The 52,845-nt window shown below is 48.3% G+C and carries 56 protein-coding genes, 1 rRNA gene and 1 pseudogene; 20 read left to right on the top strand and 38 right to left on the bottom strand.

Annotation, left to right across the window (positions count from 1 at the left end):
- A partial coding sequence (locus tag BM299_RS19470; RefSeq protein ID WP_425429492.1) for an IS1634 family transposase occupies positions 1-429 on the top strand: 429 nt, incomplete at its 5' end.
- A 706-nt stretch (positions 430-1,135) separates the two neighbouring features.
- Here the strand turns inward: BM299_RS19470 and BM299_RS14755 are convergent.
- Positions 1,136-1,471 (bottom strand): hypothetical protein, encoded by a 336-nt coding sequence (locus BM299_RS14755; RefSeq protein ID WP_092485997.1) that lies wholly within the window; start codon positions 1,469-1,471, stop codon positions 1,136-1,138.
- 72 nt (positions 1,472-1,543) lie between these two features.
- On the opposite strand from BM299_RS14755, the gene BM299_RS14750 reads away from it, so the two are divergent.
- A complete protein-coding gene (locus BM299_RS14750; protein ID WP_425429493.1) occupies positions 1,544-1,750 on the top strand; it encodes a helix-turn-helix domain-containing protein in 207 nt (68 codons plus the stop codon).
- Between the two features lie 392 nt (positions 1,751-2,142).
- Here the strand turns inward: BM299_RS14750 and cshA are convergent, their stop codons facing one another.
- The 4 genes from cshA to BM299_RS14730 form a co-directional block, all read right to left on the bottom strand.
- Entirely contained in the window at positions 2,143-3,597 is a 1,455-nt protein-coding gene (gene cshA, locus BM299_RS14745; protein WP_092485992.1) for a degradosome RNA helicase CshA, read from the bottom strand.
- 114 nt (positions 3,598-3,711) lie between these two features.
- Entirely contained in the window at positions 3,712-3,912 is a 201-nt protein-coding gene (locus BM299_RS14740) for a cold shock domain-containing protein (protein WP_207545201.1), read from the bottom strand.
- A 410-nt stretch (positions 3,913-4,322) separates the two neighbouring features.
- On the bottom strand, positions 4,323-5,069 hold the full coding sequence (locus BM299_RS14735; protein WP_245779801.1) for a M48 family metallopeptidase: 747 nt from the start codon (positions 5,067-5,069) through the stop codon (positions 4,323-4,325).
- 191 nt (positions 5,070-5,260) lie between these two features.
- Entirely contained in the window at positions 5,261-6,958 is a 1,698-nt protein-coding gene (locus tag BM299_RS14730; protein ID WP_131820659.1) for an S-layer homology domain-containing protein, read from the bottom strand.
- Positions 6,959-7,187: 229 nt separating this feature from the next.
- Here BM299_RS14730 and comA point away from each other — a divergent pair, with 229 nt between their 5' ends.
- Together comA and BM299_RS14720 are read left to right on the top strand one after the other, a co-directional pair.
- Positions 7,188-7,997 carry a phosphosulfolactate synthase gene (comA, locus tag BM299_RS14725; protein ID WP_092486018.1) on the top strand — a complete coding sequence of 270 codons (810 nt, stop codon included), beginning with the start codon at positions 7,188-7,190 and terminating at the stop codon, positions 7,995-7,997.
- Positions 7,998-8,069: 72 nt separating this feature from the next.
- Positions 8,070-8,522: a DUF441 domain-containing protein gene (locus BM299_RS14720; RefSeq protein ID WP_092485980.1), complete on the top strand. Its 453-nt coding sequence runs from the start codon at positions 8,070-8,072 to the stop codon at positions 8,520-8,522.
- Here the strand turns inward: BM299_RS14720 and BM299_RS14715 are convergent.
- Together BM299_RS14715 and lspA are read right to left on the bottom strand one after the other, a co-directional pair.
- Positions 8,515-9,441 (bottom strand): RluA family pseudouridine synthase, encoded by a 927-nt coding sequence (locus tag BM299_RS14715; RefSeq protein ID WP_245779797.1) that lies wholly within the window; start codon positions 9,439-9,441, stop codon positions 8,515-8,517. The two genes, BM299_RS14720 and BM299_RS14715, sit on opposite strands and share 8 nt — an antisense overlap.
- On the bottom strand, positions 9,428-9,898 hold the full coding sequence (gene lspA, locus BM299_RS14710) for a signal peptidase II (RefSeq protein ID WP_092485974.1): 471 nt from the start codon (positions 9,896-9,898) through the stop codon (positions 9,428-9,430). Before lspA ends, BM299_RS14715 begins: the two co-directional genes overlap by 14 nt.
- A 158-nt stretch (positions 9,899-10,056) precedes the next feature.
- Between lspA and BM299_RS14705 the strand changes: the two genes are divergently transcribed.
- The 6 genes from BM299_RS14705 to BM299_RS14685 all read left to right on the top strand — a co-directional run bounded on the left by BM299_RS14705 (position 10,057) and on the right by BM299_RS14685 (position 12,846).
- Complete coding sequence (locus tag BM299_RS14705; RefSeq protein WP_245779796.1) at positions 10,057-10,407, top strand: VanZ family protein; 351 nt, start codon at positions 10,057-10,059, stop codon at positions 10,405-10,407.
- A gap of 137 nt (positions 10,408-10,544) precedes the next feature.
- A complete protein-coding gene (locus BM299_RS20060) occupies positions 10,545-10,733 on the top strand; it encodes a thiolase family protein (protein WP_114340138.1) in 189 nt (62 codons plus the stop codon).
- Positions 10,723-11,070 (top strand): AMP-binding enzyme, encoded by a 348-nt coding sequence (locus tag BM299_RS14700; protein ID WP_165608353.1) that lies wholly within the window; start codon positions 10,723-10,725, stop codon positions 11,068-11,070. Before BM299_RS20060 ends, BM299_RS14700 begins: the two co-directional genes overlap by 11 nt.
- A 404-nt stretch (positions 11,071-11,474) precedes the next feature.
- Entirely contained in the window at positions 11,475-12,194 is a 720-nt protein-coding gene (locus BM299_RS14695) for a ferredoxin-like domain-containing protein (RefSeq protein WP_245779800.1), read from the top strand.
- A 120-nt stretch (positions 12,195-12,314) separates the two neighbouring features.
- Positions 12,315-12,533: a hypothetical protein gene (locus BM299_RS14690; RefSeq protein ID WP_092485965.1), complete on the top strand. Its 219-nt coding sequence runs from the start codon at positions 12,315-12,317 to the stop codon at positions 12,531-12,533.
- A gap of 85 nt (positions 12,534-12,618) precedes the next feature.
- The gene (locus BM299_RS14685) at positions 12,619-12,846 is read left to right on the top strand and encodes a hypothetical protein (RefSeq protein ID WP_092485962.1); all 228 of its coding nucleotides are present in this window, start codon (positions 12,619-12,621) and stop codon (positions 12,844-12,846) included.
- A 2-nt stretch (positions 12,847-12,848) separates the two neighbouring features.
- On the opposite strand, the gene BM299_RS14680 is transcribed toward BM299_RS14685, so the two are convergent.
- A complete protein-coding gene (locus BM299_RS14680) occupies positions 12,849-13,226 on the bottom strand; it encodes an ATP-binding protein (RefSeq protein ID WP_092485959.1) in 378 nt (125 codons plus the stop codon).
- Positions 13,227-13,439: 213 nt separating this feature from the next.
- Positions 13,440-14,651, bottom strand: coding sequence for a DegT/DnrJ/EryC1/StrS family aminotransferase (locus BM299_RS14675; RefSeq protein ID WP_092485956.1), 1,212 nt, complete (start codon positions 14,649-14,651; stop codon positions 13,440-13,442).
- Positions 14,652-14,764: 113 nt separating this feature from the next.
- On the opposite strand from BM299_RS14675, the gene BM299_RS14670 reads away from it, so the two are divergent.
- A complete protein-coding gene (locus BM299_RS14670) occupies positions 14,765-16,207 on the top strand; it encodes a metallophosphoesterase family protein (protein ID WP_092485953.1) in 1,443 nt (480 codons plus the stop codon).
- 35 nt (positions 16,208-16,242) lie between these two features.
- Here BM299_RS14670 and BM299_RS14665 read toward each other — a convergent pair whose 3' ends face one another.
- Positions 16,243-17,403 (bottom strand): S-layer homology domain-containing protein, encoded by a 1,161-nt coding sequence (locus BM299_RS14665; RefSeq protein ID WP_165608352.1) that lies wholly within the window; start codon positions 17,401-17,403, stop codon positions 16,243-16,245.
- A 270-nt stretch (positions 17,404-17,673) separates the two neighbouring features.
- Between BM299_RS14665 and BM299_RS14660 the strand changes: the two genes are divergently transcribed.
- Positions 17,674-18,867, top strand: coding sequence for a pyridoxal phosphate-dependent aminotransferase (locus tag BM299_RS14660; RefSeq protein WP_092485947.1), 1,194 nt, complete (start codon positions 17,674-17,676; stop codon positions 18,865-18,867).
- A 98-nt stretch (positions 18,868-18,965) separates the two neighbouring features.
- On the opposite strand, the gene BM299_RS14655 is transcribed toward BM299_RS14660, so the two are convergent.
- Together BM299_RS14655 and BM299_RS14650 are read right to left on the bottom strand one after the other, a co-directional pair.
- The gene (locus BM299_RS14655; RefSeq protein WP_092485944.1) at positions 18,966-19,151 is read right to left on the bottom strand and encodes a hypothetical protein; all 186 of its coding nucleotides are present in this window, start codon (positions 19,149-19,151) and stop codon (positions 18,966-18,968) included.
- Between the two features lie 157 nt (positions 19,152-19,308).
- The gene (locus BM299_RS14650) at positions 19,309-19,638 is read right to left on the bottom strand and encodes a hypothetical protein (protein WP_092485941.1); all 330 of its coding nucleotides are present in this window, start codon (positions 19,636-19,638) and stop codon (positions 19,309-19,311) included.
- A gap of 177 nt (positions 19,639-19,815) precedes the next feature.
- Between BM299_RS14650 and BM299_RS14645 the strand changes: the two genes are divergently transcribed.
- Positions 19,816-20,667: a hypothetical protein gene (locus BM299_RS14645; protein WP_092485938.1), complete on the top strand. Its 852-nt coding sequence runs from the start codon at positions 19,816-19,818 to the stop codon at positions 20,665-20,667.
- Here BM299_RS14645 and BM299_RS14640 read toward each other — a convergent pair.
- The gene (locus BM299_RS14640; RefSeq protein WP_092485935.1) at positions 20,650-21,372 is read right to left on the bottom strand and encodes a metallophosphoesterase; all 723 of its coding nucleotides are present in this window, start codon (positions 21,370-21,372) and stop codon (positions 20,650-20,652) included. The two genes, BM299_RS14645 and BM299_RS14640, sit on opposite strands and share 18 nt — an antisense overlap.
- Positions 21,373-21,973: 601 nt before the next feature.
- On the opposite strand from BM299_RS14640, the gene BM299_RS14635 reads away from it, so the two are divergent.
- Positions 21,974-22,747: an undecaprenyl pyrophosphate synthase gene (locus BM299_RS14635; protein ID WP_092485932.1), complete on the top strand. Its 774-nt coding sequence runs from the start codon at positions 21,974-21,976 to the stop codon at positions 22,745-22,747.
- Positions 22,748-23,061: 314 nt separating this feature from the next.
- Here BM299_RS14635 and BM299_RS14630 read toward each other — a convergent pair whose 3' ends face one another.
- The 3 genes from BM299_RS14630 to BM299_RS14620 form a co-directional block, all read right to left on the bottom strand.
- Positions 23,062-23,622, bottom strand: a complete 561-nt coding sequence (locus tag BM299_RS14630; protein WP_092485928.1) for a TlpA family protein disulfide reductase — start codon at positions 23,620-23,622, stop codon at positions 23,062-23,064.
- A gap of 40 nt (positions 23,623-23,662) precedes the next feature.
- The gene (locus BM299_RS14625; protein WP_092485925.1) at positions 23,663-24,361 is read right to left on the bottom strand and encodes a cytochrome c biogenesis CcdA family protein; all 699 of its coding nucleotides are present in this window, start codon (positions 24,359-24,361) and stop codon (positions 23,663-23,665) included.
- 416 nt (positions 24,362-24,777) lie between these two features.
- Entirely contained in the window at positions 24,778-25,410 is a 633-nt protein-coding gene (locus BM299_RS14620; RefSeq protein WP_092485922.1) for an HAD-IA family hydrolase, read from the bottom strand.
- A 433-nt stretch (positions 25,411-25,843) separates the two neighbouring features.
- Between BM299_RS14620 and BM299_RS14610 the strand changes: the two genes are divergently transcribed.
- On the top strand, positions 25,844-26,893 hold the full coding sequence (locus BM299_RS14610; protein ID WP_092485916.1) for a GNAT family N-acetyltransferase: 1,050 nt from the start codon (positions 25,844-25,846) through the stop codon (positions 26,891-26,893).
- A gap of 981 nt (positions 26,894-27,874) precedes the next feature.
- On the opposite strand, the gene BM299_RS14605 is transcribed toward BM299_RS14610, so the two are convergent.
- Entirely contained in the window at positions 27,875-28,060 is a 186-nt protein-coding gene (locus tag BM299_RS14605) for a hypothetical protein (RefSeq protein ID WP_092485913.1), read from the bottom strand.
- Between the two features lie 239 nt (positions 28,061-28,299).
- Here BM299_RS14605 and BM299_RS20245 point away from each other — a divergent pair, with 239 nt between their 5' ends.
- Positions 28,300-28,431, top strand: coding sequence for a hypothetical protein (locus BM299_RS20245; protein WP_281246385.1), 132 nt, complete (start codon positions 28,300-28,302; stop codon positions 28,429-28,431).
- A gap of 289 nt (positions 28,432-28,720) precedes the next feature.
- Here the strand turns inward: BM299_RS20245 and BM299_RS14600 are convergent, their stop codons facing one another.
- The 9 genes from BM299_RS14600 to BM299_RS14560 form a co-directional block, all read right to left on the bottom strand.
- Positions 28,721-29,557 carry an aminotransferase class IV gene (locus tag BM299_RS14600; RefSeq protein WP_092485910.1) on the bottom strand — a complete coding sequence of 279 codons (837 nt, stop codon included), beginning with the start codon at positions 29,555-29,557 and terminating at the stop codon, positions 28,721-28,723.
- Between the two features lie 17 nt (positions 29,558-29,574).
- On the bottom strand, positions 29,575-31,005 hold the full coding sequence (gene pabB / locus BM299_RS14595; RefSeq protein WP_092485907.1) for an aminodeoxychorismate synthase, component I: 1,431 nt from the start codon (positions 31,003-31,005) through the stop codon (positions 29,575-29,577).
- On the bottom strand, positions 30,995-31,585 hold the full coding sequence (locus BM299_RS14590; protein ID WP_092485904.1) for an anthranilate synthase component II: 591 nt from the start codon (positions 31,583-31,585) through the stop codon (positions 30,995-30,997). Before BM299_RS14590 ends, pabB begins: the two co-directional genes overlap by 11 nt.
- Positions 31,586-32,000: 415 nt before the next feature.
- Positions 32,001-32,537 carry an NUDIX domain-containing protein gene (locus BM299_RS14585; protein ID WP_245779794.1) on the bottom strand — a complete coding sequence of 179 codons (537 nt, stop codon included), beginning with the start codon at positions 32,535-32,537 and terminating at the stop codon, positions 32,001-32,003.
- Between the two features lie 69 nt (positions 32,538-32,606).
- A complete protein-coding gene (locus BM299_RS14580; protein WP_092486013.1) occupies positions 32,607-33,425 on the bottom strand; it encodes a metal ABC transporter permease in 819 nt (272 codons plus the stop codon).
- 7 nt (positions 33,426-33,432) lie between these two features.
- Entirely contained in the window at positions 33,433-34,188 is a 756-nt protein-coding gene (locus BM299_RS14575; protein WP_245779793.1) for a metal ABC transporter ATP-binding protein, read from the bottom strand.
- Positions 34,178-35,170, bottom strand: coding sequence for a metal ABC transporter substrate-binding protein (locus BM299_RS14570; protein ID WP_245779792.1), 993 nt, complete (start codon positions 35,168-35,170; stop codon positions 34,178-34,180). Before BM299_RS14570 ends, BM299_RS14575 begins: the two co-directional genes overlap by 11 nt.
- Complete coding sequence (locus BM299_RS14565) at positions 35,151-35,606, bottom strand: Fur family transcriptional regulator (protein ID WP_207545199.1); 456 nt, start codon at positions 35,604-35,606, stop codon at positions 35,151-35,153. Before BM299_RS14565 ends, BM299_RS14570 begins: the two co-directional genes overlap by 20 nt.
- A gap of 311 nt (positions 35,607-35,917) precedes the next feature.
- Positions 35,918-36,202, bottom strand: coding sequence for a LytTR family DNA-binding domain-containing protein (locus tag BM299_RS14560; RefSeq protein ID WP_092485898.1), 285 nt, complete (start codon positions 36,200-36,202; stop codon positions 35,918-35,920).
- Between the two features lie 251 nt (positions 36,203-36,453).
- On the opposite strand from BM299_RS14560, the pseudogene BM299_RS14555 reads away from it, so the two are divergent.
- Positions 36,454-36,915 (top strand): annotated as a pseudogene (locus BM299_RS14555) (transposase); the annotation flags it as partial.
- A gap of 526 nt (positions 36,916-37,441) precedes the next feature.
- Positions 37,442-38,221: a SurA N-terminal domain-containing protein gene (locus BM299_RS14550; protein ID WP_092485892.1), complete on the top strand. Its 780-nt coding sequence runs from the start codon at positions 37,442-37,444 to the stop codon at positions 38,219-38,221.
- Between the two features lie 333 nt (positions 38,222-38,554).
- Here the strand turns inward: BM299_RS14550 and BM299_RS14545 are convergent, their stop codons facing one another.
- From BM299_RS14545 to BM299_RS14500, 11 genes are all read right to left on the bottom strand, one after another.
- Positions 38,555-39,856, bottom strand: a complete 1,302-nt coding sequence (locus BM299_RS14545; RefSeq protein ID WP_092485890.1) for a TRAP transporter large permease — start codon at positions 39,854-39,856, stop codon at positions 38,555-38,557.
- 37 nt (positions 39,857-39,893) lie between these two features.
- Complete coding sequence (locus tag BM299_RS14540) at positions 39,894-40,427, bottom strand: TRAP transporter small permease subunit (RefSeq protein WP_092485887.1); 534 nt, start codon at positions 40,425-40,427, stop codon at positions 39,894-39,896.
- Between the two features lie 111 nt (positions 40,428-40,538).
- Complete coding sequence (locus tag BM299_RS14535) at positions 40,539-41,582, bottom strand: TRAP transporter substrate-binding protein (protein ID WP_092485884.1); 1,044 nt, start codon at positions 41,580-41,582, stop codon at positions 40,539-40,541.
- A gap of 101 nt (positions 41,583-41,683) precedes the next feature.
- Entirely contained in the window at positions 41,684-42,655 is a 972-nt protein-coding gene (locus BM299_RS14530; RefSeq protein ID WP_207545198.1) for a 5-oxoprolinase subunit C family protein, read from the bottom strand.
- Positions 42,656-42,658: 3 nt separating this feature from the next.
- Positions 42,659-43,399, bottom strand: coding sequence for a 5-oxoprolinase subunit PxpB (gene pxpB, locus BM299_RS14525; protein ID WP_092485881.1), 741 nt, complete (start codon positions 43,397-43,399; stop codon positions 42,659-42,661).
- A 30-nt stretch (positions 43,400-43,429) separates the two neighbouring features.
- Positions 43,430-44,185 carry a LamB/YcsF family protein gene (locus tag BM299_RS14520; RefSeq protein ID WP_092485878.1) on the bottom strand — a complete coding sequence of 252 codons (756 nt, stop codon included), beginning with the start codon at positions 44,183-44,185 and terminating at the stop codon, positions 43,430-43,432.
- 261 nt (positions 44,186-44,446) lie between these two features.
- Entirely contained in the window at positions 44,447-45,961 is a 1,515-nt protein-coding gene (locus tag BM299_RS14515; protein WP_092485875.1) for a sigma-54-dependent transcriptional regulator, read from the bottom strand.
- Positions 45,962-45,966: 5 nt separating this feature from the next.
- The gene (locus BM299_RS14510; protein ID WP_092485872.1) at positions 45,967-47,706 is read right to left on the bottom strand and encodes a sensor histidine kinase; all 1,740 of its coding nucleotides are present in this window, start codon (positions 47,704-47,706) and stop codon (positions 45,967-45,969) included.
- A gap of 49 nt (positions 47,707-47,755) precedes the next feature.
- Positions 47,756-49,234, bottom strand: a complete 1,479-nt coding sequence (locus BM299_RS14505; RefSeq protein ID WP_092485869.1) for a sodium:solute symporter family protein — start codon at positions 49,232-49,234, stop codon at positions 47,756-47,758.
- A complete protein-coding gene (locus BM299_RS19465) occupies positions 49,227-49,364 on the bottom strand; it encodes a hypothetical protein (RefSeq protein ID WP_165608351.1) in 138 nt (45 codons plus the stop codon). The genes BM299_RS14505 and BM299_RS19465 overlap by 8 nt, the downstream gene beginning before the upstream one ends.
- Positions 49,365-49,401: 37 nt before the next feature.
- Positions 49,402-49,737: a hypothetical protein gene (locus tag BM299_RS14500; protein WP_092485866.1), complete on the bottom strand. Its 336-nt coding sequence runs from the start codon at positions 49,735-49,737 to the stop codon at positions 49,402-49,404.
- 127 nt (positions 49,738-49,864) lie between these two features.
- Between BM299_RS14500 and BM299_RS14495 the strand changes: the two genes are divergently transcribed.
- Together BM299_RS14495 and BM299_RS14490 are read left to right on the top strand one after the other, a co-directional pair.
- Entirely contained in the window at positions 49,865-52,099 is a 2,235-nt protein-coding gene (locus BM299_RS14495) for a PAS domain S-box protein (RefSeq protein ID WP_092485863.1), read from the top strand.
- A gap of 86 nt (positions 52,100-52,185) precedes the next feature.
- Entirely contained in the window at positions 52,186-52,617 is a 432-nt protein-coding gene (locus BM299_RS14490; protein ID WP_092485860.1) for a MaoC family dehydratase, read from the top strand.
- 121 nt (positions 52,618-52,738) lie between these two features.
- Here the strand turns inward: BM299_RS14490 and rrf are convergent.
- Positions 52,739-52,845, bottom strand: a 5S ribosomal RNA gene (gene rrf, locus BM299_RS14485); the annotation flags it as partial.

Raw genomic sequence — 52,845 nt, 5'->3', positions numbered from 1 at the left:
GAAAAGTATCTGGGTAAAACCATTCTTTTTACAAATAACCTGGATTGGGATACTGAAAAGATTATTACTTCATACCGGAGCCAGCATAAAATTGAAGAATCTTTTAAGCGCATGAAAGACACGCATTTTTTAAGCTATCGGTCGGTTTTTCACTGGACCGACCAGAAAATCAGGGTGCATACTTTCTATTGTGTATTGGCGTTAATGCTTTGTTCTTTGCTGAAAAGGGAACTGCATCAAAAGGGCGTTGATATGAGCATTCCAAAAATCCTTGATACATTGGGCGATATTAAAGAGGTTGTAGTGGTTTACCCCAAAAAAGGCCAGTCTAAAAAAGATAGGCAGCATATAACACTTTCCAAACTTACACCAGAGCAAAAGAAGTTAATGGAGGTGTTGGACCTGAAAAAATACTCTATGGTGGGGTAATACAAAGTCGTCCTCTGAAATCCTTGGTATTACTGGACTCAGGCGTTTTAGACGCTGCTATTTCGTAAACTACTGCTAGGTGTTGCCTAGTGTGGTATTTATTGGTGCATAATCTGAAACTACACCCCAGCTTGCGTTCCCGCTTGCTCTGCCAAAAGGTTTTCTCAATGGTAGGGCCTTTCTGATCCCGGGGTTCTCCATGGCAATCACCTCCGGTCCGGTTTATCCCCCTAATCTCAACCAATCACCACACCCACTTCCTTGTGATCTGTTACCCGTATTATAACAGATTCTAAAAGTTGACTAAACACCCTGCTATTGGGTAATCGATTACGACGTTATGGAGAAGTCCGGCAGGAACCATCTTTAAAAAGAATAACGGTTACGCCCATACCCGGGACATAATTCAGGCCGGCATTCATAACACCTGCCTCAATAAATTTCTTGAAAGGGGCGAAATTGAGCAGAAGCCGCCATACTCCTGAACATACTTCCGATATACTGGACAAATTGATCCATTGATTTGATTCGAATAGCTTAGGTTCCCTGGCTATCTGCCACGCACAGCAGCCTTAAAGTCCGCGATACGTTGGGCATCCCATTTCAAATGCCTCCCTGTTCTTTAAGGCATCTAAAGTAATCATCTCGAAATATCGTAATATTCCAGCTTGGGAAAAGTTATCAAACATTCTGCAGAAAGGATTGGTTATGCCAATTCCGTCCCATATGACATGGCCAGTGAAAAGGTGTCCGCAAAGATGTCCGGCCAATCATTTGCTGACACTTCTTCCGGGTCCGTGCCAAAAGTCAAATGAAACACCGGCAAAAAAGAGCATGGTATATCAGCCGGGTCTTTAGTAAGGGCTACTTGGAAAGCGTGGCCCAGTTCGTGTAAAAAAACATAAGAAGGTTGATTGCCTTCTTCGTTGGCGCGTGGCGCCGTAACCAACACAGCATTGAGATGGGGTACATAGCTGGAATTGTAATCGGGGTCGGTTGCGTGGAAGCAAAGAATCAAAAGCGGTCGCCAGGTGGTGATCACGGTAAGCGCATCCGGTATGCGTACTTTTTGAATTGACAAACTTTATGGTAAATTTAGGTACGAGCCAGGGAACTGGAGACATCTACGAAAACGGTGCGCAAATGGCGAAATCGGTTCAGCCAATCGGGGATAGATGGTCTGCATGATCTGCCGCGCCCGGGTGCTCCGATAAAGTTTGATGTTTGCCAGCGTTGTGAAGTGATCGCGATTGCTTGTGATAAGCCAAAATATTATGGGTTTCCCGAATATACGCATTGGAATCTTGATATCCTCATGTGAAACAACGTTTCCATTTTTAGCCTCTTGCAATCTTAAATTCAATTTCTTCTTTACGTAAAACTTAATCCACCTGCGTATTTATTTTAAGAAAAGAAATATATTCCATATCAATAATAACCAATTTCAACATTTTTTGTTCTTTCCTGCTTAGTTTTTTATTTTTTTATAGTAATTTTTTACTCATGTTTATGGATAAGTGCTATAAATCCACCTGTATCAATGAATACTTTAAAAGTGGCTTCGGTCCGCCATATAAGTCATAATAGTAGGTTTTTACCCTTGTGATCTAGATGTCTCCGGTTTTATACGGAAGAGGAAATGCCGCCGGGTTTTGTCCATATAAAAATAAAAAGCCCGGGTTTGCCGGGCTAAATTAGTTCTGTTAAGGTATCTTAACCGAAGGAGTTATGAGTAATGACATCCTGCTTCTTATTACTCCATTTCTTCTTATTTTCCCACTTACGATAATTTTTGCCTCTTCCATCTCTCAACGCCCTGCTTTTTACACCCCATTTTTCCTTCTTCACCCTCAACGGCGGCTCTTCGGTTAACACTACCCGGGCATTATTCGGTTCCTTGGTCAGCATTTTCAATGCTGCGGAAACCAGTGTCACAGAGTCATGTTCCGCAAGCAGTTCCTCGGCCATTGTCTTGTAATCTTGATATTGTCCCTGCTCGACTACTTCCAGCAATTTTTCAACAGCCAGCCGTTGCTGACCTTCTATGGCTTCTGTCACAGTGGGGATTGGTTTGCGCTCCATTTTGCGCTTCGTGAGATTTTCAATTATTCTCAAATGGCCGATTTCGCGCGGAGTAACAAAGGTAACCGCCAACCCTTTATTGCCCGCCCGGCCGGTGCGCCCTACCCGATGAACGTAACTCTCCGGATCTTGCGGTATGTCAAAGTTATATACATGTGTCACCCCGCTGATATCCAAACCCCTGGCCGCAACATCGGTGGCAACCAATACTTCAATTACCCCTTCTTTGAACCGGTTCATAATGCTTATTCGTTTACCCTGGTTTAAATCCCCGTGAATCCCTTCAACCCCATATCCCCGCTTGCTTAACGCTTCACTTAACTCGTCAACTCTCCGTTTAGTTCTCCCAAAAACAATGGCTAATTCCGGCGATTGGATATCCAATAACCGGCATAAAGTATCAAACTTTTGTTTTTCAGGTACCTCTATGTAATGCTGTTCTATATTGGGAACCGTTATTTCCTTCGACCTGACCGAAAATAACCCGGGTTCAATCATAAACCTTTGCGCAAGGGATTGGATCGGTTTTGGCATAGTCGCCGAAAAAAGCAGCGTTTGCCTTTCCTTGGGGGTTTCTTGCAAAATCACCTCTATATCTTCAATAAAACCCATATTTAACATTTCATCCGCTTCATCAAGAACTACCGTTTGAATTGCATGAAGCCGAATCGTTTTTCTTCTCATATGGTCCATAAGACGGCCGGGAGTTGCAACAACGATATGCGGTTTTTGCTTAAGCGCCTTGATTTGACGGTTAATGTCCTGGCCCCCGTAAATCGGTAAAGAACGTATCTTTTTAAATTGACCGATTTTGTTTAATTCCTCCGCCACTTGCATGGTCAGTTCCCGCGTAGGTGTTAAAACCAGCCCTTGGATCTGCTCATGGTCTCTTTCTATTTTCGCAGTAAGAGGGATCCCGTAAGCTGCTGTCTTCCCCGTACCTGTTTGAGCTTGTCCGATTATGTCCTTTCCCTGCAATGCAAATGGAATTGTCTGCTCCTGAATGGGGGTTGTTTCTTCAAACCCCATATTACTTATAGCCTGAAGTATCGTTTGTTCGAGTCCGAATTCATGAAATGTAGCCAAAGCCGCTTATCTCCTTTATTTAATACTATGTTTATAAGATATCCTAAAAAAAGGGCATTATTCCATATAATCCGGAATATGCCCTTTCAATTCAAATTTGTATACCGGCGATTATTATAACCGAACTACGTTCGCAGCCTGCGGCCCTCTCGCACCTTCTACAATTTCAAATTCAACTTGCTGTCCTTCTTCCAGACTTTTAAACCCGTTCCCTTCAATGGCGGAGAAATGAACAAATACGTCATCTCCGTTTTCACGTTCAATAAAGCCGAAACCCTTGTCATTGTTAAACCACTTAACTCTACCTATCATAATAGGCCTCCTCAAAAAAATCTTAAAAAGCTGATACCATAAAAACTTCTTTTCCTCGTAATGCTTGATACAAGAGGCCGTAAAGATCATTTTTAGGTTTTCATACTTTTTAGCTTACACATTGTACCATGAAACTTTTTAAAAAGCAAATTTTAGTTTTAATGGTTTGGTTATAAATTGACTTTTCCCCACGAGTAAAGCCGGGAGATTCTTCCTGGTTCATACTGCCCGGTACCCCGGTACAGTCTCCAGGCTGACACCGCGTGCCCCATGGCCAAAATCTTTAATCTGCCTCTATCCTCTCACGGAGAAAATTTTTGGCGGCATTCACGTTGGTGTTGATGCACCCTGGTCTGCCCATCCCCGAGAACTATAATACCCTTCATCCGCAGTTGCATCTGCGCCTAATCCAATTAAAAATTAAGCACCGGGCCATATTCTTTCAACCACCGGCGACGTTTTTCCCAATCGGGAAGCACTGATTCAACCAACCGCCAGAATTCCGGGGAGTGATCCAGTTTTATCAAGTGGCATAACTCATGGACAATTACGTAGTCAATAACACCAGGCGGGGCCATGATGATTTTCCAGTTCAAGTTGATATTGCCCTTACCGGAGCAACTGCCCCAGCGGGACTTTTGCTCTTTTATTTTTACCCGGGCGGGTTTGACCCCCAACTTATGGGAAAAAACATCCACTTTTTTTATAATAATGGGTTTCGCCTGCCCGGAGTACCATTCAACGAGGGCCTGGCGCACCGCTTTGGCCCTTTCGATTTCGGACAACCCGGGTTTTACAGCAACCCGTATATTATTTTCCTTTATTAGTACTGGATGCAAGGTCCTTCCTTTAAATATATTCACCTGCAGATTATACCGGTCACCCAAATAATAAAAAATATCGCCATCCGTAAACGACCTGGGCACCGGACAACCGGCCAGTTTGGACAACTCGTTCATTTTATCAGTAATCCAGGCGGCCTTTTGGTTTAATATTTGATCAATCCAATCACGCTTGAAATTTACAGGCACCGTTATTTCAACACCCTGCACCGCATCTACCGTTATTCTGGCCGTTTTTGCCTTTTTACTGCGTTTAATTACATATTGCACCGGTTTATCACGCCAAACCAACTGCGGCAAAGATGCACCTACTTTCACCGTTGCCAAACTATAAGCAACCCTTAAAATCGTGGTTAACACATAAAGTTTACTACAACCGGCAAGCACTTGCAAAAAATATTTAACCCGCGAAAACTTACTCATCGATGTTTCTGCAACCATCCCGGCAAATACAAAAAACCCCGAAAACAACCGCAAACGGTTGCTTCGGGGATGTACAAATCATTGTCCTATTCCACCTCAAAAACCCAGTCATTCACGCCGATACCATTGAACTTGTTCCCGGACATGTCCTCAATGATGCCTGCCCGGATGGTTACGCTGTATTCCCCGTCATCCAACTCGTCATCAAATTTAATAGTCAGTTCATCACCGTCGAGAACCACTTTGTCAGGGGTTACCATGCTATTGGTATCCATCTCAAAAACCAACACCTTATTACCATCGAAATCTTCATCTACCCAGCGCACTTCTTCGTTAAACCGCACCGTAAGTTCATCTACATCATCGTCCACCGTATCGCCGTCCCCGGGCTGCAATTTCTCAATAACCGGCGCGTCATCGTCTTCATCCTCCGCCGTGGTAAATTCCCAATCTTCCGCTTCGATTCCTGCAAATTCTTTGCCGTCTTCGTCCTCAATAATCCCTTCCGGAATGATTACCGAGTAATCACTATCCTCTTTCAGCCCCTCGGCCAGTTCAATAACCAATTTTGAACCGTCGATATCGACATCATTAATATCCACTACCTCATCTTCTGTTTCATTTTTCACTTTAATTCCGGCTTCAATATCTTCTTCGTCCTCAGCGGCGAAAATTTCTTCATCAAAAGTTACCACCAGGGTTTTAAGACCGATTTCCACGTTATCATCACCATTTTCAGGCTTTAACTCATCAATTTCCGGCGCATTCTTATCTTCTTCTTCGTCTTCATCTTCATCATCATTAACGGCATTGTCTTCGGTCCGGGCGCTCACCATAACAGCCTTGCGGGCGGGATTCAACACCACGGTGACCGTGTAACCTTCCTGAACATCCTCCAATTCCGCTGCTTCACCGTCAATAAATATCGCAGCGTCATCGGCGACCTGCACCATTACCCGGGAATCGCCGGTGCCTTCCCCGGTCGCCAGGATGATAAACGCCGGGTCCGTGGGCAGCACTTCCGCCATCTCACCTTTCAGGTAATTAAATTTGGTGTTCAGAGAATAAATATTTTGACAACGGAACAACATGGCGGCAATTTCGGCGCGCTGCACCGGGTGCAGAGGTCTAAACATGTTGCCCGGATAACCTCTCATAATTCCGTTGGAAGCCATGTAGGCCACATAGTTCCTGGCATATTCGGGTATCTGGCCGGCGTCGGCAAAGGTCAGCCTGCCGCCGGCAATATCGCCGCCCCGGGCGGCCCGGGCAATCCACACCGCCACCTCGTACCGCTGAGCGGGCAAGTCACCGGCGAAATCTTTGATTTCCCGCCTGGTAATTATCCCCTTGTCCAGGGCCAGGGCAACGGTATCACGGGCCCACTCGGGCGAATTTTCCACTAAATCCAGGCTTTCCTCAGTCGGCTCTTGACCTTCAAACCCCAGGGCGCGCATAACCATTACCAGCGCCTGGCTTTTGGTCACTTCCTGCCGGGGATAAAAATTGCCGTCGGGGAACCCCCTTATTATTCCCAGCTTCTGCATGGCCGTTACCGGTTCCGCAGCCCAGTGACCCCGTACGTCGTTCATGATGTTGAAAGTTACGTTCCCGGCCTGCACCAACTGGACCCGCTGCATTTTTTTCATATGCCCCGGGGGGACTTTCCACTTCCCCTTGGCCAGGGCGTTCGGCGGCGACGCCATGACAGCGAAGGTGAAAACCGCTATCGCCAACATCCCCCCCAGTAAAATACTCGTTGTCCTGCTTTTACCCAAATCCACATCACTCCCCTTAATTTTTAAGATGGTTTACCCATCTGTCCTGATATACGCAGTACCTCCGTTATTTGGCAGGTAATTCGGGTAACCAATCAAATAAAAAGTGAATAATTTTAATCATGTGGGATACAAACCCTTTCCCGGCAGTTGAACACAAAGGGGGTGGACGCCCGGCATACGCCTTTTCGGCAGGTGCAAAACCGGGAAAGGAGCTGATATTTTGTCCGAAACTATGCATTCCACCAATTGGCGGGAAGTAATCACTTTTCCGCTGGGCGCACGGACGGCCAAACCCAGGAGCAAAGGTTTGACCATGGTTATCGACAAGGGTATGGGGCTTGGAGAGACGCGCGATCTGTTGCAAATCAACTACCAGCATATTGATTTTATCAAACTGGGTTTCGGCACCTCGGCGTTATATGCCGAAGGCACACTGGAAGAAAAAATTCACCTGGTGCAATCGTATGGTATTGACATTTACCCGGGGGGAACATTTCTGGAAGTGGCCCTGTGGCAAAACAAATTGCCCGAATACCTGGGCAAATGTAAAGCATTGGGTTTTACGGCCATTGAAGTCAGCGACGGAACAATAACCCTGAGCGAGGAGGTGAGAGAGCGCGCGATCACGATGGCCGCTGAAAAGGGATTCCGTGTATTGACGGAAGTGGGAAAAAAGAATGACGGATTGGACGTGCCGGTGCAAGCACTGGCCGAACAGGCTGTGTGTGATCTGCAAACCGGGGCTTACAAAGTTATTCTGGAAGGCAGGGAATGCGGCCTGAACGTGGGACTGTACGACGCCGGGGGGCATATGGCGGACGATGACTTACAGGTGCTGATGGATTATATAGGCAACCCGGCGTCGATCATCTGGGAAGCGCCGCTGAAAATTCAACAGCAAGACCTGGTCGCCCGTTTCGGCCCGGACGTAAACCTGGGGAACATCCCGCCCCGGGAAGTGCTGGCCGTTGAGGCGCTACGGGTGGGCCTGCGGGCCGATACCTTGCAATTGGCCATCAATGAGGCGACGGTTGCCAAATGACCACAAACTGGTAATACGGAAGGCGGCAGCGGCATATATTTACTAAAACTTGTCTTTTGCGAGGCGAGCCTCATGAACGGAGTACCCATTCTGGTGGCTTTGCTTTTGGTGGGGATCATTGCGCGTTCCAATTTAATTGCCACTGCCGCCTGCGTATTGCTGATCATCAAGTTCTCCAACTTGAATTTCATATTTCCGCTGCTGGAAAGAAGAGGCCTGGAAGTGGGCTTATTATTTTTATTGCTGGCTATTTTGGTGCCCGTGGCCAGCGGTAAGGTTACTGAGAAGGAGCTGCTCGGTACCTTTACATCGCTGCCCGGCATACTGGCCATTATCGGTGGCGCGCTGGCCACCCACTTGAACGGCGAGGGATTGCGGCTGCTGCAGATCGACCCGGAAATGATTTTCGGGTTGCTGATCGGTTCGGTTTTCGGCATTGTTTTTTTGAACGGCATACCGGTGGGCCCGCTGATGGCGGCGGGCCTCACCGCCCTGTTCCTGGAAACGATCCGGTTGTTCAAGTAGGCTCATCCAGGCCCAGCTTTTTCAGTACGGCGGCCAGTTCAGCCGGCAGCGGGGCGGTGAATTCCAAATAATCGCCGCTGCGGGGATGGACAAACCCCAGTTGGCAGGCGTGTAGAAACTGCCCGTCCAGCCCGAAACGGGGCCGGTTGGGCCCGTACCGGGTGTCCCCCGCCAACGGGTGCCCGATGTAGGACAGGTGCACCCTGATCTGGTGGGTGCGCCCGGTTTCCAGGCGCAATTGCAGCAAAGTGAAATTCTCCGCCCGGCCCAGCACCCGGTAATGAGTAACCGCCCTTTTGGCGTTGCGGTCGGTGACGGCCATTTTCTGCCGGTCCCCGGGGTGCCGTCCGATGGGCGCGTCCACCGTCCCCCGGTCGCTTTTCAACAGTCCGTGCGCCAGCGCCAGGTATCCCCGGGTGACGGTATGTTCCTTCAACTGGGCGGCCAGATGCTCGTGGGCCAGGTCGTTTTTGGCTGCCATCAACAAACCCGAGGTATCCTTGTCTATGCGGTGCACGATGCCGGGGCGCAGCACCCCGTTGATGCCCGAAAGGTCCCGGCAGTGATAAAGCAGGGCATTGACCAGCGTGCCCGTATAATTTCCCTCCGCCGGGTGCACCACCATGCCCCTGGGTTTGTTTACCACTATTACATCCTCATCCTCGTAGTATATATCCAGGGGGATGGGTTCCGGGCGCACTTCCGGCTCCACCGGCGGCGGCACGGTTACCGACACTGTGTCGCCTTCCTTCAAGCGATAATTGGCCCTGGCTTCCGACCCGTTCACCCTGATTAAGCCTTCACCGATCAATTTTTGCACGTAGGAGCGGCTTAATTGTACTTCCCGGACGGCCACGTAAACATCCAGGCGGGTCCCCGCTTCCCCCGCAGTCACCACGTACGTTTCATTTTTCGGCACCGGCATCCACCCTTTTTTGCTCCCCGTCACCCGTGCGCCAGACTTCAATAATCAACAGCAAAGCCCCCGTTACTATGGCAATATCCGCCAGGTTGAATACCGGCCAGACCCGAAAATCCAAAAAATCAATTACCCGGCCCAGGCGCACCCGGTCGATTAAATTGCCCAGCGCGCCGCCCACCACCAGGGCGGCGGCCACCCGGGTCCACATCCTTTCCCGGGGCAGGTGACGGTATCCCACCAACACCCCCGCAATCACCAGCACCGAAACAATTATGAAGAAAGTAGTACGATTGGCCAGCATGCCAAAGGCCGCCCCCGGGTTCAAAATATAGGTGATGTGAAACACCGGCGGCAGTACCGGTATGGATTCCCCCGGCTGCATGCTCGCGCTGATGATATACTTGGAAAACTGGTCCGCCAGCAATGTCAACATTATTAATATAACAAACCGCAAGTCCGTTTTCCCTCCCCTAAAATACCGCTACATGATATAATACCACATGTTCAGGCAAAACAAACCAGAAATACCGTGGCCCCGGTGTAGAAGCAAATCTAGTATTAATTTTACCGTATTTTCCGGCTCAAAAGACCGTTTCAAAGGAGTGTCCTTGTTTGTTGTACTGGATCCCCGCCCTGGTTTGGATGGGCGTGATTTTTTACCTGTCCGGGCGTAGAGGTGATGAACTTCATTCTCTATTTCCATTTATAGACAACTTCAACCCGGGCCATATAGCCGCCTATTTTGTGCTGGCCCTCTTTTATTACCTGGCGCTGCAAAAAAACCGCCATACCCGCCCTTACCTGAAAACGTTTTGTCTATGCCTTTTGTACGGCATCACCGATGAAATACACCAGTATTTTATCCCCACCCGGTACCCGGACCTTTTTGATCTGGCCCGGGACCTGCTGGGCACCGCATTAGCGCTGGCCCTGGTTCATTTCAAAAAGAAAGGCACGCATTAAAACAGTTTGCTCAGTGCCTGCCTTTTAGTACGGCTAAAAATTTAAATATTAAAAACTTTAAAATTATTAGAAAAGAAGGACTTTTTCAAATTTAAGAAGAAATAAAATATTAAGATAATAACCAGTTAAATTATGTTATTTTATTAATCAAGGAGGCCATTATTTCCGGTTACCAGCAAATTGTCACCGGCAACTCGGAGATCGTGTTGGCCGGCGGCACCGAAAGCATGAGCAACGCCCGTTACGGCCTGGCCTCGCTGTGCGTGGGCGGCGGCATGGGCGTGGCCCTGATAGTGGAAAGGGAGGTTGATTATTGTGCAACATAACGCAAAAAATCCGGTCGGCAGCGAAACTCCCCCGGTTGTCAGCAGCTTCTTGCTGCGCCAGATTGAAAACATACTTTACGAGCACTCCGGCGTTGACGAGGTAGCCGTAATTTGCACCGCCCGGGAAGAAGGCCCGGACAAACTGATGGCCTTCATTGTGCCACGCCACCCGGGGTTGACCGAAGCGGAAATTCTGGACTTCTTGAAACAAAGCGCCGAATTGGACCCGGCAAACCTGCCCCGGGCCGTCAAGTTCGTGCCCAGAATTCCCAAGTCGCCCAGCGGGAAAGTGCTCAAGCTGCGGCTTCTGGAAGAGGTTTGCGCACAGGCGGATTAGCATTAAACAAGAATAATAAGGGGACTGGCTCCGTAAAAGGGGACTGGCTCCGATTCGTTTTGCAAGAAAGGCGCGCACCTAATCAGTTCCCTTTAAGCGCGCCTTTCAGTACTTCATTCCTTTGTCCTGGCCATAAATATGGCCAGGATATAATATTTGAAGTGTGAATCGGTGCCTGTCCCCCTTTTACGGAGCCAGGGAAAAAAAGGGGACAGGCACCATTTTCAAAAAGCGAAAATGGAGCCAGTCCCTTTTTTTCCTTTTACCACTTTGGCTAACAGTGTTATAATGCTTGCTTCAAAAACCTGCGGAAATTTCCGCAGGTTTTGTCATGTATATCACTGCTGCCGGGTAAAATAAAAAAAATTATCGTAGGAGGAATCTGTATGGAAAGACAACAAGAAATGCCCAACCGGCTGGACGACCGGTACCGGCATACCAATACCAACCGGGACATGCTGGAGAAGGGGGCCATCCTGCAGCGCGACGGTACCTATGCCATCGCCCCGCACCTGCCCGGCGGCATCATTACCGATCCCGACCTGCTCGTCAAATTGGCCGAAACAGCCAAAAAATACAAATGCCCGGCGCTCAAGGTCACTTCCTCGCAGCGCATCGCTCTGGTGGGCCTGAAAAAAGAAGATGTGGACGCCGCGTGGCAGGATCTGGGCATGAAACCCGGCGCCGCCATCGGGCTGTGTGTGCGCAGCGTCAAATTTTGCCCGGGCACCACTTTCTGCAAGCGGGGTCAGCAGGATTCCGTGGGGCTGGGCACCAAAATCGACGAGAAATTCCACGGCATGACCCTGCCCTCCAAGTTTAAAGTGGGTATCAGCGGGTGCCCCAACCAGTGTATGGATTCCATGATGATCGACTTCGGCGCCATTGGCATGCCCAAGGGCTTCAAGGTTTACGTGGGCGGCAACGGCGGCAGAAAGCCGCGCCTGGGACAACTGCTGGCCGAAGAGTTGTCTTCTGAACAGGTATTCTCACTGCTGGACAGGGTTGTGCAGTTCTATAAGGACCAGGCCAAAACCAATGAACGTTTGGGCGACTTTATAGACCGCACCGGTTTTGATAACTTTAAAGCCGCAGTGCTTCCCGAACAGAACATAACCCACTGATCTTGTCAAAAAGACCGGAACGAAACCTGCAGCAGGTCACGTCCGGTCTTTTAAATCACATTTATCCTTTACCGCCAAAGCATTATCCCACTTAATAGCAATTATCTGGAGGTTGGTATCATGGAAACAGCCTGTGCATTGTGCAACGCCCTGGAAACACTGTCTCCGCAGTGCCCCTGCGGTGAAACCATGCTGGACTCGGGCCCGGTGACAGATTACGCCGGGCCGTACAGCCCGTATTTCAACATGAGTTTTGAAAGCGAGTATTGCCGCCACCTCTTCACCTGCCCGGCTTGCGGCGAGGACCGGGTAATCGCTGTACCGCTCCGGCAATTTTAAAGTACCGGGGCAAATTTTTTCACCTTGACGCTTTTATTGCATAGTATAGATAAAAAGTTTTTGCGGGGTGAAAGGAGGTACTGCATTGGAAAATAATACCAATCCTTTTACATTATTTTTAATACTTATTTTACTGATTCTCAGTACCGATAAACAGGCCGACATTAAACTGGGTTTTGTACGAGGCCTGATTGATCAAACGGCCCGTTCCCTGAGCACCATCAGAGAGGGGATTGAAGCAATGAATACCGGTTTTGAACATGCACGGGTAATGTTTACGGGCCCGGATAATGACCACGGAGAAACCAAATAAATTTAACCATGGATCAAGGCGGGAAGGCATTTGGTGCAAACCCAAATGCTTTTACCTTTTTTTCGGCATGGCAATACGGGAACTTCATCCTCGTTGCGCCCGCAGTTGAAACAAATCTGGGGAATGTATTCGCCGGCGGTTTGTGCCAGGTGTTTTTCCACCGCTTTTTCATCAAAGTCGGGCGCTTCCCTGGTTTCTACTGACAAAGCGCCCTGCGGGCAGGCCCCGATGCAAAAACCGGCTCCGTCGCAAAGTTCCTCTCTAATTACTCTGGCTTTACCGTTTTCAACCACTATAGCACCTTCCGCGCACGGGCTGACACAAAGGCCGCAGCCGTTGCACTTTTCCTCGTCTATTTTAACAATTTGTCTTTTAGCCATTTTAACCACCTCGTTATTATTGTTGTTGATACTAATATACACAATAAAGCTTCATTTTAAAGTTAACTGTTTCGCATTTTCGGTGTGACATTCGTCACACTTGCAAGAGTGAAAAACAGACAGGCACTTTTTTCAAAATGCGAAAAAGGAGCCGGCGTAAAAAAGGGGACAGGCACCTTTTTCAAAATACGAAAAAGGAGCCAGTCCCCTTTTTTACACAGAAAAATAATCCAGCACCCGGCTGACCGCGGAAATAACGTCATTGGCATCCCGGTCCGACATGGCCGGATACAGGGGCAGGTTTAACAAACGATGGTACATTTGCTCCGCCCGGGGACAAAGACTGCCTTCCAATGAACAGACGTCCGGGTGCCCGATCCACAGGTAGTATGGATGTAGAAAAACCGGCAGGTAATGCACCCCCACTTCGATATTTTCCGCCCGCAGGGCGTAATAAATCTCGGCCCGGGACACCCTGAGCGTCTCCGGACGCAAGGCCAGTATATAATAATGCCAGGTGGAACGACCCCGGCTGTTTTGTTCGGGCAGCGCCACGGCGGGATGGCCGGCCAGGGCCCGGTTATATATTTCAGCCAGGGCGGCGCGCCGGTCAACAAATTCCTCCACCCGGGCCAACTGGGAAAGGCCAAGGGCCGCCTGCATATCGGTCATCCGGTAATTATACCCCCGGTCCTGCATTTCCACCCGCCAGGGTCCCTCGGGTTTGGCTTGCTTGTCCGGGTCGGCCACCATACCGTTTTCGCGGAAAATGAGCAGCCACTCGTACAGTTCTTCAGAGTCGGTGGTCACCATGCCGCCTTCCCCCGTATAACAGTGCTGGGGGGAACTGAAACTGAAGACCGTTAAATCGCTCAGCGACCCTATTTTTTTGCCCCCGTATTCCCCGCCCAGGGCGTGGGCGGCATCCTCCATAACCACGAGATTATTTTCCCGGGCCAGCCCGTGCAGAGCGTCGAGGTCGCAGGGGTTGCCGGCGAAGTGCACCGGTATCAGCGCCCGGGTACGGGAATTAATTTTGGCTGCCACCAACTGCGGGTCCATATTCAAGGTGGCGGGGTCAATATCGGCAAAGGTATGTATTCCTCCCTGGTACAATATGCAGTTCGAAGTTGCGGGGTGGGTCAGCGGCGAGGTGATCACCTCTTCCTCATAACCCACCGCGGCAGCCATCAGGCCGATGTGCAGCCCCGCCGCGCCGGAAGAAACCGCCACCGCATACCTGGCGCCCACGTAACCGGCCACCGCTTCTTCAAAGCGGCGCACCATCTCGCCGCACCCCAGTTTGCCGCTTTGCAGCACACCTGTTACGGCATGAACATCTTCATCACTTACCGCCGCTCCGGCCAGGGGCAGCAACTTGTCCCTTACCGGCCTGCCCCCGGCGACAGCTGGTTTGTCAGACATTTTATACGGGCGTATGCGCCCATTCCCTCCTTTAATTGACTTTTGTATTCCCTGTGTTAATTCATACATTACCAGGCAAATATATTATTAGCATATAACCACGGGAGTAGAAAATGATCAACTACCGAAAAACCGAAAAATATATCGGCTTGGTGTTGGCCCTGGCCGGTGCGCTGCTGTTGATCAGCTTATTCGGGCATATGCGGTTTAATATAGAGGCGCTGCAATTCCGCGTCGCCGTGCAGATCAACGAACAGGGGTATACCGAAGTGGAAGTGCCGCCCCTGGGCACTATCCGGGCCCATACCCACAAAACCCCTCTATTAATATCCTTGCGCTTGGAAAATATTGACTTGCAGCTGATTCAGCGCCTGCTGGCCGGCGCCCCGGAACAGAAAGAAGTTATTCGCCAGGGTAAAAAGGTTTTAAAGCAGGTGCTCATAGTTTTTACAATCAAACTGTTAATGCTGGCCCTGCTGGGCGGGGCGCTGGGTATTTTCCTGAGCCGCCGGGGCAGTTTGAAAAAATATGTTTACGGGTCGCTGCTCGGCGTGCTGCTGACAGGCGCACTGCTGGCCGCAACCTATTTCACATACGATGTGCGGGCCTTTCGCAACCCGCAGTATTCCGGCGTGCTGCGCGTTGCTCCGTGGATGGTCAGCCTGGCCCAGGAAACCCTGGGCAAAATAGAAACCCTGGGTGAAAAACTGGAACTGGTAGCCGCCAACTTGAACCGGCTTTATGAACGGCTGGACGAATTGCAGCCGCTGCAGGAAACCACAACGGAATTCAAAATATTGCACATCTCGGACCTGCATAACAACCCGGCCGGCATGGATTTCGCTTTTCGGGTGGCGGAACTCTTTAAAGTGGATATGATTATCGACACCGGCGATATCAGCGATTTCGGCACGCCCCTCGAAACCCTGCTGCTGGACCAGTTGATACAATTGCAAGTCCCTTACCTGTTTATTGCCGGCAACCATGATTCGCCGGCCATTATAGATAAAATGAATACCATACCCGGCGTCACCGTGGTCAACGGCCTGGTGGAGAAAAACGAGCTGTTGTTTTACGGGGTACCCGACCCTTCCTCCGCCGGCAACTCGGTCATACCGCCGGATTTGAGCACCATACCCCGCATTGCCGAACAAGTTAAGGAAAAACTCAACCGGCTTCCCCGGGTGGATATGCTTTTGCTGCACAATAACAGGATGGCCCAGGCGCTGGCCGGGCGAGCGCCGGTGATCCTTTTCGGCCATAATCACCAGATGAAGGTAACAAAAAAGGAGGGCAGCATTATGGTAAATGCCGGCACCTCCGGGGCAGCGGGACTACGGGGACTGCAGGCGAACAAAGTTCCTTATTCAGTGGTGCTGCTGCATTTGCGTCCTGATAAGGAAGGAAAGCAGCGGCTGATGGCCGCCGATTTAATTTCGGTAAGCAACCTGGAACAAGGCTTTACCCTGGAAAGAAAACGATTCGACCGGCCGGAGGAACCTGCAGGCCCACCCGGCCGGGAACAACAGCCTGCGTCCGAAACAGCCCGGAGATAGTGTCACTGCCTTGTCGTTTGACGGGTCCGGCGCCCTTACTGCTTGCTCAACAAGTCTTCCACCCAGACCCGGGCTATGGCGCCGTTTTTCACCAGCACACCGGTATAGAACCGCTCAAACCGCCAGCCGTCACCGGTTTTGGACAAGTACTTTTTGTCGTAAATATCACTGACATCAAAATAGCGGGTAAAAGAATGCCCCAGCATAACCAGTATATTTTTCTGCGGGTACATCCGGGCCGCTTCCAGGGCAACCGCTTCATTAAACTCCTTTACCTGGTCGTAAACACCGGCGAATTCGGCTTCCCAGCGAAAATACTTGACATCGTCAATACGGCCGAAGATGTATAACACTTGCAGGCCTTCGCCGTCATAATAATTCTCTTCCCTGGCAAAATATTCCACCTGGTATGCTCCGGTCGGCAATTGACCGTACTTGTTATTCAACAAGCCGGTCAGGTTTTGATAGGCGGGAGAACTGCTTGTAAAGGGCTTGACCTCTTTATTTTGAATCAAACCTTTAATGGAGTTATCTACAAAGTAAGCCCGGTAAAGAATTGCCGCCACTTCGGCCCGGGTGATTCCCTCCCGGGGCCGAAAAGTTCCGTCAGGAAAACCCCTGATTAAATTGTTTTGCACCGCCCAGGCCACCTGCAGCCGGACATCTTGGGCTATTTGCTTATAATCCGCAAATTTTTCCTGTAAAATCCGCGGGTCAACCTGCTTGTAATTAACACGTAGCGCCTTGACCAGCGCGCTGATTACGTCCTGGCGCGCGGCATCTTCGTCCGGGTGAAAATAATTTTGGCCGTCCTGGCCTGCGGACCCGGGCATGTACAGGCGCACCGCCGCCACCGCCGGACCGTACCAGACCCCGGCGGGGACATCCGCGTAAATATGTTCCTCCGGCACCGGCGGTTTAAGCCCCGCAATGGATGTAAGCATCAAGGCATATTCTTTTCGCTGTACCTTTTTTTGCGGTTTATAACTGCCGTCGGGGTACCCCATAATTATGTTTCGGTCCGACAGGCGCTTGATGGGTTGATATGCCCAGTGGTCTTCATCTACATCAACAAATAAACGCCCGTTGTCGACCGGTGGTTCCGGCGCCTGACCGGTTTCCGCCCGCACGGGCAGGGATAGTAACAAAACAAGCAACAATATCGTAATGACAATAATGACAACTTTCTTTTTCAAGCCAGTCACCTCCCGGAGCATATTTAAATATATAGACGGTAAAATTAACCATAATGTTCCCGGTAAACAATAAGTTAATTATAACAACCATAAGTTCATTTGGACAAGCATCATACATATTAAGTATTAGGGATATTACCCGGCAATTATACACTGCAATATTTAATTTTTTGCAGGTTATTTTGCCGTGAAAACAGAAATAAAATGGTACGCGCAGCATGAAAATAAGCCAAAAACCAAAGCGGCATGTTAAGGAGAGTGGTTTTTAAAATGCCCATCGCGCAAAAGATAGAAGGCTTTTTGTCCGCCTCTTCCTGGATTCGCAAGATGTTTGAGGAAGGGGAAAAATTACGCCAAATTCACGGCCCGGATAAAGTATATGATTTCACCCTGGGCAATCCCAACGTGGAACCGCCCGAGGCCTTTCACCGGAAACTGGGGCAAATTGCCGGTAACCCGCTGCCCGGCATGCACAGGTACATGAACAACGCCGGTTACTTGGAAACCAGGCAGGCCGTGGCCGATGTGCTGGCCGAAGAAACCGGCAAACCCGTAACCCCCGGCCATATTGTCATGACCTGCGGCGCCGGCGGCGGACTTAACGTCGTGTTGAAAACATTGCTTAACCCCGGTGAGGAAGTAATAGTCCCCACCCCGTACTTCGTGGAATATCGTTTTTACGTGGACAACCACGGCGGTACAATTAAGGAAGTGCCCACAGCGGCAGGTTTTCAACTGGACCCGCAGGCCATCGCCGCCGCTGTCGGTCCCAACACCCGGGCAGTGATTATCAACTCGCCCAACAATCCCACCGGCGTGGTATACCCGGCCCAAACACTGGAGGCCCTGGGCCGGGTGCTGGAAGAAAAAGAAAAAGAACTGGGTAAAACCATCTACCTGATTTCCGACGAGCCTTACGCCAAGATTTTTTATGACGGGACTGCGCCGCCCAAAGTATTCAAACACATCAAGCATTCCCTGGTGGTAACCTCGCACAGCAAGGATCTGGCCCTGCCCGGGGAACGCATCGGCTATATTGCCATAAACCCGGATATTGAAGATGCCGCACTGATTTTTGACGGGCTGGTTTTCTGCAACCGCACCCTGGGTTTTGTCAACGCCCCCGCCCTGATCCAGCGCCTGGTGGCGCCGCTGCAGCGGGAAAGCGTCAACATCGAAGAATACCGGGAAAAGCGGGACCTGCTTTACAATCACCTCTCCGGCCTTGGGTTTGATGTTATAAAGCCTAAAGGGGCATTTTACCTTTTCCCCCGCTGCCCCATTGAGGATGACGTGGAATTTGTGCGCCGGGCCCAGAAGTACAATTTGCTGCTGGTTCCCGGGAGCGGGTTCGGCAAACCGGGCTATTTCCGGCTTTCCTACTGCATAGACACGCAGATCATCCGCAACTCGCTGCCCGCATTCACCGAACTGGCCCGGGAGTTTAATCTTGGTGCCAGTTAATCTTGGTGCCAGGGGTTGAAAGTTGAAAATCATAGATTTTCAACTTATCAACACCTGACACCTGTCAAGGCGGCGGACTTTTCGAACATCATCTTTAATTAAAACCCATACTTTTTCTTTTTGGTCGTCAAATTATTGGGCGGAGTCTTCATGGGATTTTCCCGCAGGGCCTCGCCCTTTTTGTCCTTATCCCACAAATCGGCCGGGGATTCTTCCCGTACCAGTTCGTGTTTAAAAGTCTCATCTTTTTCCTGCACCTTGAATTCTTTGTCTTGATCACGCATAGCAGCTGCACCACCTTTGTATTTTTGCTCTATTGTTTCTTCATGCGGCCCAATTGATACTATAAAAAAGCAAAAAGGAGGACAGGCAAAAAAGGGGACAGGCACCATTTTCAAAGAACGAAAATGGAGCCTGTCCCCTTTTTTGCCCTAGTGATCATTATTCATCTTCAGTTAACAGTATTAATTTTTCATGCATATGCAAATTCAACTGCTCCAATACTTTTTTCAGTGACTCGACATCTTTCAAGTAAAACCCGGATTCCCACCGGTCAACAAGGTAATTGATAAACTCCATGTAACCGTTAATCATGGTCAATGTATAAAGGTCTTTATAACGGTTATTTTCTTTGGGCTGACATTTTCTCTCGGGAGAATTTTGATGTGTCAGCATAAAATTGGACAGAGTTTCCTCGTCCCGGGCCCAGGTAAGAATCCCTTCATGTACTGCAATTTCCTTTCCACATACATCACAAACAAACCTGGACATTGATTATACCCTCCCCCCTGGAAAAAGACATGATAATCTCCCTATGGTATAATATATCATAACGCCGACAGGCTAACCAGAACCTAAATTCCCCATAAGCAGCTTATCATTGAATTAATGCGGGGTTTTTGCGTATCCCACCGCAATATATTATCAATATACGGTTGGAGGTAATGTATGAGGAACTGGTACATTGAAGACGCCGGGGGCGGATGCAGAGCATTCTCGGAAGTGCTGGTACTGGTCTGCGAACAACCGAGGCGCATTTATCGAAGATTTCTGCCCTTGACCTGGGATAAAAATATCACCATGGAAGAAATGGCCCTGCACAAGGTGCTGGAAATGATGGAGGAAGCCGGAGCTACCAGGGACGATTATTTTTACGTTTGTTCCGGCAATATTTTTCACGGGGTACACAGGTGGCTGACGGAAAACGGTTACCGGTGGGAAACCATCCGCATGGAAGGCCTGGCCCACGAAGTAGCCGAAAACACTTTCCAGCAGCAGATTACCGCCGCCGGGTTTCCGGCGGCTGTCAAACTGGAAGAACGTAATTACAGGGAATTTTACAAAATGGTGGACGCCTGGCTTAAAGAAGACCCCGCCCGCCGGCGGTTTGTAAAAGACATGACCGTACGCAGCAAACCGGCGCACCTGCGCTACCTGCTGAAAGCCAATGCCGGCAGTACCCGGCTCTGTTCCCGCTGCCGGAAAAAAATATTGCCTTATACCCCGGTAGTACAGTACCGTTTCCGGGAACACGGCAAAAAAAAGAGCCGCTTCTATCATCCCGAATGTTCGCCGGTCAAACCGCATAAGAACAGGTTGCAAACTGCGCATATACTGTGGAACAACAACTTTGTCCAGGGCGTCATCCTGAAAGCACGGGAGACAATGCCCTGCATGGTTTGTCGGCGGGACGTGCCAGCGGGGGTCGCAGCCGTGCATGCCCGGACGGACAAGGAATTTATATTCGGTCACCCGGAATGTTTCACACAGGTTGACGATTCTTTAAAGCGTGAGAATTGACTTGGGAGAAAATGACAGATAATCGGCGCTGGTCAGGTGAAAGTTAATGCCCCAGGCCCGGTCCGGCAGCCGGTAGCGGCAGGCCCTTGCATGCAGGTGCCCGTAAACGACCGTTTCCACGGCATACTTCTCGAATAGTTCTATAAAACCTGAATACTCGTGTTTTTCATTGGTGGGCATATAATGCATCATAACAATTTTTCTACCCGCACCGGCGCTCTGCAATGAATTTTCCATTCTAATCAGTTCCCGGCGGTATATCTTTTCATCCTGTTCCCTGAAGTAAGCGCCGTTGGGGCAAATCCAGCCCCGGGTGCCGCAGATGTTCAAACCGCCCAGCCCGACATGATCGTTTTGAATCAACTGCACGTTGGCCGGGGCCGCCGCCCTGGCCCGGGAAATACTCTGCCACCAGTAATCATGGTTGCCCTGTACGCAGATGACCCGGCCCGGCAGCAGCCCCAGAAAATCCAGATCGGTCCGGGCCTCTTCCAACCGCATGGCCCAGGAAATATCACCGGGAACCAGCACCACATCATCTTCACCGACCACCCGGCGCCAGTTTTCATAAATTCTCCGGGCATGATCGTGCCAGGACTTATCCACTTCTTCCATTGGTTTATACTGCTCATTTTTATCCCAGTTTTCCACGTTAACATTTTGTTTGAACGACAGATGCAAATCTCCGATGGCAAATATATTCAAAGCCTATCCCCCTATGGTAAACCCTGACTTGTTTATTGTTTCGACTGGCAGGATATTTATTCCTGCCAAACCAAAGCAGCTGTTTCTTCGCGTTCTCCTGTTTGTTCATTTGTGTCGAGCGGGGGTTTTTTATTAGTAACACTTTCCTTTCGGGTTGCATATGATAAACCGTGAATTAAACAAAATGTATAAACAAAGGAGGCCTGTATTTATGGGTTACGGTGGCAGCTTTTTTGATGGAAGTTTCATTTTGTTCCTCATTCTTATCCTGCTGGTATTCGGCACAGGGTTCTTTGGATACGGCGGAGTATATGAAAAGTAATTGATCAGTGGGTAAGCGCTCCATAAGGGGCGCTTTTATTTATGGTGACATTTAGCATAATTATTGAATACCAAAAATGTGATAATGAAGTATTGTGTTGATTTAATAGTAAATGTTGCAAAATTTCTCATTTAATATTCCCAAGGACGATTTATTCTAACTAGTGCCTTTAAGTATATGGATTTTGCGCACTGTAAATGGTAACATATTCAACTTTATTTGAATACTATGAACTAAAATCAAAAAGTTTTTTTAAATATCAGTGAGGATCATATCTTTATGAAAAATAAAATTAATTTTGAGCAAACCATTCAACTGAATGAGCAAGATTTATTGAAAATTATTGATAGGCAAAAACTGCCCAAGCATATTGCCATTATAATGGATGGCAACGGCAGGTGGGCGCTTAAGCGAGGACTCCCCCGCTCTGTGGGTCACCTTGCAGGTGCGGAATCTCTCAAAGGCATAGTAGAAATCTGTTATGAGTTAAAAATTGAGGTGCTGACAGTTTACGGGTTCTCCACGGAAAACTGGAAAAGACCTCAGCAAGAAATAAATTACCTGATGAATCTGATAATTGAATACTTAAATAAGGAAATTGGTGAATTGTGTAAAAAAGGAGTAAGGGTTAACTCCATAGGCACTTTGCAAGAATTGCCTCAATCAGTTCAGGATGTTATCGCTAATTCTGTTGAGCGAAGCCGTGATAATAGCGGACTAGTTTTAAACTTGGCCCTGAACTATGGAGGGCGTTTAGAAATAACAAACGCAGTTCGCGCTATTGCCGAGGCTGTTGAAGTGGGATGTTTGAAAGCCAGCCAGGTTGATATCCAGACGATAACAGACCACCTGTATACCGCCGGTCTACCCGATCCGGACCTATTGATCCGAACCGCCGGTGAGTTTAGGATCAGTAACTTTTTACTTTGGCAGTTGGCTTATAGTGAAATCTGGTTTACTAACGTACTGTGGCCGGATTTTCGACGTCAACATTTATTGAGCGCTCTGGTTGATTATCAACAGCGGGAGCGCCGCTTCGGAGGTTTACAATAAACGTCTATATCATCTCCGGGTCAGTTTTTTCTTGTAACCTGCCATCAGCAGGGCATATTAGCACGCTTCCTAAGCACTCGAATCGACTTCCGTCCCATTTGTATCAAATCTTCTTTTGCCAATTCATTCAGCACCACCGTTACAGACTCGCAGGTCGATCCAATCATCCATAGTTTCAATAAAAACAAATCCCGCGTCCCGAGAAAAAACGAAGCAATCTCTACAAACACGTTTCCACTGCCTAAGATAGCTAACGCTGTTTCCGTGGCAGCAGTATAGGGGCTTACCCTGAATACTCCCGTCTAACCCGGCTGCTACTTTATCAGGGACTTTGCCTTGTCGTACGAAATCTGGCCGGCAGCGGCATAGACCACCTCTCCCTGAGCGTCAAGGACCACCGTGGTGGGTATACCCCGGATCCCGTACGCCCCGGCCACTTCTCCCCGCCGGTCCAGGTAGACCGGTATGGAGTATCCGTTGTCGGAAAGGAATGTGGTTACATCCGCCAGAGATTCTTCCTGGGAGGTAATGTTGATAAAAATAAATTCAGCGTCATTACCGTATTCACGGTAAAGTTTATCCAACTCAGGCATTTCGGCCCGGCAGGGCGGGCACCAGGTGTTCCAGAAGTTGATAAACACAGGCTTGCCCTTCAATTCTGAAAGCGTGGTTTCCCCTTTATTTTCGCCAATGATGAAAAAGTCCGGGGGTGACATGTCCGGATCCACGGTTTTCTGTTCACCGGGAAGAGTCAGTGATACTTCCCCGGCCAGGGCGGTCCCGGCAAAATCCCCGGCGCCGGAACGGGAAAAGAAAAACCCTGCAGCAACCAAAACCATAACCACAATGACAGTGCTCAATTTTGTTTTATTCATTTTAACTCCCCCCACTTTACTTGTGCAATATACTGCCTACTTAGTAAAACACCCTGGCCAGCCGGTCCCAGATTCCGAACAGCAGCAACACTCCCATGGCAATTAACAGTCCGCCGCTGACAGCGTTAATATAAGGCATGACACCTCGCATTTTGGCAAGGGCCGGGTAAACAAAACCGGCGGCAAATGCGGCCAGCATGAACGGCAGGGCCAGCCCCATGGTGAAAAATGTTAGCAGAATAACGCCCTGGGTCATAGTTTCGAAACTGCCCGCCAGCAACAAAATAGACGCCAGAACGGGGCCTACACAAGGTGTCCAAGCTGCAGCGAAAGAAAGGCCCAACACAAATGCTCCAGGCCACCCGGAGAGTTTCCGCCCGGGCTGCCAGCTAACCTGCCGGTACAGCATCTTTACCGGCAGCAGCCCGCTGACATGCAAACCTAATATAATTATGATCACACCGGCAATTTGCGTCAACATTTCCCGGTTTTGGTTTAGCCATTGGCCCAGCCCGCTGGCCGCAGCGCCCATGCCCACGAACAGGACACCGAATCCAAGTACAAAACCGGTGCTGTTCCATACCAGCCGCCGTCGTTCCGGCATGGTGCCCTGGTCACCACCGCTACCGGCAATAAAGGAAAAATACCCCGGCAGCAACGGGAGTACACAGGGAGACAAAAACGACAGCAGGCCAAACATGAAGGCCAAGCCCGCATTCAATAATGAAAGGTTTTCCATCCGTAGTCCAACCTCGCAAACTCCTTATTATAGGTATCATATAATAAAAATTCATGCTTTACTGTCATCTATTTGTCCCCTTTCCTTATTCGGAGGTATGTCCCCATTCCTTAAAGCACGCTCTGACCAATCAGCTGGGCCAGGAGATAACCCAATCCAACCCCTGGAACACCACCCAGTAAGCCGAGAATGCCCCCTTCGCCTAAAAATTCCAGCACCAGGCTGCGGTTTTGCGCTGGTCATCACCCACAAGACTTTGTTGCGGAAAGGTCCCGGCTACCTGTTTAATTCTATCCTGGAAGATGAAATAAAGTATCAAAAAGCGCGCGTGGAGGGAGTCGAATAAGCGCGCTTTTTTATATTTTGATGTTTAAAGTTTAAAAGTTTATAAGAACAAATGCAAATGTTTGTTTTTGTTAAATTTTTAAAGTGATTAACTTAAAGAGTTCTCTTGGATTTTTGACTATAAAATCCGGGTTTTCCTTGGCAAGTAGCTCTATAGAATCATAGCCCCATGATACGGAAATAATTTTTACATTATTTTTTTTGCAAGCAACAATATCCCTGCATTCATCTCCAATATAGACAACATCTTTCCCATTAAGTTTATGTTTTCTTAAAAAAGCATTTAGCGCCTTGTCTTTGCCAAAATAGTTACTTGAAGAATAAATACTATCGAAGACATCAATATTATTTTTTCTTAAAAACTTATTAATGTTATCAATTGAATTTGAAGAAATGATACTAAGTTCAAAACCTTTTTCTTTAAGTCCCCTAATCAGTTCCTTAACACCCATAAATACTGTTAAATGACTTGTAGATTCTTGATATTTTCGTCTAAGTTCAGTTAAAATTATCGGAATCATATAAACAGGTACATGAATAGCTTTACATCTTTCCATAATAGATAAAGAACGGAAATGTTCAAATTCTTTTTCTTTTAATTTACGAAATCTATATTTTTCAGCTAACTGATTTAATAATTCCACAGCTAAGTATCTTGAATCAACAATTGTTCCGTCAAAATCAAAAACTACATGTTTTATCATAGTATCCCCTTCTTTAAGTTAAATTTTGGATTTTAAAAATGCTTTTTCTTGCAGGTTAAGCCCTATCAATGTGATTACTCCTTTAATCCTTTCCTTCTTTCTTAAATTATGTAACTTAAAGGGAAAGGGAAACCTTGCTATTAGAGATCCCCCCAACATTTTTAACGAGAATATAAGCCCCCCGTCTCTTTCACCACAGTACAAGAAAAAAGAAGCGCCGCTTAAGGAGGCGCTTCTTTGCACTTTAGACAGCCAATGCCTCATTTCTTTGGCCAGGGCAAAGGAACAATACGGGTATGGGTATGCCCGGAACGGGTATGCCCCGAAGGGGTTAAGGGGGTGGGGATTAAAAATGAAAATTTATGTTAGCAAATTTCCAGGGAAAAGAATATTGTGACATAAAAGTTAAAAACTGATTTAATGGAGGTTTAATATGCAATATACTGTCACCAGGGCAAATAACCCCGCCGCCATGCAGGCGTTTATGCAGATGCCCCGGATGGTTTACCGGGACGGCAAAATACCGCCGGCCACTGCCGGTGGCGCCAACTGGATGCGCTTTATGCCCCTGGCCAACCCGACCTTACAGCACGTCAGATTCGCCAACTTTGTGGCCCTGGAAGGCGTTCAGCCCGTGGGGCGAATAACCGCCTCGTATGACCTGCTGAACCCCCGACCTGAGGAAGGGTTTTGGGGTAGTTTCGAATGTGTCGAACGACCGGAAGTGGCCAGGCTTCTGCTGGACGCGGCTGCCGGGTGGCTGAAGAAGCAGGGTAAGACCGTCATGATCGGCCCGGCCACTTTGAATACCAACCAACAGGTCGGCCTGTTAATTGAGGGTTTTGAGTATGAGCCACAGGAAGAGATACCATACAATCCGCCGTATTACAAAGAGCTGTTGGCTGAGTCGGGGTTGGAAAAGTTGCACGACCTGGAGTGTTTTAAATGGCGCCTGCCCGACGAGTTACCACCCAAACTGCGGGACGCCACAGCACCTCCCGGCCTGACGGTCCGCCCGGTGAATTACCGGGCAGTGAATAACGAGGCCAGGATTATCATGGAAATTAATAATAGGTCCATGTCCGGAATATGGGGTTTTATTCCCATGACCATCGAAGAAGCCAGTGGTTTTTTGCAAAGCCTGGCTGCCAGAGTTCCGCCGGATCTGTTTCTTATATTCGAGATGGGCGGCGAGCCGGCCGGCATGTTCCTCTCCATACCCATCAGGCGGCCGGGTCCGGATGGAAATGACGGGGTGATCAGGCTGGCTATCGGGGGCGTTGTACCGGAATTCCAACACAGGGGCATCCACTGGGTGGTCTTAAGGGAGTTCTATGAGCGCTGCAGGAAACTGGGTTACACCAGTGGCGAGGCCTCGCAGGTTGCCGAAAGCAATGATGTGGTAAAAAGAAAAGTTATCAAGCCCCTGTTCGGTGGCAAGGTGATCAAGTTATACCGTGTTTACAAACGGGATATTGGTTAGACATGGCGTGAACAGTATCTCGGATCAATTTAATTTAAAAGCTCCTCTGTGAGAGAGGTTCTATCATAACAGCGCAATTAAAAACTTGCGCATTTTCTTTGCACTCCAGGGAATTAATAAGAATCTCTCTGAAAAGATTAATACGATAAAATGTTAATTTTTAGAAAATCTAATTGTTTTGGTTGTAACAGATTTTCAACCAACTGAATATGTTATTATCATCAACAAACAAAAGGAGGATTTTAAATGCCTGGTACTTTTTTTGACGGCAGCTTTATTTTGTTTCTGGTTCTGATTTTGCTTGTATTCGGCATGGGATTCTTTGGTTTTGGCTTCGGTTACAGCGCTGACAAGTAAATAAAATAAACCGGGCCAGTAAGTGCAAAAGCTAGAAACCCGTTCTCATAAACCGAGACTTGGGTTTCTAGCTTTTGTTCCAAAGACATCTCATAATAAAAGAAGCAAACCCAACCTGTTTTTCTGCAGCGCTGCCGTTTTCGTCACTACCGGCGGTTGCAATCCCAGGTAAAGTAATGTGTTAATCTGTTACTTTTTCTTGGATTGACACTTATTTTTTACACCGAACGGGCATTTTTTATTAGTAACACTTTCCTTTCAAGTTGCATATGATAAACAGTAAATTATACAAAATATAAACAAAGGAGGCCTGTATTAATGGGTTACGGTGGCAGCTTTTTTGATGGGAGTTTCATTTTGTTCCTCATTCTTATCCTGCTGGTATTCGGCACAGGGTTCTTTGGATACGGTGGAGTTTATGAAAAGTAATTGATCAGTGGGTAAGCGCTCCGTGAGGGGCGCTTTTAATTTAATGATAACATTTAGTAAGATACCTGGGCAATTTTACCCAGGTATCTTATCTTGTAAATACCCTATTCGTGCAAATACCTTGTTAATTGCATAGCAGGATATACACGCCCAAAAGCTGTTATTAAATATGATCTCACTTGAGCAAATGTGAATCTATTTATCTTTTTTCTTCTTATAAGGCCCGAACCAAGGCCAATAACCGGGGCCTTTACCGGGACCTTTTCCGGGGCCATAGCCAGGATAACCGGGGCCATACCCAGGGCCGCAGCCAGGACCATAACCAGCTTTATTTTTTTTCCCGCCTTTAGGTGGAGCGTAACCGCCATAACCATATCCCATCAGAATCACTCCTTTTTTGTTACCATAATATTAGCTTAAAGGAATTTTGTTACAAGAACTTTCATTTTTTTTCTTAGTGTTTCTCCCATAACGCCGCTGTTTTATCCCTGATTAATATACAATCCCAAACTTGTGCTATTTAGATTTAAAAATCTTATAATGAATTCCCGTATATGGTAACATCTCCTACTCCGGCTGAATACTATAAATTACAAATTCAAAAAAGGAGGGATATATAGATGGGTTACGGCGGCGGAGTATCTGTACCGGGCTACACCAACTTTGACGGAAGTTTTATCCTCTTCCTGATTTTGATCCTGTTGGTGTTTGGTATGGGTTTCTTTGGATACGGCGGTGTTTGTAGTAAGTAACAAAAAAATTACACCCTTGTTAAAAAAATTAACAATTCCTAAATACTTTTTATTGCCTACCATCCAATAAGGTTAGGTTCATGTTAAATAAGGAGGGATTAAAATGCCTGGAACCTTTTTTGACGGAAGCTTCATCCTTTTCCTGATTCTGATCCTGTTGGTGTTTGGCATTGGTTTCTTTGGCTATGGCGGCGCTTACAGTGCGGAAAAATAGCTAAAGTTAACGCAAATGTCTATGCGATAGAAACCCATCCTGGTTTCAGGCTGGGTTTCTATCTTTTTATTAAGGTTATGTTGCTTTAATTAATTTATTGTACAGGTCTGCAACTTTCAGTGTAACCGGACCGGGTACCCCCGTGCCCACTGGTAAACCGTTCAGTTCAGTGACAGGCATTACACCCATCAGAGAATTGGTAACAAAGCATTCACCGGCGCAGGCCAGTTCATCACGGGTTATGTTTTTTTCTTGGCAGCACAGACCTGTTTGGGAGGAATAATCAATAACCAGGCGGCGAATAATGCCGGGTAACAAACCCGCCTCCACCGGCGGCGTCCATATCTCGCCGTTAATAACAATAAAAATATTACTGGCCGTACCTTCCGCCACCCGTCCCCGTGTATTTAAAAAAATTCCCTCGTCACAGCCCATGCTCCTTGCTTTACGTCGCCCCAACAAGTTTTCCAGGTAGTTTGCCGTTTTATGCCTGACCAGCGGGGATTTTTCATTCCGGGGGAAGTCAAGCTCCAGTACAGCAATCCCCTTTTCATATTGCTGTGGCCGGTATGGCACCCCTTCCCGCACTGCCAGCACCACCGAACCGGCATTGCCGTTATCCGGCCCCGCCGTAGCAGTCAAACGCAACACGCCGCTGCCAACCCCTGAGCACCGTAACGCGTCACGGCAAATTGCCGCCAGCCCGTCACCGGTTACCGGCAGTACGATACCCAGGTCGGCGGCTGATAAAAGCAGCCTTTCCACATGGGCTTGTAAAAATACCGGTTTGCCTTCTCTGACGAGCATTGTCTCAAAAAGGCTGTAGCCATATAGAAACCCCCTGTCCAGGGCATTGATTTGTAACCGTTCAGGTGAAACAGGTTCACCGTTAAGCATATAATATGTTCGCAAAACCAGCCCCCCTTTGGCTAAAAACCAAATTCGCTTTTTTCCAACCCCAACGCCCTGGCCAGCGCCCTGGCCTTGTCCAGGGTCTCCACGTACTCCTTGTGCGGGTCCGAATCGGCGGTAATGCCGCCACCCACCTGGAAATACATATTCCCCCCGGCGGCCAGAATGGTACGAATAACTATGTTGAGATCCACCCGCCCGTCAAAACCGATATAGCCGATTGAACCTGTATAAACCCCGCGACGCACCGGTTCCATTTCCTCAATGATTTCCATGGCTCTTATTTTCGGCGCCCCGGTTATGGACCCTCCGGGAAAAGAAGCGGCCAGCAGGTCGGTAATATCCTTGCCCGGCAGCAAACGCCCCTCCACCGTGGATACCAGGTGAAATACAGTGGCGTATTTCTCCAGGCGAAAAAGTTCCGGCACTTTCACCGAACCTATTTCGCAAACCCGGCCTAAATCGTTGCGTTCCAAATCGACAATCATCATCAGTTCGGCCCGGTCTTTTTCGCTTTCCCACAATTCCCGGCGCAAGCGATCGTCTTCTTCGGGTGTCCGACCCCGGGGCCTGGTACCTTTGATGGGACATGTTTCCACCCTGTCCCCTACCACCTTTAAAAAGCGCTCGGGTGATGCGGACAGTATTTCCATGCCGTCACAGGACAAAAAAGCAGCAAACGGGGCGGGATTAATGGTTCGCAACTTTTTGTATAATTCCCAAGCTTTAACACGTTGCGGCACGGAAAACCGCTGCGTCAGGTTGACCTGGAAAATATCACCGGCGGCAATATATTCAATGGCCCGTTTTACCATGTTCCGGTATTCTTCTGGCGTAAAATTGGACGTCAAGGGCGGAGAACCTTCAAGCCATCTAATATTTTTTCGCTCGGAACGGGGCGAATCTTGGCGCAATAATTCTTCCACTTCCCGCAAACGCCGGTTGGCCCGCTCCAGTGCAGCATCTCCCCGCTCAGGCAGCCCGGTGGATATAACAGTTGCTTCGTTCGTTCTGACATCCACGGCCACCACGGTGTCGTAGAAACCCAGCCAAATGTCGGGCGTACCGAGATCATCAAGGGCCTGTTCCGGAATTTTTTCAAAAAGTCTCCCCAAATCATAGCTGAAGTACCCCACCGCCCCGCCGTTAAATGGGAAAAGGCCGTTTTCGGGCGGCATGGCGTACCGGGCCAGCAATTTTTTCAACTCGGCCATCGGCGAACCGCTGAAGGTTGTCGACCTGCCACCCTCCCACAGTGTAATTTGCCGTCCTTTGCTGCTCATAACCAGAAAAGGGTCCGCACCGGCAAACGAATGGTGGCCCAGGTCGTTAACCAGCATACCGGTATCCAGCAAAAAGGGATAAGGTAAATTTTTTAAACGCTCGAATATTTCCGGTGCGCTTTCCCGGGCAGCCGGTTTTCGGTACAGGGGCAATTTAACCGGCATTCCTCATCCCCCTTTGAATGATTTGCAAATAATTGGTCAGCATTTTTTTGCCGTGGACGGTCAGAATTGATTCGGGATGAAATTGCACTCCCTCCACCGCCAGGTGCCGGTGCCGCACCCCCATGATTTCCCCCCGGGCAGTACGGGCGGTTACCTCAAGACAACCGGGCAGGGCTTCCTGTTCCAGGATCAGCGAATGATAACGCGCCACCTGCAGGGGGTTGGGCAGGCCTGTGTAAATACTTTTTCCGTCATGAAAAATCCGTGATGTTTTACCGTGCATCAACCTTTTGGCCCGTACCACTTTACCGCCGAAAGCCTGGCCGATGGTTTGATGCCCCAGGCATACCCCGAAAATGGGAAACACTCCTGCCAAGCGCCTGACTGCCTCCAACGATATGCCGGCTTCGTCCGGGGTGCACGGCCCCGGAGAAAGGACAATGCATTCCGGTTCCATTTCCGTTATTTCCGTCACCGTTATTCTGTCGTTGCGATGGACAACCACTTCCCTGCCCAGTTCGGACAGGTACTGGTAAAGGTTGAAGACAAATGAATCATAATTGTCAATCAGTAAAATCACATGTCTCACCCTCTTTAAGTAAGTGTTCGAAAAGGAGCACGATAGACACGAGAAGTTCAAGGCGGCGAAGGCTTTGAGGAGCGGAGCGTATATATAATACGTGAGCACCGCAAAAGCCGAGCCAACGCAGTTGGGAATGCGCGCATTATTCAGTTCCCTTAGCGCGCGCATTCCCATACTTTGATCCTTAGCGCTTGCCATAAATATGGCAAGGGTTTTAATCAAAGTGAAATTCGAAGTGGATCTCGCGCGGACTTTTCGAACATCCTCTATAATAAAATAAAAAAAACCAGCACAAAAAAGCTGGTTCTCACCCCAAATCTCCGAGTCGTCTGTTCTCAACTCACCTGGACTTGCTTAGCTCCGCTTTACTTTTAATTGTCAGGGAACATGTTAATATATATTCCACCGGTTGTCAATATTCTTTTTTTTCATTAATATATAATTCCTCAAACAATTTATTAATTATAACGCGATCAGTTGGAAAAGCAAGCGGTGGGATATTATCCAGGTTAAAATAGCCCGCTTCCGCCAGGTCATCCCCGGCGAGCAGTTCCCCGCCGGTTACCCGGGCCAGGAACCAGATGCCCACAGTATGACACTCCGGGTCGTGGAAGTTGGATTGCACCGTGTAAACCCGCACAACTTCTATATCCAGATTGGTTTCCTCCTTGAACTCCCGCCTGACTGCATGATACACATCCTCATCGTATTCCACGAAACCGCAGGGTATACACCACAACCCGGCGTAATTGCCGTTTTTTCTGCGGCCCAGCAGGATTTGTTTTTTATCGTTTAATACAATGGCTGCCACACCGGCCACCGGGTTCTCAAAAAAAATATAAGTACAGGAAGCACAAGTCAACCGGGGTTGTCCGTGATTATCACAATAGTAAAGTTTCCCCCCGCATTTGGGACAAAAGAAAAATCGCTGTTTTCTGTTATGCGCCAAATTACAGCACCTCCGTCGCTGCCTGAACAGCATATCTTTTACGGGCGGCGGCCCGATCCACCGGTGAATCTAAGCGCCGGCGCGTGCTGTATAACGGCGGGGCGCCACCACCAGCACCATTACCAGCGCCAGCACCAGGGCCATAACGATTGTCCCGCCCGGCGGCAAATCCAGGTAAAAAGACAACAACAGACCGGCCAGCACGGCCATTTCTCCGGTAGCCACGGCAACCAGCAAAGTACCCTTAAAGCTCCGCGCCAGTTGCATGGCCACGGCCACGGGCAAAATCATCAGGGAAGAGACCAGCAATATCCCAACGATACGCATGGCCACGGCAATGGTCAGAGCGGTCAGCACCGTAAACCCGGTGTTGATCAGCTTGACCGGCAGGCCGCTTACCCTGGCGGATACCTCGTCAAAGGTAATACAAAACAATTCCTTTATAAACAACAGCGTCAATAGCAATAACGGTATACCGATGGCTGCCATTACCCAAACATCTTCCACGGTGATCAGCACCAGGCTGCCGAACAGGTAACTCATAAACCCGCCACCCAGGCCGTTGCCCAGGCTGATCAGTATCGCCGCCAGGGCCACTCCGGCCGATAAGATAATGGCAATGGACAATTCAGCGTAATGCCTGTACTTTTCCCGCAAGCCTTCGATCAGCAGCGAGCCTCCCAGGGCAAAGGCCGCTGCCGCCAGCACGGGCTGGGTGCCCAACAAAAGCCCCGCCGCCACCCCGGACAGACAGACATGGGACAGCGCATCGGCGATCATGGACATGCGCCGCAGGGTAATAAACAGCCCGACGACAGGGCAGATTATGCCCACCAGCAGCCCGCCGCCCAGTGCCCGCAGCATAAAATCGTAGTGAAATATTTCCAAATGCAACTTACCCCCCAACCAGGCCGTCGCGCAGCCCCAGGCTCAACTTTTCCCGCCGGCCGGCCATGCAGTCCTCCCACCGGACCTCGTTGGCGTACCCCCGGCAGTTACACGAACAGATCTTACGGTCCAGGCACACCCGCTTGCTGGCCAGTGAAGCCAGCCATTCCGGCTCGTGGGAAACCAGCAGCATGGTAACGCCGTCATTGCGCAGTTCCGCCAGCAGCCGGGTTAACCTGGCCAGGTTAGCGGCATCCACGCCGGTGGTGGGTTCATCCATAATCAAAACCCGGGGCCGTACCGCCAGGGCCCGGGCGATCATCACCCTTTGCTGCTGTCCCCCGGACAAATCGCAAACGGGGGTATTCCTGTATTCCAGTATATGGACCCGCTCCAGGGCCTCTTCGGCGCAGCGCTTATCCTCGCGGTTAAAAAAACGAAAAATTCCGCGCAGCCCGGCCCGGCCCGACAAAACCACCTCGAATACCGTGGCCGGGTAACTGCTGTTAAACAAAGTGGCTTTTTGGGCCACAAAACCAATACGGTGCCACTCCCTGAATTTTTCCACGGGCACACCGAAAAGCTTGACGGAACCGGCCTGGGGACGCATTAAACCCATAATTAGATGCACAAGGGTGCTTTTCCCCGCCCCGTTGGGACCGGTAACTCCCACCACGTCGCCCTCGCTCACATGCAGTGAGATACCATCCAGTACGGGGTGACAGCCATAGGTAAAATGCACGTCATTAATATCAATGATCATTAGTCTGCACCCCCAGGGCCACAGCTAAATTTTGCAAATTGGCTTCCATTATGGAAATGTAATCCTTGCCGGCCTGTTTTTCTTCGGGCGTAATACCGCCCAGCGGGTTCAGCACCAGCGTTTGGGCTCCCACTTCCCGGGCGATCACTTCGGAAACCCGCGGGCTGACCAGGGTTTCAAAGAAAATATACCTTACACCGGTGGTACGTGCCACGTTGATTATTTCCTTCATACGGGCCGGGCCGGGCTCGACCGCCGGAGAAATTCCCCGGATGGGCACCTGCTCCAGGCCATACCGTTTGGCCAGGTAACCGAAGGCGGCATGGGATACGATAAACTTGCGCTGCGGGGCGCCGGCCAGAGTTTGGGAGAACTTTTCGTGCAGCTCACTCAGCCGGGCCTGGTAACGCCGGGCATTGTCCCGGTAGTAATCCGCGTTACCCGGGTCAGCCTGCTGCAAACCCTGCAGTATATTATCCACCATAACCCGGGCATGCACCGGGTCCAGCCAGATATGCGGGTCCACGACCTGGCTGTGCAGGTGCCGGTCATCGTTTTCATGCATGTGCACATCAATGTCAGCTTCGCCGTTTACGGTGAGCAGGTCAATTCCCCTGCTGCTGTCAATCACCACCGGGCCGCCTTCCGGCAGGTTGCGCAGCGTTTTTTCCACCCAGCTTTCAAGCCCGGCGCCGTTGTAAACAAATACGTCGGCCTGCTGTAAATTAACCATGTCCCCGGGGGACGGTTCCCAATCATGGGGCTCGACCCCGTCGGGGACCAGTTGAACCACCCGGGCCCGGTCGCCGCAGATATTTGCGGCAAAATCATACAGCGGGTATATGGTTGTACAGACCAGCACTTCAGATGCTCCGGGCGCTTTGCCGTCCCGTTTGTCAACGCCGCCGGAACAACCTGAGATTAGAAAACTGATTAATATAATATTTAACAATAATATTATTTTATTTATTTCTTTCCGCAACCGGTTGCCCCTCCTTTTGAACACACTCCGAGCAATACCCGAAGATCTCAAAGTTGTGCTTTTTGATGGAGAAATTTTTGTCCTTTATCTCCCGGTGGTCGATATAATCCAAAGGACAAAAATCCATTTCCTCGGAACAACCACATTTCAGACAAATCAGGTGGTGCCGGTGCCCGTCACTTTCTTTTATTCTATACCTGCCCTTGCCGTCGCCGAAATCGCTTTTGGTCAGTATGTTCAGCCGTTCCAGTATTCCGACGTTCCGGTATACGGTGTCCAGGCTCAGGTTCGGGTAGCGGTCCGCTATTTTACCATAAATATCTTCCACCGTCATATGCCTGTTCTCCCTCATCAGCAAGCTGACTATCTCCTGCCGCTGGGGAGTTATTTTATACCCGCAATCTTTTAACTTGGCCAAAATCTCCTGCAGCTTCAAAAAAGGACCCCTCCTAAAAAGGAATCATTCTTATTTAACAACAAAATACTGCATTTTCTTTTGCAAGTCAAGCAGTTTTCCGATCCGTTTAAGTAATAATATTTCTTACAATCCCTGTTTAGAAGCCGGGGAACTATTTTGTGCAAAGTTTTAAATTTTAATATAGGCTAAACAGGCCGGTTCAGGCCCTCAAAACCGAATTTATGTTCACCCTGCCCGCAGGCCCCTGCCCGAGTCGAATAAACCCGATAAAAAAAAGCCCCCCTGGGTTTTAACATCAGGGGTTCTTTTAAATGAGCTACCGCAATACTTTACCAATTGAATAATTTTTCAAACTCCTTGAACTTCTCGTAAGTCATCAAAGGCCTTTCCCGGGTGTGTGCCATAACCAACTCAAAGGTATTTCTGCTAATAGGAATAATTTCGCGAATCATGTTCAGATTTACAATGAAACCGCTATGACTTCTATAGAACTGATATTTTTCCAGCCGCTCTTCCAGAGCAGTAAGGGATTCGTTGGTGTTTATTTTGCCTCCGGCAAAATAAACTGCGGCCTTGCGCCCTTCTTTTGTAATAAATACTATTTCCTCCTTCACTTATAATACTTTTAATAACTAAATTCTATTATTCATTATGTAAAAACAAGCGATAATTTGCATAAATTAGACATGCTCTTGCTGCTTGTAGGCAAAAAGTATAGACATAAATATCGCTTTCTGTTAATTTTAGGCTTGTATAATATTAATGCGCTTACTATAAGAAAGGCGGGTGATTATAATGGACCCATCGGTTAAGATATAGAAACCAAAAAATTAAGCTATAATGGAGCCATGGAAAAGAGAAAACATTTAAACCGGAAGAAAAAGCGAAAGTCGTATTGGAAATGCTAAGTGGGGTAAAGAAGATCTCAGAAGTTGCTTCCGAATATAAAGTCCATCCCGCCCAGCTACATCGCTGGAAAGCAGAAGCCATTGAGAACCTGCATTCCCTGTTCACTAGTGGCGCAAATGAAATAGAGAAGATAAGAAAGCAGTATTATGCTGAGAAGAAGGAACTTACTAAGCAAATCGACCAGTTGACCCTAGAGGTCAATTGGTTGAAAAAAAAATCTGCTGAACTCAACCATCGCCGCAGAAAGACATTAAGCACGTACACACCGATTCAACTAAAAATTAGTACCGAATGTTGGTTGAATGCGCTAATGGGTGGAAGATGGGCCATGATTGACTACAACACAGATACTCAAGAACTTGCCAATGCATCAACAGTTAACCTTGATGACGTATCTTATAATTCAAGTTATGAATAGGCCCCCTATATTATTTTTTTACTGTATAACAAGGAGAATGTTAAAATTAATAAGAAAAATTTTTAATTATATACATATTATCTGGTTACTGATTATTATTAGTTCTCTTGTTTTTTCACCTGAAACATTATTAATTTCTATAAGCTATTTATTAGCTCCGGATTAATTTCTATAAGCTATTTATTAGCTCCGGTTTTAATAATTTTCTCTAGCGTAGCACCAAATATAGAAATATTTACAACAAACGCAGGTGCGAGTTGGTGGCAAATATTTCTTATTTTTTTAATCTTAATAAGTTCTCTGCTGCTTTTATATAAAATAATATCTAGGATGATAAAAGGTGCATAATAAAGTTGCTAAATTGTTAATTGCAGCTTTAATCTTTACTCTATTAATTAGTTTGTGTTACTGAAGAAGTTCTTGGTTGTTTACGCTCCCGATACCAATCAAATTATGAGATCAGTTGAATATTTTTGGAATGTTCATGTATAAATTTGCAACTTTTTCTAAAAGGAGTTGATGCATTATGATTAAAAAGAAAATAATAGTTGGGTTAGTTTGCATAATAGCAGTTTTGGGACTTTCTATTGCTGTTTATGCATCCCAATTTTATCCATCTCAAGGTGTTAATAAATCCAATTACAGTGAAATTGTCGCTAAAGTTGGCGATAAACAAATTACTGGAAAACAATTAACTGGTCAAGTTCAGCTGGAAAAAAATAAATGGGAAAGAATCGGCTACCCTCAAAGTGAATCATTTTATGAAAAGGCAGCCTTAAGGCAACTAATCTTAAACGCTCAGCTTGAAAATATAGCAAAGCAAAAAGGAATTAATGTTACTGAAAAGGAAGTATCTGATTATCTGGGCAATATAATAAATAAAATGAGCTCATTAAGTGATAATGATCCCAATAAAATAGAATTTATTAATGATATGAGAGCAAGTGGTTTTGAAACCACCCAAGAGTATTCTAAATCTCCCGAGGTTAAGGTAGCTACTAAAGATATTCTAACAAGAGCTAAAGTTAAAAAAGTATTACTTAGTAAAGTGCCATTACCTTCGGACGAAGAAGTTAACAACTATATTAAGAAAAATAAAATAAATATAAATAATCCAGAGGAAAAATTACAAATAAAATATGAATTGCATCAAAAAAATCGCTTAGAAGAATGGAATAACTTTACCAATGAGTTAATTAATACTGGTAACTACGAAATATTTGCAGATATTGACATTAAGGAACTTAAATATCCTGAGGTCGAGCCAAATCAACATCAATCATATAAAGCAAACATTAAACAATAGGGTATTATGCGCCCAATTGTAGCGTCGCCGTTTTTGCCTGAATAGCACATGCTTTTCGGAGCGGCGGCCCCGCTCATAAAAATAACCCCTACCGTTACTTGTAGGGGTTATTTTAATTTATTGTCATGTTTTTGCATTTTTCTTTGTTGAACCGGGTCAATCCGGGGCAACTCCCCGCCCAGGAATATATGCATTTACTGCATTTTTCACAAAGCACAATTCTTTTTGCAGATGCCATGCCGTCCACCTCCTCTTAGAAACATTTTACCCTATAACATGGCATAATTAATTAACATAATTTAAAAACTGTGTTACGTTTTTGTTAAATCTTAACTACCGGATCATCATGTTTGGCAGTGTAAGCACAATCTGAGGAAAAGCGGTAATCAACGCTACAACAAGGAACATTATCACAAAAGATGGAAGCGCGTACCGGGCAATCCTGAAAATGTTTTCTTCAACCAGCCCGTTAATTACAAATAGGTTAAACCCCACCGGAGGTGTAATCTGGGAAACCTCGATCATAATTACCAGGTAAATACCGAACCACAGCGGGTCGAAGCCGGCCGCCGTAATCAACGGCAGAGCAAGGGGAAGGCTCATGACGATCATGGAAAAGCCGTCCAACATGCAACCCAGTATTATATACATGATGGAAAGAATCATGATTAATTGATACTTGGACAGACCCAGCTCACCTATGAACGTGGTTAGCTTGGCCGGAATTCCCAGGTAGCCAACCGCCACGGACAAAAATGAAGCCCCGCACACAATCAGCATGATCATGCAGCTTGTCTTTATCGCCCCCAGGACCGCCTCCCAGAAAACCTTCCTGTCCATGCTGCGGGATATCCACGCAAAAAACAGGGCGCCAAGCACGCCGACCGCGGCCGCTTCGGTGGGAGTGGCCCACCCGGTATAGATGCTTCCCAGCACCAGCACAATCAGGATTATTACCGGGAGCAGCAGCGGAAGCGTCTTCATGCGGTCACTCCACGTGTAATTGTCCTCCCCTCGCGGCGCAAGTTCCGGTTTGAAAACACACCGCATGGCAGCGTAAAGGCTGAAGGATGCAGCGAGGATGACCCCGGGGACGATGCCGGCAATGAACAGTTTGCCGATACTGACCCCCGACATGATGCCGTACACCAGCATCACTATGCTGGGAGGGATCAGAAAACCCAGTGAGCCGGCCCCGGCCAGGGAACCCAGGCAAAGCGACTTGTTGTAGTTGCGCTTTAGCAGTTCGGGCAGCGTGATCTTCCCCACAGTGGCCGTGGTGGCCGCGGAAGAGCCGCTGACAGCCGCAAACAGGGCGCTGGCCACTATGTTTACGTGGACCAGGCGGCCGGGCAGGTTGTTTACCCATGGGGACAGGCCTTTAAACAGGTTTTCGGATATCTTGCTCCGAAAAAGAATTTCCCCCATGAAGATGAACAGCGGAAGGGCCATCATGGTGGAACCGCTGGTGCTGTTCCACAGGATGTTCGATAAAATCGTGAGAGGAGGGCTGCCGGTAAAAAGAGTAAACCCCGCAATTCCCACCAGGAACAGGGTTATGCCCACCCATATGCTGCTTCCCAGCAAAAGTATCAGCAGGCCCAGCAAGGTAAATGAAATGATAAATAAGCTCAAAATAAGTCCCCCTAACAAGATGCGTTTACGGTATAGCCTAACGACCCAGGGCGCCGGACTCAACTTCCTCCTCCCCAACCACCCCGGTGCGGAGCCGGAGTAATGAACGACCAAGCTCGGCTGCGAATTGAAGAGTCAACACAAAAGCGCCAAAGGGCATAAAAAATTGAGGGATGGCAAGATAAGTTTCTGAAATCTGCATCGAACGGCTCTGTGAAACCACCGAGTCCCAAAAGAATTGAAAGGTAGTCATGGTAATGAGGGCGCTTAACGCCAGACCCACGGCAAAAGCGTAGATGTCAAGGGCAACCCGGGCCCTTCCCTTCAGCACCGTGTGCAGGAAAATCATGCGAATGTGGCCTTTTTCTTTGAGCGTATAGGCCAGGGCCAGGAAAGTTATGGCTACCATGATGTAACCGGTGTATTCTTCAGTGATATAAAGCGTCATGCTGAAAAGGGTACGTATCACGATTTCGACCAGTATCAGCGCCAGACCGACGAGCATCATCAATCCCGCAACCATACCGCAGGCATGGGAAAGACGGTCGCAAAGACGGACTAATAGTTCCATTTCTTACCCCCCTTTCAGTAAAAATGTAAATGGAGAGGAGTAACCGTACCATTATTCTCTTTCGGTTACTCCTCCATATTAAACAACCAACCGTATGGTTAATTAGTCTTCTTACTGGCGGCCAACCTGTTTCAGGAATTCAGAAACAATTTCCTTGGCCTCCGGCGGTGCTTGTTTCAGCCATTCTTCCCGGATATCTTTTGTAATGGATGACAGTTCGTTCAGGAATTCCTGGCTGGGCTGAACGGTTTCAATGCCGTTTTCGTTGCATTCAGCTTCTTTTTGCTTGTCCAACTCAGCTACCTTGGCCCACATTTCTTCTTCCATTTCTTTACCTGCTGCAATCAGAGCCTCCCGGGTCTCTTCGTCAAGTTTATTGAATTCATCCAGGTTGACCGTTACCAGGTCGGTGGCCATGGTGACGTTGATGGGCGCGTAATACTTCAGAACCTCCCAAAACTTGGCATCAACCGCCGTCGGGGTGGATGTCAACACCGAGTCGATAACTCCGGTGGCCAGCGAGGAATACACTTCGCTGAAAGGCAGCGGGTATGGTGTACCGCCCACAGCCTCCATTACCAGGGCACCGTTTTTATCGTAGGTACGTGTCTTCAGGCCCCGCATGTCTTCCACGGATTCGATCTTTTCTTTTGACCAAATACCTGCGGCAGGCCACGGGGAAATGTACAGTATTTTCTGGTTCCACTTTTCTTCCGCAACCTTGTCAAAGTATGGACGGGCTATTTCGTTAAGTATTTTTCCTTCTTCGAAATTCTGAATCAGGAACGGGAGAGTGACAACGCCGAAAACAGGTTCATCTCCCGCCACTCCGCTGGTGAGTATGTCGGATACGGGAACCAGCCCGTCGCGGACCACCTTGAGAAGCTCGGGACCCTTGAAGCCGAGAGCTCCACCGGTTTGAACAGTGATTTCAACCTGACCGTTTGTTGCTTCCTTGACTTTATTCGCGAATTCCTGCAGGCCGGCGCTCTGGTGATTTTCCGGCGGCCAAACGGAATTGGCCGTCCAGTTCACGGGCTCGGCCGATTTGGCATCATCCGCCGGTGCACCGCCCCCGCCGCATCCCGCCAGTAAAGAAAGAATGAAGAGCGATACAACAATGGTTACGATACTGGATTTTTTAAATAAGTTCATAAAGACCTCCCCAAATTAATAATTTTAGCTGCTCACGCCAAAAGGGCGGCTATCCCTGATCTGTACAGCCGGATCAACCCCCTTTACCAACCATTCATACCTTACTCCGGCCGGGTGCCATTTGCACCGTTAAACTTTGCGGCCAGAATTCTGATATTGTTTTCGTATTGCCTGTATATTTTATGAGCCTGCTCAAGAGTAACCTTGGTAAAACGAAGGGAATCTCCGGGCTTGGCCTGGGCAATTTTCCACAGGTCCGGGGTTATAACCGTGGCTATCTTGGCATATCCCCCCGTTGTTTGCCTGTCCGCCAACATAATGATGGGTTTACCGTTCCCGGGCACCTGTATCGAACCCATTGCAATACCGTCAGAGATAATATCGGCACCATTTTTGTGCCGGATAGCCGGTCCGTCCAGGCGGCATCCCATTCTGTCGGATTCCGGCGCAACCTTGTACTCGCTATCCAGAAAGGTCATGATTCCCTCCTGCGTAAAGGCATCATGCTGCGGGCCCAATATCACCCGCACCACCTGGGAATTCGCCGGTTTGTAACGGTATGCCGGCGGTGCCTCCCTGACCGTAAGATTTATGTTGTTAACTTGTATTTCATTTTCCAGTTCATCGCCCTCGCGCAGCGCCCGACCGTCCATGCCGCCGATACTGCCGCGCAGGTAAGTTGACTTGCTGCCCATGATCTCGGGAATTTTGAACCCTCCCGCCACCGCCAGGTATGCCCGGCATCCGCTGCGCAAACCCGTAAATTGCAATATGTCGCCTTTCCTGACCCGGAATGACCTCCAGAGCGCGCAATCCAGGTCATTCAACCTGGCTCCAAGGTCCGCCCCGGTAATTGCAACCAGCCCGGGGGCCAGAAACTCGATTTCCGGCCCGAAAAGAGTGATTTCCAGGGCGCCTTCATTTTCATGATTGCCCACCAGTATATTTCCGACCCGCAGGGCGTATTCATCCATTGCTCCCGCCACTGGTACGCCCCATTTTTGATAGTGAAAACGGCCCCGGTCCTGGATGGTCGTAAGGAGCCCCGGTTTAATGATTCTTAATAAGGCCAATCCTTACCCCACCCCCCCAATGTAGTCCTCCACCTTTACCGGGTATTCGCCTTTTTCAACAGCCCGGGCAATTCGCCGGTATTCACCGGGCGTGACCTCGAAAAAACGAATGTAATCACCGGCGTTAAACAGTACCGGCCTTTTGTTAAAGGGTTGAAAGAGTTTTATGGGCGTGCAGCCGATAATCCTCCAGCCTCCAGGGCTTTCCACGGGATATATTCCGGTCTGCCGGCCGGCAATTCCCACCGAACCCGCGGGAATACTGGTTCGGGGAGTATCCAGGCGTGGTGCGGCTATTTTATCGTCCATCCCGCCAAGGTAAGGGAAACCGGGCGTAAAGCCAAGCATGTAAATCAAGTACTTCGTGGTGGTATGAATTTCGACCACCTCTTCCTCCGTCAGGCCGGTATACCGGCAGACAAAGGGGAGGTCCGGCCCGAATTCGCCTCCGTAAACAACGGGTATATGGTATATTCTTGGTTGCGGAAGTTTCATCGAGGCAAGACTGCCCTCCAGTTCCCTTAGCCGGGTGACCAGCGATTCAAATTTCCATACCATGGGATCATAAATTACCAGTATGGAGCGATATGTGGGAATATATTCCGCCAAGCCCGGGATACCTGTGCAATCAAGAGCAAATGCAAAACTTCTTACTTTATTGTTTAACTCAGGGGATATATCGTTGCCGAATTCGACAACCAGTCCCTGATCGCCGGCTGGCAGGTACTTAGCCCGTTCATACATTTGATACCCTCCGCACACCGGTTGAAAATTTTATTTAATGAAATCACCCATCGGAATAACTTTAATTCCCGCTTCTTCCAGTGCCCGGCGCAGGTTAATCATGTGTTCCACTGCTCCGGGGGTGTCGCCGTGCACGCATATGGAATCTGCTTGAACCGAAAAAGCAGTGCCATCAATTGCCTTGATCCGGCCGGTGGTGATTATTTCAACCATCCTTTGCGCCGCTTCAGCGGAATCTTTAATCACGCTTTGGGGGTGACTCCTGGATACCAGAGTTCCGTCGCTGTTATAATTGCGATCGGCAAATACTTCCCTGGCGTACCTCAGGCCGACTTCCCGGGCGGCGCTTTCCATTTCCGAACCGGCAAGAACCATGAAAATCAAGTCCCTGTCCAGCTCATATATAGCTTCCGCTATGGCCCTGGCAATTTTCTTGTCGACGGACGCGGCGTTGTACAAAGCACCGTGGGGTTTGACGTGCTGCAGTTTGGCTCCCCGGACCCGGGCAAATGCCTGCAGCGCGCCGGCCTGGTAAATAATATAGTTTTTAATTTCTGCCGGCGTCACTTCCATTTTACGCCGTCCGAAGCCCATCAAATCGGGATATGAAGGGTGAGCCCCCACGCCCACGCCATGTGTCACGGCCAGGTCCACCGTGTGCGCCATCACCCGGGGGTCCCCGGCGTGAAAGCCGCAGGCTATGTTGGCCGAAGATATGTATTTCACCGCCTCTTCGTCCAGGCCAATTTTATAAGCACCGAAGCTTTCCCCCATGTCGCAGTTCATGTCTACCCTGTTTATAGTATCACCTCCCTTGCTGCCCAGTGAATCAAAAATATTTTACAAAGCAAATTTAATGCCTGCGAGGGTATGTACTCCCCGGGTGCCGGCGTTAACAGCCCAATGCAAACAGGTTTTCTTAAGTCATTTTTTTTATCATGTTGTCTTCAACCCCGACCGGCATGAGCGCTTTTACCCTGAAAAGCCCCCAAAGCACCCTTCAAGTGAGCGCTTTCGCACAATTTGATGTGCCATTTTGCACAGTGATCAGTCCCGCGGCTTTTTAAAATACTTCTCAATTCTGCGCTGCAGGGCAAACCGGCTTATACCCAGCATTTCGGCGGCCCTGGTAATATTCCACCGGGTTTCCCGCAAAGCTTTTTCCAGGTAGGTTCGTTCAATGGACTGCAACTCTTTTTCCAGGGAAAACCCGTCGTTATTGAGTTTTTCCGGTTCCACCGCAGGCGTGTTAATACCCGTGTTTTTTTCCGCGGCTGCCCCCACCGGGACGGATTCTTCATTTATCCCGTGACCGGTGGAAACCGCGGAAACGCCAACCACTTCCAACCCCTTGGATGAAGACGGCTCCGCGCCGCCCAAACGGGTAGCGGCGTTGCGCAACGACTCGGGCAGTTCGCCCGGAGATACCCACTTAACATCGTGCAGTATCAGTATTCTCTCAATCACGTTTTTCAGTTCGCGTACGTTACCCGGCCAGGTGTATCTTTTAAGGATATTTTCGGTTTCCACCGAGAAACCGGTAAAGTTTTTGCCCATCTGTTTGTTGAATTGCCGTAAAAAGTGGTAGGCGATAAGCACCACATCGTCTTCCCTTTCCCTTAACGGAGGGAGGTTGATGGGAAATACATTCAGGCGATAGTACAGGTCCTTCCTGAAGTTACCCCGGTTGATCTCCGTCCCCAAGTCCTGGTTGGTGGCGGTGATTATCCGCACGTCCACGTGAATATCCTCAAGGCCGCCTATCCTTTTAAATTTTTTATCCTCCAGGAAACGCAGCAGCTTGCACTGCAGGTCCGTGGCCAGCTCGCCTATTTCATCCAGGAACAGGGTGCCTCCGTTGGCCATTTCCAAAAGGCCTTTTTTGGTGCTGGACGCTCCCGTGAAAGCACTCTTTTCAAAGCCGAACAGTTCACTTTCCAACAAATCGCGGGGTATGGCCGCGCAATTAATATCGAGGAACGGCTTGTTTTTCCGCTTACTGTAATAATGCACCGCCTTGGCCACCAGCTCTTTGCCCGTCCCGGTTTCACCCTGGATAAAAACAGTTGTGTTATCATGTTGGGAAACCATCGATATTTTATTGATTACCTCCCTGATTGCCGGGCTTTCACCGATAATGCTGATGCTTTCCAGAGCTTCGCGCTTCTCGTAAAATGAAGTTGCCTGCCCGGACAATCTCCTGGTAGCAAAGGCTTTATCCAGGCACGCCTTGACCTCGTCAAGGTCGAAAGGCTTGTTCAGATAGTCATAAGCCCCTTCTTTGATGGCCTCGACGGTACTTTTTGTATCGCCGTAAGCTGTCATGAGGATAACCACTATGTCCGGAAACTTTATTTTAATTTCCTTTAACAATTCAATGCCGTTTTTATACGGCAACCGGATATCCAGCAGGACCAGTTCATGGTTTTTCAGTGCAATTTGTTCCAGAACGCCTTCGCCGTCGGCGTCGGTATCGACAGTGTAGCCCGCGTCTTCCAGCCCCGCTCGCAAGGAGTTCCTGAAAGTAGCTTCGTCGTCGACAATGAGTATCTTTTCCTTCATCCATCTTACCCCCTCCCCATGACCGGAAGCTGAATCGTAAAGGTTGTCCGGCCCGGTTCACTTTCCACGTCGATGGTACCTTCATTTTCAGCAACCAGTTTCTGTACCACCGACAGTCCCAGCCCGGTTCCCCTGGGGTCCGTGCTGAAAAAAGGGTTGAAGATTTTATACAAATTACCGGGCGCAATCCCCACGCCCGTGTCGGTTACCTTTATACATAGGCTTTTAGAGTCGCTCGGCTCAATTTTGACTTCCAGAGTGCCGCCGTTGGGCATAAATTTGACCGCGTTCATAAACAGGTTGAGAAAAATTTGCCGCAGGTGGTCCTTGTCCGCCTTAACGGGCGGCAGGTTCGTGGGCGTCTGGACGGAAAAGGCGATGTTACCGTTTGCAAGTTGCTTGTCCAGCAAAAACTTGGCGTTATATACAACCTCCTGTATGTCAACGGCGGTTATGCGCGTAGGGGTGGTGCGGGCAAAACCCAGAAGGTCCGTTACCAGGTTTCCCAGCCTGTTTATTTCCGCTTGGACGCCTTCCAGCAGCGGCAGGTATTGCTGGTTGTCCTTCAGCCTGGCCGCCAGCACCTGGCAGCTGGTTTTCATCCCCGCCAGGGGATTACGAATTTCGTGCGCCAGGCCTGCCGCCAGTTCGCCCAAAGATGTTAGGCGATTTATGGTTTCAATTCTTTCTTCGATTTTACGCTTCCTGGTAACGTCCTGGAAACTGACAACAACTCCTTTTTGGTCCATTTCATCGTCAAACAGAGCCGTGTTTACCTCAATATATCGCCTGTCCTGGTTATCCTCAACCTGTTTGATTACGTGCAGGGGTTTTCCATACTCAAGCGTCAAAACGGCCAGGTTGAGCAGTTCATCCAGTACAGGGGAATTGGAAGCACCATCACACCTCATTATATCTTTGGCGGTATCGTTCACCGCCACTACCCTGCCGGTATGGTCCGTAGTAAGAATTCCGGTGGTGGTATGCTGTAAAATTTCCTCATTTAATCGCTGTACCTTGAGCAGTTGCTGTTTTTTTTCGTCCAGCTTCACACTCATGTCGCGGATAGATTCCGCCAGGATACCTATTTCGTCATTCCTCTTGATTTCAAAGCGTGGCGCCAGGTTGCCTTTCCCGATTTCGCGGCAAACGTCGGCCAGCCCGCGTATGGGCCTGGAAAGGCTGTGGGCAATGAGTATGGTTAATTCCACGGCCAAAATTACACCCACCAGGGCCACCAGGATGGTATATTTCTGGATTTCAAACAGCGGCGGCGCCAGATAGTCCATCTGCACCGGTTTGAACAACACCAGGTTTTGCCGGGGAACCAGCTTGTATACGAGAAATCTCCTGGAAAAATCCCTGCCGGGGAGGGCCAGTTCACCCTCGAAACGCCCCGGCATGTCCTGCATTGCAACCAGCAGTGCTTTTTCCAATTCCGGGTCTTCTATTACCCCCTCAAAACGGCCGGTGTCCAGGAAAAAACCGGCCATGTTCTTTTCGTACAGGAATTCTGTTGTCTTGAAGCGCAAATCCTCCGGCGACAAACCGTTGTCGATTCCAATCTGGTAGAGATTGTCCAAAGCGAAGGCCGCGTTATTCAGTTCGTTGGCCGATAATTTCTTTTCATTATTAAGCAGGTGATTAAAACTGCCCAGGTAAGAAACAACACCCACGGATAAAACGGGGATAATGACCAGTAGTAAAAAAGGCAGCATAATTTTATTTTCAATTCCCAGCCGCAATTATAAGTTCACCCTCTCTGCCGGGATGCCCTCCCCTGGGAAACGGAGGTTAAGTGTTCGTTTCCTGTTTTTTTGTTTGTGCAGTCAGTTTACTAATTAAAATGAACAGCAAAAAAGAAACCAGCACGCCGGGAAACGCCGGGTGAATAATTTCCGCCGGAGTACCAACCAGGTAGTTGTAATATATCCTCAGCCAGCCGACGCTGACAATTAACCCGCCCAGAAACGAGGCAATGGCGCCCTGTCTGGTTGCACTCCGCCAGAAGAGGCCGCCGTACAGGGGGAACAGGAAAGTAGCCGCCACTATGCCCCAAATATTGCTGCCGAAAACCAGCAGCCCCTGCGGCGGATTGACGGCCAGGAGCAACGAAATGGTTCCCCCGGCGGCAATTGCCACGCGGTTTAAATTGATAAATTTTTCTTCGCTAATGTAAGAATTGGAATAATTCTTGTAAATATCGTAAGTAAGCCCGCTGGCTATGATCAGTAACTGGGAGTTGGCGGTGGAAAGCGCGGCGGCTATGATGCTTATCAGAATAAGGCCGCCCAGCTTGATATGCAATACCCTGTCTATGATATAAGGGAAAACCATGTCAATGGAATCCACGGGTGCGGTGGGAAGCATCACCCTTGAACCGATCCCCGCCAGTATGATGGCTATATATATGAAACCAAGCAGCAGTACGGCGATGCCCACCATCAAGGCTGCAGTTCTGGTATCCCTGGCGGATAGGATGCGCATGGCATACTGGGGGTTGGCCGCCAGGCCGAGCCCCCAGCCGCAAAAAGCTGTGATCAGGAAAAGAGGAGGCTGCAACCCCATGGCAAAGGGGTGTAAAAGGCTGCCCCTGGGGGTAATTTCGCCGCTGCCCGCCAGCACTTCCGTGTTGATTTCGGCCGCGGCCAGGTGCAGGTTGGTAATTCCGCCCGCGGACTGAACAATGAAATATGCGGACAATAAGGAGCCGCCGAAAATAAGGAGCAGGTTGACGACATCGGTGCGGGTGACCGAGTGCAGGCCTCCGAAGGTGGTATACAGAATAAAAAGATAAATGAAAAGAATGCTGAAAGAATAAGGTATGTCCAGCAGCGACGACATGACAATGCCGAAGCCGCGGATTTGTATTATTATATAGAAAATGTAACCGAAAACAATGACCAAGCCGCCCATTGCCTGCATCAACTTGCTCTGGTACCGGACACGGAAAAACTCGGGTATCGTGACAACGTCGTACTTCCTGAGACGGACACTCATAAGCACGATAAACGCGGCGCCTATGAACCAGCCGAAAATGCTATAGGGTATGGCGGCGTAACCGTAAGCGTACAAGGAACCGGGCAGTCCCAGCATGGATGCGGCGCTGAACCAGGTGGCCGCAAAAGTACAAACGGAAGCAACCAGGCCCAGGGTGCTACCGGCCAGGTAAAAATCCCTGACACTATTCACCCGGTCAAAACCATGCTTGCCGAACCAGAGAATAGTTATGGTATACAAAATAAAAAACGCCAAGTATAACAGCTCAATCAATTCCCGTCCCCTGCTGTCTGTTTAAAATTATTTTGGCCAGAACCAATGGTAAAAACCAAAACACCGTGAAAGGTGCCACTACCAGAAGCCAGGTAACCACGGGTAATCCGAAGAGAAATTTTTCCGCCATTAGTTATCCTCCCGGTGCCATGCATTGAACTATTCTATTAATAAAATTTAATTTTAGTGTCATCCAGCAACTTTAATACGTGCGCGGCGGCAACCATCTTGGCGTTCAACACGTCCGGCGTTTGTTCCTGTACCAGTTCCACCTGTTCTTTTACGGTCGCCCCTTCATGAAGGCATTTATATATTTCTTCACTGATAGTTTTACGGGATTCATCAAACCGCGCAAAGCTGATAGCAGCTGAAAATACGTCCCTTAGCAACTCTCTCTCCATTTGAGGGTCAAATTCCGGTAAATAAACCCTGTTTCCCCGGTAAATCTCAATCAATGCGGCAAGCAAATATTGGGCATCGTTGTTTTGCAGAGTGCTTTCCATTGGCTCAACTCCTTAAAATTTTTCTAAATTCGACATAATTCCCAAAGGTAATATGCCGGCTGTGATCTAAAATCAATTATACCATATCATAAGAATTTTCAAGTCATTCGTCGGGGGTAATATAAAAGTGAAAGATTCAGAAAAAACAAAAGAGCAACTAATAGGTGAATTGGTTGAGCTACGTCAACAAGTTAAAGAGCTCAAGTTTTATAAATACATTATTGATCAGCTACCGGTTTATACAATCATTTATGACGAATCCGGTAAAGTTATTTACAGAAACAAGGCCACACGGATAGTTGATGGTTATGATGATGCACAGTTATTGGGGCTAACCCGGGAAGAATACTTGAAACGGCTACAGATAAAACCCGGTAAATCAACTAAAATAGTTTATCCCCAAACTGCTTGCAAAGATTTAAGTGACGGTATTTTCAGCATTAACGAAACCACATTATTATCCGCAGATGGAACATTAACAACCGTTTTATTAAAAGGAGATTTTATTTACGACGAACAAAACAACCTCCTGGGCGCGTGTGGTTGTGCGATAGATATATCAGAACATGCAAAAAAAAATAAGGAGTTTGAACAGGCTTTACAGGAACAACTGCTTTTCCTGCAACGATTAATTGATACCATACCCAACCCGATTTATTATAAAAATGTTGATGGTTTATATATGGGCTGCAATGCCGCTTTCGAGGAACAAATCGGATTTTCCAAAGAGGAAATTGTGGGTAAAACCGTATATGACATCTTCCCCAAAGATCTGGCCGGTAAATATCGCTGGATGGATTTAGTATTGTTTCGCAACCCCGGTGTCCAGAAATATGAAACTTCTCTTCCGTATGCCGACGGCACCAATCACGATGTTATCCTCAATAAAGCCACATTTTTAAATGTTGACGGCACCGTGGGCGGTCTGGTCGGGGTAGTCTCGGACATCACGGAGCGCAAACAGGCGGAGAAAGCGCTGCGCCTGTCAGAGGAGCGTTTCTCCAAAGCATTTAATACCAGTCCGCTGCCAATGTATATTTCCAAACTTGGAGACAGACGATTGATTGATATTAACAAGAGTTTTTTACATGTTTTCGGTTTTTGTCACCAAGAAGTTATCGGCCGTACTCCGGAAGAACTGTTTATTTGGGCCAATCCTGAAGAATACGCCAGAATTGACAGTATTTTCACTGAACAAGGAACCCTTAATAATATTGAAGCCAATTTTCGCACAAAATCCGGTGGTATGCGTGTAGGGACGCTGTCATCGGAGATCATTGAAGTGGCCGGGGAGAAATGTATACTCAGCGTAATTAATGATATCACCGAATTGAAACAATCGGAGGCTGCTTTGCAGGCTGAACGGCAAAGATTATTTTTACTTTTGGACAGTTTACCCGCTTTAGTCTACCTTCTCGCTCCGGACCGTTCAATTCGTTTCGCCAACCGCTATTTTTGGGAACACATCGGGAAGCCGGGAAAAAAAGCTTGCTATGAAGTTCTATTACAAAAAAATAAGCCCTGTGAAATTTGTAAATCATTCACTGTCTTAGAAACACAATGCCCCCGATCATGGGAGTGGAACCGGTTTGATGGCCGGACTTACCAGATCTACGCCTATCCTTTCCATGATAACGATGGATCCCCTTTGGTACTGGTATTAGGCATAGATATCACCGGGCGCAAGCAATTGGAAAAGGAAATGGCCCGGCTTGACCGGCTTAATTTGGTTGGGGAAATGGCCGCAAGCATCGGCCACGAAGTTAGAAACCCGATGACTACCGTACGGGGTTTTTTACAAATACTTGAGAGCAAAAAGGAATGCATCCAATATAAAGAATTTTTTGAATTAATGATTGAAGAGTTGGACAGGGCTAACTCCATAATAACACATTTTTTATCCCTGGCAAAAAATAAACCCGTTGACAAGCAAGTGCAAAACCTGAATACTATAGTGAAAGCAATTTTCCCGTTAATCCAGGCGGACGCCTTTAAAACTGACAATAATATTGTTTTAGAACTTCATGATATACCGGATTTACACCTGGATGATAAAGAAATCCGGCAACTTGTTCTTAACCTGGTGCGCAATGGATTGGAAGCAATGACTTCCCCCGGCAATCTAAGCATAAAAACATATACAGATGCTGATGAGGTGGTTCTGGCGGTACAGGATGAGGGTAAAGGAATCGACCCCCCAATACTGGACAAAATAGGTACGCCATTTCTAACTACCAAAGACAACGGGACAGGTCTGGGCTTGGCCGTGTGCTACAGCATATCAGCCAGGCATAACGCAACTATTGAAGTAAAAACCGGCCCCACGGGAACTACATTTTTCGTACGGTTTAATCAGCATTAAATAACTACTGAACTGAACCGTTAGCGGTTCTGTATTGTTGCCGGTAGGAACAATAGGAGTACAGCTATGATTAGGAGGTTTACAAAATGCGTTCATTTTCATCATGGAAAGATATGCAAGTTGGTGATACTATAACTTTTTATCGCACTTTCACAGAAGGAGATGTATCCAATTTCATTGGTGTAACCGGAGACTTCAACCCCATTCACTTGGACCCCCGGGCCGCTACCCTTTGCGGTTTCAAAGACCGGGTTATACCGGGACTTTTAACAGGCAGCATGATCACCCATGCTGGAGGCACTTTGTTACCTGAACCTTACCCGGCTACTAAAATGTCTTTTAAGTTTCTAGCCCCGGTTTACATTGGTGAAACTATTTGTGCCCGGGTTACAGTAAAAGAAAAAGACCCACAAAAAAACAAATTAACCCTCCAAATAATTTGTACCAACCAGCAAAACAAAGTGGTCTTGGAAGGAGAAGTTTCGGGCAAAATAATACCCATTAAGGGTCAGACTTAAACTTCTTTAAACTAACCATATTATCAATATATAGTATTTAAACAGTTAGTTTATATAAGTTTAAGTCTGACCCTTAGTAGAAAAAGCTCCTGGTTTTAGTCCAAGAGCTTTTGAAAATTAATTCCGGCAACGACCTACTCTCCCGGGGACGAACCCCAGTACCATCGGCGCTGGAGAGCTTAACTGCCGTGTTCGGGATGGGAACGGGTGTATCCTCTCCGCTATGGT

The organism is Desulfoscipio geothermicus DSM 3669 (assembly GCF_900115975.1).
GTDB lineage: Bacteria > Bacillota > Desulfotomaculia > Desulfotomaculales > Desulfallaceae > Desulfoscipio > Desulfoscipio geothermicus.
Note: the sequence above shows the minus strand (reverse complement) of the source record. Positions and strands in the feature narration are given on the sequence as shown.

Coding starts and splice junctions, on each gene's coding strand:
- BM299_RS14660 (WP_092485947.1), top strand. CDS start 17,674: ATGCCCATCGCGCAAAAGATAGAAGGCTTTTTGTCCGCCTCTTCCTGG.
- BM299_RS14635 (WP_092485932.1), top strand. CDS start 21,974: ATGAAAAATAAAATTAATTTTGAGCAAACCATTCAACTGAATGAGCAA.
- BM299_RS14515 (WP_092485875.1), bottom strand. CDS start 45,961: ATGAAGGAAAAGATACTCATTGTCGACGACGAAGCTACTTTCAGGAAC.
- BM299_RS14550 (WP_092485892.1), top strand. CDS start 37,442: ATGATTAAAAAGAAAATAATAGTTGGGTTAGTTTGCATAATAGCAGTT.
- BM299_RS14670 (WP_092485953.1), top strand. CDS start 14,765: ATGATCAACTACCGAAAAACCGAAAAATATATCGGCTTGGTGTTGGCC.
- BM299_RS14610 (WP_092485916.1), top strand. CDS start 25,844: ATGCAATATACTGTCACCAGGGCAAATAACCCCGCCGCCATGCAGGCG.
- BM299_RS14675 (WP_092485956.1), bottom strand. CDS start 14,651: ATGTCTGACAAACCAGCTGTCGCCGGGGGCAGGCCGGTAAGGGACAAG.
- pabB (WP_092485907.1), bottom strand. CDS start 31,005: ATGCCGGTTAAATTGCCCCTGTACCGAAAACCGGCTGCCCGGGAAAGC.
- BM299_RS20245 (WP_281246385.1), top strand. CDS start 28,300: ATGGGTTACGGCGGCGGAGTATCTGTACCGGGCTACACCAACTTTGAC.
- BM299_RS14540 (WP_092485887.1), bottom strand. CDS start 40,427: ATGGAACTATTAGTCCGTCTTTGCGACCGTCTTTCCCATGCCTGCGGT.
- BM299_RS14575 (WP_245779793.1), bottom strand. CDS start 34,188: ATGATCATTGATATTAATGACGTGCATTTTACCTATGGCTGTCACCCC.
- BM299_RS14690 (WP_092485965.1), top strand. CDS start 12,315: ATGGAAACAGCCTGTGCATTGTGCAACGCCCTGGAAACACTGTCTCCG.
- comA (WP_092486018.1), top strand. CDS start 7,188: ATGCATTCCACCAATTGGCGGGAAGTAATCACTTTTCCGCTGGGCGCA.
- BM299_RS14535 (WP_092485884.1), bottom strand. CDS start 41,582: ATGAACTTATTTAAAAAATCCAGTATCGTAACCATTGTTGTATCGCTC.
- BM299_RS14490 (WP_092485860.1), top strand. CDS start 52,186: ATGCGTTCATTTTCATCATGGAAAGATATGCAAGTTGGTGATACTATA.
- BM299_RS14500 (WP_092485866.1), bottom strand. CDS start 49,737: ATGGAAAGCACTCTGCAAAACAACGATGCCCAATATTTGCTTGCCGCA.
- BM299_RS14620 (WP_092485922.1), bottom strand. CDS start 25,410: ATGATAAAACATGTAGTTTTTGATTTTGACGGAACAATTGTTGATTCA.
- BM299_RS14645 (WP_092485938.1), top strand. CDS start 19,816: ATGAGGAACTGGTACATTGAAGACGCCGGGGGCGGATGCAGAGCATTC.
- BM299_RS14650 (WP_092485941.1), bottom strand. CDS start 19,638: ATGTCCAGGTTTGTTTGTGATGTATGTGGAAAGGAAATTGCAGTACAT.
- BM299_RS14520 (WP_092485878.1), bottom strand. CDS start 44,185: ATGAACTGCGACATGGGGGAAAGCTTCGGTGCTTATAAAATTGGCCTG.
- BM299_RS14630 (WP_092485928.1), bottom strand. CDS start 23,622: ATGAATAAAACAAAATTGAGCACTGTCATTGTGGTTATGGTTTTGGTT.
- BM299_RS14605 (WP_092485913.1), bottom strand. CDS start 28,060: ATGGGATATGGTTATGGCGGTTACGCTCCACCTAAAGGCGGGAAAAAA.
- BM299_RS14680 (WP_092485959.1), bottom strand. CDS start 13,226: ATGGCTAAAAGACAAATTGTTAAAATAGACGAGGAAAAGTGCAACGGC.
- BM299_RS14720 (WP_092485980.1), top strand. CDS start 8,070: ATGAACGGAGTACCCATTCTGGTGGCTTTGCTTTTGGTGGGGATCATT.
- BM299_RS19465 (WP_165608351.1), bottom strand. CDS start 49,364: ATGGCGGAAAAATTTCTCTTCGGATTACCCGTGGTTACCTGGCTTCTG.
- BM299_RS14695 (WP_245779800.1), top strand. CDS start 11,475: ATGCCCAACCGGCTGGACGACCGGTACCGGCATACCAATACCAACCGG.
- BM299_RS14655 (WP_092485944.1), bottom strand. CDS start 19,151: ATGCGTGATCAAGACAAAGAATTCAAGGTGCAGGAAAAAGATGAGACT.
- pxpB (WP_092485881.1), bottom strand. CDS start 43,399: ATGTATGAACGGGCTAAGTACCTGCCAGCCGGCGATCAGGGACTGGTT.
- BM299_RS14625 (WP_092485925.1), bottom strand. CDS start 24,361: ATGGAAAACCTTTCATTATTGAATGCGGGCTTGGCCTTCATGTTTGGC.